This is a genomic window from Haliscomenobacter sp., from assembly GCF_041740695.1.
Taxonomy (GTDB): domain Bacteria; phylum Bacteroidota; class Bacteroidia; order Chitinophagales; family Saprospiraceae; genus Haliscomenobacter.
In genome coordinates, this window is sequence record NZ_JBGSLK010000060.1 from 57,672 (window position 1) to 103,990 (window position 46,319).

The following is a 46,319-nucleotide window of genomic DNA, read 5'->3' on the forward strand; positions in this document are numbered from 1 at the left end:
TGAATGCAAAGCGTTGTTTGTCATTTTCTTGGACTACTTCGAGTAGTAGGTCGATGGAAAGATCTTGGCCTTTTTTGGCAAAGGCATCCAACAATTCGGCAATGCTGCACCAGCCATGTTCATCGAGGTGCAGGCCATAGAGTTCGGGTTGGTGCCGCAGCAGCAGCGACAGTTTTTTGCTAAGCCGCGTTTGTACTTGGGTGTTCATTTTAGTATGATTCACTAGCTAGGTAATACCTGAAAAACGATCAAAAATAGGATAAAGTTCCTTAGCCTGCTTTAGAATTCTGGTTCATTGTGCTTGAGTTAGCCCAAAAACTTTCTGCGCAAAGCGCTGAATCGACGCGTCTTCCCAGGCCAATAGCTCTTCGATCGGAATCCAGCGAAAGGTTTTTTCATCGAATTTGGCGGGCAAAATCAGCTTGAACACGTAGCGCAAATCGTGGTGCGGATGCGCCGGAAATTCCCCCCGCGCCGGGATCAGGTGCACATCTAGATCAATCGGCTCGCCTTCTCCAAAAACACTAAAGGCCGTTACACTCAAACCAGTTTCCTCCATAAGTTCCCGAATGGCCGCTTGTAGGGTGTTGAAGTCTTGATCCGGCTCCACATGGCCACCAAATTGCAACCAGCGATCCAGTTTTTGATGGTAATGAAAAAGGATGTTCTGCTGGCTTTGATCCAGTAGGATGGAAGAAACCGTAATGTGGCCAGCGGTCAGTTGGGGGTAAAACGGGTTTTCCTGGCTTTGGATGAAGGCTACGACCTCCTGGACATAGGCCCGCTCGACCTCATCCGCAGGGTGATATGCCTTCAAAAATTCCAGGGTAAATTGTTTTTGCTGCTCTACCCGCATCATACGTTCCAAGTTTTTTACCTTTCAGTGCTTATTTAAGCTTTAAAGTGTAAAATAAGGATAAAAATTCAGCCTCCGTTTAAACCATGGCCACAAATCCAAGTCAAATCTTTCAAACCAACAAAATCTGATGCCGCAGGCTAAAACCAGTGACGACGAAATCCTGGGACTCATGCGAAACCCTAAAACCCTGGAGCGTGGGTTTCGGCTACTGATGGAGACCCATCAAGAGCGGCTATATTGGCAAGTACGGCGCCTGTTGAACGACCACGAGGATGCCAACGATGTCCTACAAAATGCCCTGGTGAAGGTATTTCGCAACATCGGACAGTTTGAAGGGAAATCGGGGCTGTATACCTGGTTGTACCGCATCGTGACCAATGAGGCCATCACTTTCCTCAACCAGCGCAAGCGCAGGAGTTCGACCTCAATCGATGACGCCAACATCAACCTGGCCAATCGTTTGCACGCCGACTCGTTTTTTGACGGCGATGAGGCACAGATTCGGTTGAAACAAGCCCTGGAAACTCTGCCAGACCGCCAAAAAGAGGTATTCAATTTGCGGTATTACGAGGAAATGGGCTATGAAGAAATGTCGAAATTGCTCAACACTTCGGTGGGCGCACTCAAGGCATCTTTTCACCACGCCGTTAAAAAAGTAGAACTGTTTTTTGCAACATAGGGGCGATTAAAAAACATCAGTTTTTTTGCCCCACTGTATTAGTTTATTCAAGCTCAGTAGATTTTATGGCCATGCAACCTTGTGTTCATAAAGTCTAATCAAAACAACAAAGAATGAAACGCCCTGATGAAGATATCCGTAAAGAATTGGAGGAGCTGTCGCCGAATTTGCTCAAACTGAAAGAGCAAGGAGACGGTTTTCGCCTGCCAGGGGACTATTTTCAGCGCATGCAAAAAGAAGTGCTGGAAAAAGTCCAAGCGGGTTCACAACCTGTAGCTGCCAAAAACATTGGCTGGCTGGATCGGCTCTTAGCCCCCCTCCAGTTTTTGTTCCAGCCCCGTTGGGCGCTTAGTCTGGCGACCATTGCCCTGCTCGTCACCTTGGGTGCCGTTTGGTTCTATCAAAATCAGCCTGGTACGGAATCAGCTTTAAGTGCAGAATTGGCCAAACTGGATCCTGAATCCTTGGATGCCTACATTCAAGCGAACCTCCATGAATTTGATACCGAAACCCTGCTTGAATTCGCGTCCAATCAGGAAAATCAGCCCAGTTTTGAAGATTTAACGCCAGAGGAATTGGATCAATACCTGGATGAGGCCATTCAGGAAATGGATGTTGAAACCCTCAAGGAATTACTCTAACCCGGAAAAAGATCACAGCAAAATGAAAAAATGGATCGTAGCGTCAGTTTTGTGTGGGGCTTTTATGCTGGCTTTGCCCCAACTGACCCAGGCTCAAGACCGCATTCGCGCCTTAAAAGTGGCGTTCATTACGGATAAACTGAAACTTACTCCCGAAGAATCGGAGAAATTTTGGCCAGTGTACAACCAGTATGAAGCCGAACAAAAAAGAATCCGCCAAAAATACCGCCCCGATCAAGACCTCAATACCATGAATGATCAGGACGTTGAACGTGCTGTACTGGATCGTTTTGAGATGGAAGAAGAAATCCTCAAACTCAAACGCGACTACTTTCAGCGCATGAAGGGTTTTATGGCCGTTCGGAAGATTGCCCTTTTACAACTCAGTGAACAAGAGTTTAATAAGGAATTGTTGCGGCGGGTTCAGGAGGCAAGAGGGAGAAAATAAAGTATTAGCCCACCCGGTCACTGAGCCCACCGGTCACTGAGCGTAGCCGAAGTGCCGGGTGGGCTCAGTGACCCCTTGATGGTCTCCTTTATTTTCTATTCGCAAAAAAATAATACACAAATACTTTAATAAGTCTAGCCTTTGGCATTTTTTTTGTTCGTATATGTCAAAACATAAATAATTCAAAACAATAAACTATTAAAAGACAAAGACTTAGGCAAATAATACCGTTCCCTCAAAAACAGCTACCGTTCCATTAATGGGTTTCACTTACTCGGGCTAAAGTTCGGAGATGTCAATCTCTTTTCGTTACCTTTAGCAACAATCCGCTTAGACAAGCGCCTAAAGACTACAATTGTACATTATGAGTAATCAGGCACTGATCGATTTAGTTACCGAGTACGAAGCCATGTTGGAACAAGGAGAGGCACTTTTTCTTGAACAAGATGCATATCGACATTTGATTGATCACTACCTCAGCGAAGAGATTTTTGATCGGGCAATGGAAGTCGCTGAACGCGCCATTGACAGTCATAGCTATACCGTAGAGTTTTTGCTGCGCAAAGCAGAAATCCTCATTCAAGCCAATCAGGAATACCTGGCATTAGAAGTGCTGACCCAAGCAGAAATTTTGGCCCCCAACGAATCTGAAATACTGTTGCTGCGGGCACAAGCACTCACTTACCTGGGCGACCATCAGGCTGCTCACGAGCAACTGGGGTATTTACCCGATGAGCTCGATCCCAACACCTTGGCTGAATCGCACTTTGTGCGGGCTTTGATTTACGAAAACCAGCAGGAATACGAAGCCATGTACCTGGCACTGAAAGCGGCGCTAATCCACGACTCAGAAATGCGGCATGGCCTTGAAAAAATCATGAATGCCGTGCAACACATTCGCAACTACGAGGAATGTGTGACCTTGCATGAGCAAATCATCGACGAGAATCCGTATTCCTGTGTAGCTTGGTACAACCTGGGGCTTTGCCACTCATACCTGGGCAACTACGAGGATGCACTCGAAGCGCTCGAATTCGCCTACCTGGCCGATGATACCTATGAACTAGCTTACCGTGAAAGGGCTGACCTGGCTTTTGAGCTACAGCGCTACGCCTTGACCTTTGACATTTGTGAAGAAATCGAGGAAAACTTTGGTGCCGACGCTGATTTGCTGTTGCGAATGGGCCAGTGCCAATTGCAAATGCGCCATCCTCAAATAGCCAAATCCTTGTTGAAAAAAGCCCTGGAGCTGGAACACCACCACGATGAGGTTTTTTATCACCTGGGCGAAATTGCGATAGCGGAGCAACAATGGGAACTTGCGGCACACTACTGCAAAAAAGCCATCGAAATCGACGACAATCGGGAAGAATACCACGCCAGCCTCGCTCAAGCCTACGCGCAACTCGATGAGCTGGAATTGGCTGAAACCCATTATTGCCTGGCTACCGACATTGCACCAGAAGCAGCCGAGTATTGGCTGCAATACGCTTTATTCTTGATGCTGACCGGCCAGGAAGATGGCGCTTTGGAAATTCTGGATATGGCGGAAGAAAGTACGGTTAGTCCTGAATTGATCTACTGCCGCATTGCGTGTTTGTTCCGCATGGGAGATCGCCAGGAGGCACTACTCCAACTTAGTGAGGTATTGGAGGATGAATATGCCAGTCATGAGTTGTTGTTTGATATGATGCCGGAGCTGCGGAGGGATGCAGAGGTCATTTCATTGATAAGGGCTTGCTCTTAGCTATTTTGATACAGGTATCGTATAGTCCTTGAGGCTATGCGAGAATACTACTCCGTAGCCATTCTTTATGTTGGAATAGGTTAAAGGAGGTTCATTAATGCCCTCTATAAACCCATCATCAACTGGCATCGCGCGTTGTGAGCGGTAAGCCTCCTCACTGATGCCTCCAAATCGAATAACAATTGAATCGGCAACTTGTGGCCCATTGAAGCCCTTAAAATATCCGTCTGGACTTACGCGATAGGTGAGGTTGGTTTTTTTTCCATTAAAACAAAGGTCAGTAAACACAAATGTTGCGTAACAATTGCCAAGAATTCCATCCTCTGGCACCCAAAATGGGGCTGTTTGTAATAGATTGGCTTTTTTGATGGCAATGTCAAAAAAATAATAATCAGGATTCGAGCCATCCTGGATGTCAAAAGACAATTCATTGGTTATTCTACCACTAACAGGTAGGTTTTTAAAGGTCAGATTTTGAATGGATAGTGGATCAGGAATTTGAATGAAGTTAGATGCTACTGCATCCAAATTCTCTGCGGAGGCCACAATTCGATACTTTTTTCCTGCAATTAACCCTATTTTTCCCGCATTAAAATGGACTGAATCACTTAGTGTAAGTTTAAATTGAAATGTACCGCCCTCTTCTTCAATGTAAACCTGAGGGTTTTCAGCGAGCAACTCTCCTCTTTCAATTGGACTAAACGGGTCGGTAGACTTCCCCACAGTTAGTGAGATGGTATCAACGCTGAAAAATCCACTTAGGGTAAGCCTATCTCCCGCATAGTCCGATTGTAGCTTACCAGTCACATCACTATCGCATTGCCAAAACAACAAGAGAGAAAGCACCATACAAATGGGTCGGGCTAATGTTTTCATTTACCATTTTTTAGTGTAAGACAATGTTGGAATGAAAGAAAATAACGCCTTGGAACTCACATAGTAAAAAGACTGATACCCAGAGAAAGAATTATATGAAACATTCAGACTTGGGTAGATGGCGTAGGGGTTCTCACGAGCATAAAGGTTGTACACACTGAAGCTCAAAGCAGAGTTGCTGTTGTTCTTTTTGGACTGATAGTTTTTGGTGAAAGAACAATCCATTCTGTGATAAGTAGGAAGCCTTTGGTTATTCCGTCCAGGCCTTACTTCAGCTAGACTGATCCCAGATTGATTAACTATTCTAACCAGGCTGCTTGCATTGTTGATGGGACCCTGATAGCGACCAGAAAGCAGGGTAACCCAGCTTCCACTTTGAACAACAAAATTTAGTCCCCAAGTCCAATTGTTCTTCCAGCGTTTAACCAGATTCAGACTTAAATTATGGCGTTTATCATATCGAAACGGGTACCATTCCCCTCCGTTGATATTGGTGAATTTTCGTTCATTATTGGATAAAGTATAGGCCAGCCAGGCATTAAATCTTTCGGTTTCTCTTTTGATCATTAGTTCTACGCCCTTGGCACGACCTATACCGTTCTTCTCAATGGTGTTTTCCCAATTGAAATTACTGACCTCAAAAAAATCAATCCCCTGTCGATAATCAATCTGGTTGCGGAGGTGTTTTTGAAAAGCCTCTACACTAAATTCCCATTTGAGGGAAGGAGTTTTGTAAATAATACCACCAGAATATTGGCGAGCTGACTGTGGCGACACTTGCTCGGTTGAAGGAACCCATAAATCGCTGAAAAGCCCTAGGGAGTTATTCGCTAAAAGGTGTACAAATTGGGAAGTAGTGGCATAGGCCAGGTTGTATGAAAATCGATGATGTGCAAAATTGATGTTGAGGCGAGGCTCCCAATAATTTTTAGACTGACTGTTCACTTGGTAAGAAGATCGACGTAACCCAATATTAATTTTCACCGATTTTAATACATCCCATTCACCCTCTGTAAAAACGGCGTAAGAGAAAGGGTGATAGGTTTTGCTTTGTTTAGTTAAAGAGTCGAGGCTAAAGTCAGGAGAGGACAAAGAAATACTGCTCGGCTGGAAGGTCTGTTTAAGCAATTCAACACCCGCAGAAAAGTTAATAACTGGACTTAAGGCAAGAGAAAAATTTTGTTTAAACGATAAATCCTGAATGGTGGATTGGCGTACAAAACTGCTCTCTTGTTCGGTGAAAATATATTCCCGATTGCTTTTTTCCACGCTATTGTACGCATTGTAACTCAGTTGAGATTGCGCGTAAATTTTGTTGTTGACTGGCCTTACATAGCGGATACTTGCAGTTTGGTTACCCCAACCCAAATCAGTTTGGTAAAAAGAGCTGTCAAAACGGAATTTGGTCAGGTAAATGTCTCTGCCAACATAGGCACTTACAAATAGTTTGGCCTTGTCTTTGAATTCGTGATTAGCCTTAAGGTTGAAATCATAACTAAGCATCGTATTGAATGGCCTATCGTCTTGCTTTTTCCAGCCCAATGCAGTGGGTAGCAACAACAAACCCAGGTACGCAGCTCTACCCGAAACCATGTATGAACTTCTTCCTTTTTGGATGGGGCCTTCCAACATTATCCCGGAATTGATCAGCCCTAAGGTAAATTCACCGTGCTGTTTTTGGTTGTTGCCCTCTTTCATCGTGATATCGATGATAGAGGATAATCTTCCTCCATATCTTGCTGGAAAGCCTCCCTTGATGAGCCGGATGTCTTTAATGGCACTGGGGTCAAAAACCGATTGAAAGCCAAATAAATGAGAGGAGTTATAAACGGTTGCACCATCCAGAAGAATCAAATTTTGATCAGGGGTGCCTCCGCGTACAAACAAACCCGTTGTGCCTTCCACCCCAGTGGTGACCCCTGGTAAAAATGACAAGGATTTGATCAAATCAGGCTGACCAAATAGCATTGGAATGGCTTTTAATCGTTCTACAGGGATTTGGATGATGTTGTGTTGTAAGTTTCCAATTTTGCTTTTGATTTCTACCTCTTGTAAACTCTGAATTTTTAGGCGAAAATTTAGCGTTGTACTTTTTTCTAAAATAAAACTGGTGTCTATTTTTTGATACCCAACATAGGACACTTGCATTCGGAGAGAATCTTTCGCCGAAAGGGCTAAATTATACCTACCAAAAGCATCTGTAACCGTGCCCTTTGCTAAATGAGGTAGGAAAATAGTGGCACCTATCAGCGGTTCGCCACTTTCGTGGTCGTATACATGGCCGTTTATGGTGAATAATTGACGGGACTGGGTGAATAAGATAACTGAATAAATTAAAAGTACCAAAATTAATAGAATCCTTCGATGGCACATACTAAAAATGAAGTTAAATTTTATGATACAATAGCCCACATCCATAGTGACGATCTTCATAAATAAGATTGAAATTACAGACGTGGGCTTCGGCACAATGCTTATTTAGTTATTACAAGAACCAGAGTCACTATCGTCGATAGTAGAATGATTACATGTTTCATTTCCTCCATATCTATAGGTTACAGAATCGGTGTTGATTTGGAAATAGTCAAAATTAAGTCCAGTTACTCTTACTTGATTAGCATCACTAGCACCCCAACTTCCAAATAGTCCTCTCTTAAGGTTGTCAGTGGTGTAGAAAAAGTAACCTGTTGCACACCAACAATTACCAATCAATTCGATTTCTGGGCCGATACGACCACGTACTTTCTTCCACTGATTTCCATTTTTGTAAGCATAAACACTGGTGCATTCGGCGGTATATTTTTCTACGGCCACATCACCTGATTTATGAAGGATTTGAACACCAGGGATGTTTTTTACATCGTCTAGCATGCTTAAATAACGTGGATCAAAAATGTAAATTGCGTCTTTACCATGTTTATAAATTTGCCCCCCAATATTGACAAGCGCATTTTCGTTGAACATTACTTCATAAGCTGGATTTGAGATAAGCCGTAGGAGCATGTGTTCGCCAATAGCATCTTTCTGCCAGTAAGCTACATGTGAGTTAATTTGGCTTTCTGCGAAGGGCTTGTCTATATTTAATGCGGTTGTTGATCGAAAAGCTTCTTTCACACAAAGAAAATCCATGTTTTCCACTTGCTTGAGCCGGGAAAAGTCTTCAATAAGATATTTATACATCTCTGAAAACTGTTTAATGTCCTTAAAGTGGAGCATTCCATCTTTTACTGTAACTTCAGTTTTCCCCACAACAAGTGTTTCATCTTTTGTGCAGGAAGACACAAGGAAAAAAAGCGAAAGAAGGAAAGAACTTCCTAAAAATAACAATTTTTTCATCGTAATTTGTGTTTTGAAATTAGTTAATTAGGCTCCTGCTGGTGTAGAATTTAAGCCAGTGGGAGCTTTATTTTTATGGCTGACGAGGTCGCCTTCACCATTAATCATTCAAGGAGTTGAAAATTTTCTCAAAGTTACGGTCTAACACAAGTAAATAAACACTACATTTGGGAGTGTTTTACTCCTAGCACTGAGTATATTATTCCTAACTCCCAAACCTCACTGTAATACAATGTCACTCCCCGAAAACATTCGTAAGGTTCGCCTTATTCTAGGCCTCAAACAAGACGCTGTTGCTAAAGCCCTAGGCATTCGACAATCCACTTACACTAAATTTGAAACAGGTATGATCAAGGTAGGAGAAGATAAACTGGCAGAAATTGCCAATGCTTTAGGGGTAAGCGAAGAAGTGATTAAGGATTTGGACAAGCACCTCGTCTTTATTCACAACATCGAAACTCAGAATGGCGGCAACCTGCAAGAGCAGGTCAATTATTATGCTTCGATGAACGAAATGGAAAGAACCCACTACGAAGCCAGAATTGATCAGCTGGAGGATGAAAATAAGTTTCTCAAAAAATTAATTGAGGAGCGTCTGAGCTAGAGATCAGTATTCAGCAATGAGCTACCAACTAAATTCGTATCGTACTGATAGCTGGTAGCGCATTGCTAAAACTATTCACTCCTTCTCCCACTCAGTCCCCTCTTTCCCATCTTTCAACAGAATCCCAGCTGCCTTAAGGGTATCACGAATTTTATCCGCAGCAGGCCAATCCTTGCGGGCACGGGCGTCCAGGCGTAGGCCGAGTATGAGTTGCATAAGTACATCCACGGTGTTGGAACTATTGTCGTCAGCAGTGACAGCATCGTATTGTAGGCCAAAAATATCGAAAATAACCGTTTTGAACATGGCATTGAGTTCCTGAAAAGTTGCCTCACTCAGGCCTTCCATACTGATTTGGCCACCTTTCCAGCTATTGATGCGGCTGACCAATTCAAACAAACGCCCCAGCGCTTTAGGCGTATTGAAGTCGTCATTCATTTCATCAAAAACTGCATCGATCCTTTCTTTTATTTCGGCATCCTGGCCACCAGCAGCGCCTCCAGCAAAAGCCAAGCTTTGTAAGGTAGCATAAGCCTCCATTAAACGGTGATATCCTTTTTCCGCAGCTTGCAGCGCTTCATCGGTCAAATCAAGGGTACTGCGGTAGTGGGTTTGCAACATAAAAAAACGTACCGCCATGGGGTCGTACCCTTTACTGATGTGTGGGCTAGTGCCACTAAACAACTCTTCGGGCATGATGGAATTGCCATCCGACTTGGACATTTTTTTACCATTCAGCAAAAGCATGTTGCTGTGAATCCAGGTTTTGGCCGGGGTGCAACCACAAGCGCCGTAGTTTTGTGCCACCTCGTTTTCGTGGTGTGGAAACTTGAGGTCATTGCCACCGCCGTGAATGTCGAAGGTTTTGCCCAGGTATTTGGTACTCATTGCCGAGCATTCCAGGTGCCAGCCCGGGAATCCCACCGACCAAGGCGAATTCCAGCGCATCAAGTGCTCGGGGTCGGCTTTGATCCAGATCGCAAAATCGGCGGAGTTGCGTTTTTCGTCCTGTTTTTTGAGGTTGTCGCGTGATTCCGAGATGAGGTCTTCAATTTTTCGGCCCGACAAGGCTCCGTAGATGCCACTTTTTTCGGCAAATTTCAACGTATCGAAATACACCGACCCATTGGCTTCGTAAGCGTAGCCATTGGCGAGGATTTGTTGCACCATTTCAATTTGCTCGGGAATGTGCCCGGTTGCCCGAGGCTCAAGGCTGGGCGGAAGTACGTTGAAAATACGCATCATGTCGTGGAAGCCCACGGTGTACTTGTGCGCAATTTCCATTGGCTCCAGCTGCTCCAGGCGGGCGCGTTTGCCCAGTTTGTCCTCGCCACCTGTATCTACATCCCCTTCCAGGTGGCCAACATCGGTCACGTTGCGCACGTAGCGCACCTTGTAGCCCAGGAATTGTAGGTAGCGGTAGATGATGTCGAAGCTCACAAAAGTGCGACAGTTGCCCAAATGAACATTGCTGTAAACGGTGGGACCACATACGTACATGCCAACCCGGCCAGGGTGAATGGGTTGGAATACTTCTTTCTCTTTACTGAGACTGTTGTAAATTTTTAATGCACTGTTCATTGGACTGTATTTTGCAGCCGCAAAAATATAAAAATGTGTCTGACTTACAGCAAAGAGAAGTCGATCAGCTCAAAAATGGTTGCTTTTTCGCGATTTTTGAGATTTGGATCGGGTATAAATGCTGAAACCTTACAATTGAATTACCGTAATGACGGGCCGATGGTCGGAGAAACTCACCTTCCCCCGCTGACAATACAGCGGCGTGAATTTAGGGTCAGTAAAAGTATAATCGATGCGCAAGCCAGGAATGCGCCCTGCGTAAGTAATGCCCAAGCCCGATCCAGCCGTTAAAAAAGCATCTTTCAGGTTATTACACATCCGGTGATGGGTATAAGATTGGGGGATGTCATTAAAATCGCCGCAGACGACCACGGGATAGGGACTATTGCTCAGATGCGCCAGCAATTCTTCAACCTGGCTGGCTCGCTCTTGTGCCGCACGTTTGAACCTGCGCATGATGCTTCCAACCCGATTCCAGTTTTCTTTTTCCCTTAAGTCCGGTGAACTGGCCACCTTATCGGTCAAACCAGTGATGGAGTTGGATTGCAAATGCACGTTGTAGACCCGCACGATGCGTTCACCCATCTGCAAATCAGCATAACGATAGCCATTGGTGCTGCCAAAAAAACGCACCTCGGAGCGCAAAATGGGGTGACGCGAAAAAATTGCAAACTCTTCGTTTTTTTTCCAAACTGCATGCTCCAAACCATTGTGCTGGCGAATCGCGTCTACGTAAGCCGAACCACTTTGGGCGTTGTACATAAACTCCTGTAAACACAAGACGTCGGGTTGGTATTGGTAAATCAGGGCTTGTAGCTCTTCTGGATTGGCGGGGATTCCTTTTTGATGAAAATTGGCGAAGCCGTATACGTTGAAGGTCATAGTCTTGAGCAACGAAGCCCCTTCAGGACTTGCGCTACCTGGATGAAAACCAACTAAACCCGCGAAGTGGTTCCAACCCACTAAAATAACCCCCAGCGACATCAAGGCTTGCCAGCGGCGCTGAAAAGCCCAATAGAGCATAAAAAGCAGGTTGATGACCAATAAGGTAGGATAAACCAGACCAATAAAAGCAAAAGGCCAAAACCGTTGTGGGCTGACATAAGGGGCGAGGTAAGTCATCAGGGTGAAAACAACAATCAGCACATTGGCCCAGCGAATCAGTTTTTGCACGATACGATCAGTTTTTCCAAGAAAGGAACATTTTTTCCGAAAAAAAAATCAGTTTTCATTTACTTCTTACTGGCATTGAACAAAAACTCTTTCTCTTCGGTACTCAAACTCTCGTATCCAGACTGTTTGATTTTGTCGAGTATGGCGTCCAATTGCTCTTGATGGCTCATGTTGTCGTAGCGAGGTGTGGCGCCACTGCTGCGCTTGCCAGAGTCTTGTCTACTACCACCTGCGGTGGTTTTTTCCCGTACTTTAGGGTTTTTGTAGGCCACTTTCGGGCCTCGTTGGGGGGGAGTACCATTTCGCCAACGCGACCAACTGGCATTCCACCAATCGAAAAACCGCATAAAAGGGAATGCAAAATCGTTGCCTTTGCGCAGTTGCCAGGCATATACAAACCCAAAAACATCGCCCCCAAGGTGGGCAAAAAGGCCGCCTGAATTGCTGTCACCCATCGCGATAAACGCCAGATCGAGAAAAATCAGGGTCACCACGATGAACTTGAGTTTTACATCACCAATCAGCAACAAACGCACTACATAATCAGGCGCAATCACCCCCGAAATAACGATGGTCGCCATCACCGCTGCCGAAGCACCTAATGCCGTGGCGGGTTCCGCGCCCAACGATTGGGGATTGAGTACATTTTCAAAAATAAAAAAGCCCAGGGCACCCGCCAATCCACCCATGAGGTAGATGGGCAAAACCCGTTTGTTGCCCAGCAAGTCGCCTACAATCCGGCCACACATGTGGTAGAAAAGCATGTTCCACAAAATATGCCCGAAGGAAAAATGGCTGAACATATTGGTGATGATCACCCAAGGATGGGTCAGGACAAACCACCAATCTGAAGACATGCAGAGGTAGTCCAAAAAATTACCAAAGGTCGTATTGTCCGATTTCCATCCATTGAAAAGGTACAATCCGATATTGACCAAGTTAATGCCTACAAAAACAGCAACGTTGATCAGGATGATGCGTGTCACCGCATTCCCGTAGTTGAACTCCCGTTTTAAATCCTCCCAGATCGACCTTAGCATGATGTATCGTACTTATACAAATTCAGTCCAAAAATAAAACGTTTTATCTTCATTTGAAAGGCCATTGGTCCCCATTTACGAGGTTTATAGCCGAGTTCCAAATTTTTGCCAATAAAGAATCAATAAAAAACCAAATAGCGCACCACCCAAGTGGGCAAAATGTGCTACCCCGCTACTCAAATTTACAATTCCCAAGCCAAAGACTAGTTCCAATCCTGCAAAAATTAACACAAAATACTTGGCTTTAAGCGAAATAGGGGGGAAAAGTAAGCTGATCACATTGTCGGGAAATAGCATGCCATAACCAACCATCAAGCCGAAAATTGCCCCGGAAGCACCCAGCATTGGCACGTTTTGGAGGTAATATTTCATCAATTGCTCATCCGCATTGCCCGAGCTGATCTCCAGGTATTTGACCAACAAGTACAAAATCATGCCGCCGAAGCCCGCAAAAAGATAATAGAACAGAAACCGCCGTGCTCCCCAAAACGTTTCCAGGGCACTACCAAACATGTACAAGCCCAACATATTCAACAACAAGTGCCGAATGTCGGCGTGCATAAACATGTGGCTGACCAGTTGATAAGGCTGAAAATAGGGTGAAGTAGGAAAAAACAGCGCAAAGCGATAACGCTCCCAATCTGCAAATTCCCCAGATCCACTCAGCAAGGTTCCCATCAATTCCGGTGCGGGATCTCCCCAAACCAACAAAGTAACAAAGAATACTAAAACGTTGATGATCAACAAATGTTTAACCACATCGGTAATGCGCATCATGATGTACGATTATTCAAATTGTTTTTGTAAATCTTCTAACTCGTAAGTTACGAAGCATTTTTTGCCAAAAGGACTGCGGAAAGGCATGGCACAGGCGAACAACTGATCGATCAAAGCTTGCATTTCTGTGTCGTTGAGCAGTTGTCCCCGTTTGATGGCAGCGCTACGCGCCATCGAACGAGCCAGGCTTTCGCGGGTATTCAATTGGAGTTCGAGTCCAATTTTATGTTGTTCCAATAAACTTTCTAGAATGCTCCGTTCACTTTGTTTGCCCGCCAGTTCAGCAGGCAGGCCATTGACCACAAAGGAATTGACGCCAAATTCCTGCACATCAAAGCCCAAAGGCTGTATTTCTGACAAGAGGTCTTTGAGTAGGGTGGCATCGTTGGGGCTAAAATTCAAAGTAATGGGGAAAAGTTGCTGTTGAATGGAGCCCTGGCGCGTTTCCATCATACTCAGGTACTGCTCGTACAGAATCCGCTCGTGCGCAGACTGCTGGTCGATGAGCATGTATCCCGATTTGATTTGGCTGATGATGTAAGTGCCTTGGAGCTGGTAGGGGACTTTGTGTTGTTTGGAAAAAGCTAAAGCCTCATCATTCCCCTTCCCAAGGGTATTTTCTTCTGATTCCCAGGAGCTACCAATGGTCAGGGTTTGGATGTTTTCTTCGTCGCTGGCACTGGTTGCAGCGCCTTCCGGTTCTTCATCGGTGCCACCGAGGTCTTTGTACAAGAGTTGCCAGTTGCGCAGGTTGTTGTCTTCCCGGCGTTGCGCGGGGTTGTTGTCACGCCCTGCTGAAAAAGTTTTAGACTCATCGTTTTGCCAGGCACCGCTGTTGCGCGCCGGGGTAACGAAGGGTCTGTCCTGTTCTTGTTTGGACGTGAGGTAGGGGAGTTTAAGCCCGGATTCCTGTTCAAAATCTAGGCTGGGCATCACCCCGTATTGACCTAAACCGTGCCGCACCGCTACTTTGAGGTAGTTGTAGACCAGGCGATCGTCTTCAAATTTGATTTCCTGCTTCGTTGGGTGCACATTGACGTCGATGCGAGCCGGGTCGATGTCCAAAAAGAGCAAGTAAAAGGGGTACATTTCTTTGGGCAATACTTCCTCATAAGCGCTCATCACCGCGTGATGCAGGTAACTACTTTTGATAAAGCGGCTATTGACAAAAAAGTACTGTTCACCGCGCAGTTTTTTGGCAAATTCGGGTTTGCCCACAAATCCTTTGATCTGGATGACGTCGGTATCTTCAGTGACGGGCACCAGGCGGTTGTTGATGGAATTGCCGAAGACCCCGGTGATGCGTTGGCGCAAGTTGCCGGGCGGCAAATGAAACACTTCAGAACCATTGTGGTGCAAGGAAAAAAAGATATCGGGATTGGCCAAAACCACTCGTTCAAATTCATCGAGGATATGTCGAAATTCTACGGTATTGGCTTTGAGAAAATTGCGCCGAGCAGGTACGTTGTAAAAGAGGTTTTTGACCGAAAAACTGGTCCCAGCCGCCGTCTGGCAAGGCTCCTGCGATTTGACCCGCGAGCCTTCCGCCTGTAGCAAGGTACCCATTTCGCTGGCGTGTCGCCGGGTGCGCAACTCCACCTGGGCTACAGAAGCAATGGAAGCCAATGCCTCCCCGCGAAAACCCATGGTGCGAATGGCAAACAGATCTTCAGCGCTGCGGATTTTGGAGGTAGCGTGCCGTTCAAAAGACATTCGGGCGTCGGTTTCTGACATGCCACAGCCATCGTCGATAACCTGAATCAGGGTTCGTCCGGCGTCTTTTACAATCAATTTGATGTTTTTGCTGCCTGCATCTACCGCGTTTTCCATCAACTCTTTGACCACCGAAGCGGGGCGTTGAATCACCTCGCCGGCAGCAATTTGGTTGGCAATCGAGTCGGGCAGTAGCTGAATCACATCAGCCATATGTATTGAGTCTTTTTTACGCTTAGTTAATTTACAGCTAAATCTAAACAATTTTTGGTAGGGAAAAGGTTCGGAAGAACAAGAATTTAAAATTCCCATTCGTCCAACTTAGGGGGCTTATAAGTCAGTTTGGTGATGGCGCGTTGTTTCTGGCGGTTCAAAATCAAACGGCCCAGGGCAAAATGAGCGGGTTCGTTGGCGAGCGGGCTGAGGGCAAAATGGATTTTCCCTTCGTCAATGTCCAATCGGTACATGTAACTCAGCAATAGGTCTTTGTTGGCCTCGATCATTTCGGCTACCCGATTGGCAATAGCTTCGAGTAACTCGGCCTCGCTGAGGGGAGTCGTTTCGGTAAGCCCAAAATCTTGGGCGACCAAAGCCATGGTTTGTTCTAAATAATCCTCTTCCATATTGAAGGAGTGTGTTGGTAAATAGTTTGCTACTCCACCTGTATTACATGATTTTTCTAAGGTGCCCCTTTAGTGCCTTAGGTTTCTAAGGTGGTGAAAAAATCATTCCTGCTTCGGACTCCGAAACAATAACGCAAAAAGCAGCGCCGTAAATATTCCCACCCCACCCGGCACCAACCAAACCGCAGACCAGTTGATCGTCTTACCAAGTGTATGCCAATTCACCACCTCGCCCGCGATCAAAGAGCCAATAAAGGCCCCCAATCCAGAGATGATCAGCGCAATAAAACCCTGCGCCGTGCTCCGCAAAGATACCGGAACTTTTTCATCGATGTAAATTTGTCCAGCCAATGCGGTAAACGACCAAGCCAGACCATGCATACCCAGACCCACCCAAACTAGTAGTGGCAAGTCTATTCCACCCCAGGACAACAACATATAGCGAATGCCCCAAGCCAGAATCCCCCCTAAAATCACCGGCTTCAGCCCAAAGTAGCGGCGTGCATAAGGCAAGAGCAACACAAACCCAATCTCCGTAGCTTGTCCAATCGACATCATCGCCGCCGCGTTTTTGAAGCCCTGGTCTTTCAAATAGGCATTGACAAAACTGTAATAAAAGGCATTGGGGATACAAATCAAGGTCAGGGCAATCAGCAAGACCATAAAACTGCGATCCTGGATGAGTTGCTGCCCGGTAGCCAATAAGCTGGGTTTGTCCTTTTTGCCCGGCGGAGGGGTTGAAGGCAAGGTCAATACATAGATGCTTTGAAAAATGGAGGCGGTAGCCGACAAACGTAAGGGCAGCGTGGTGGTTTCCAAATCCAAGCCTCCTACACACAAGCCCGTTGCAATCCAGCCGAGCGTGCCCCATACCCGCAAGCGCGGATAATCCCGTGCAGGCTCAGGGATATTGTGAAAGGTCATGGCGGTAGACAAGGCAAAAGTGGGCATATAGCAAATGGCGTACAACAACATGACTGGGTAAAAAAAAGCAAAGGTATCCATCGTGCTGAGGGCAAACATGAGCAAGCCACCCGTAAAGTGCAAGGTGGCCAAAATGCGCTCCAGGCGAAAATGCCGATCAGCCAAACGGCCCGCCCAAAAGGGGGAAACCATGGCCGCAATGGCCGTGGTGCCATACACTAGTCCTACTTCGCGACCGCTGAAATGCAGACTTTGTAAAAGATAGGTTCCAGTGGTCACCGTCCAGGAGCCCCAAATGAAAAATTGGAGGAACTGGAAAAGGGCGAGCCGGAAGTAGAGGGTGGTTTGCAAGGTGGTGGTTTTTGCGGGGCGAAGGTAGGGGATTTTGAATAATTGACCGAACTGGTGGATGAAATAACACCTGAGTAAATATTCAAAATAACAGTATTGTCACAGTGTTTTCTAATTTATGCGAAGCTTTCGCACAAATTGAGCTGTTACAACCAGTTTGAGGTTTTAAAAATCGATGGCTCGATTGAGCGGTTATTCAAGATTCAGCAAGCAGAATGTACTCAAGAGTTGGAGCACAACAGAGCTGAAGTGTCAAAAACTAACTTATTTTCAACACCTTTCTGAGTGCAATTTCTATGGCAGCCATTTGAATAGCTGGTATTCTGTTTAACCTCAGGTTTTTTAACCGCAGAGTTTCGCAGAGTGCACGCAGAGTTTCTCGGAGTTTTTAAGTTAGACCATCTGCGATGGCAAAGAGTGCTCAGAGGCCGCATTGAATAGCAGCTGGCACGAAAAATCAAATTTCAGTAGTGCCGAACGCTCGCCACCGCAGGTGGCAAACTCCTTAAAACTAAAAAACTCTGTGAAACTCTGCGTGCACTCTGCGAAACTCTGTGGTTAAAAACTGCGTAATGTGAGTTAATCAGCCAAATTTCAGTTCTTTTCATAAAAAGCTTCGTGATCTAGAGCGGTAAAAGCAATCAATTCTTCGTCCTGCTGATAATCCTTTAATAGAAATTCAGCAGCAGCGAGGTTTTGCCCGCCCCTGGTTCCCCGATGACCAACAAACGCCCGCGGTGTTCATCAAAAATGCGCTCCAGGCTGGTGCTCACCTCTTTTTGTTCCAATACAATGTCATCGTAGGCAATTTGGGCGCGATTCCAGTCGGTGCCCGTCAGGCTGTAGGCGCATTGGATGTTGATGGGGTGCCGCTCGGCCAGTTTATCTTGGAGGCGTTGCAGGTAGAGCTGGCGGAGGTTGGCTTTGACCTCCTGAATGGTGGTTTCGGGTTGGAAGGTTTTTTCCAGCAGTTGCAACAGTTTGAGGATGTCGCTGCTGAGGCGGTTGAGGCCGATTTGGTAGTCTTCGTAATTGAGGATTCCCTGAAGTTGCACTTCCTCCAGGCGGTGGTAACGGGCGGAAAGGGCAATCACGTGGGGTTCAATGGCAGCTGAAGGTAAGGTACTCAAGAGGTGCAGCGCCTCGGGCAGTTCCGCTTTTGCCAGGGCTGCTTTGACCTCTAATAGTTTGTATTCCTCGCTGCGTTCGAGGTGGAAATAGGGATCCAGTTTTTCATCCGAAATGCCGAAGAGGATTTTTTTCCAGTTGATGGTCATGCAGGGCCAAGGGTTAAGTGGTGCAGGGTAGGCCAATATATCGAAAATTTTCTATTATTCTTCCGGCGGCGGCAAAATTTTAAATGTATCCGGTTTCTCGGTTGCTTTTTTATTGTCTGCGTTCAGGCGACGTTCTACTTTTTTGACATCCTCGACAGCAGGTAAGTTTTCAGGACGAACACCACGTTCCTGGAGGATTTTACGCACAGCAAGATTGTTATCGATGTGCTCTTTTTTGATTTGCCCTTCGCCTTGCAGGTCTTTATCGATTACATTGTGGCTAGTCAATTCGGCTGCAAAATCTTTGGCTTTAATGGTTAAGGTGGGTAAAAAATCTGCTAATGGGCGGCCACCTGGTATGGCTAATTTTCGCTTCATGTCCTGCGTATTCCGTCCACCAAAAAGCGCTTTATCTCCTTCTGAACGAATAATTGCAAAACTGATTTCATTTACACCCCGCTCATAAATGATGCCAGAGAGTTTCTTCTCCGTTTTAGATAGCTTTTCGCGTGCAGATACCCGATCAATGTCCAATAAACGTAGTTCGATGATCTCTTGCTTGCGGGTTTGAACAGCAAAATAGGTTTGAGCAAAGGCTATTTCCGGCTTTTTTGTGGGGTCACCATTCTGAGCGATGAGGTAACAAGCGTAGCGGGTGAGCGCAAAATCTGCCACTCGGCGTTGTGAGCCACTACCCAATTCAACCATTTTGCCGACGTCGGCAAAATGGTGTTCCGCCTTTTGTCCCGCACCTTCACAAGCACTTTTGGCTTTTTCAATGGCATTCAGAAAATTGTTCCACTTGCTGTAGCCCAAAATCGCCTGAAGTTCCCGAGCACTCCAACACTCTACACTTTCGTGCAGATAAACGGCTTCTTCAAATTTTTGAAATAAAGCTTCGATGAGTTCTTTTTTCATAATAATATGTTCTTTTTTTCATAAAAATACATTTTGTTTTTTATTTCCTAGATATTTCACCATTTTATTTTTGCAATACCCCTTAAAACGCAATCAACCCATTAAGCCACTTAAAGCTCAATGGGTTGATCACTATTACAAAGTCAGAATCTGCTTATCTAGCTCAACTTCTGCTTGATCTCAACAATTTCATAGGCTTCAATCACGTCACCTTCTTTGATGTCGTTGAAGTTTTTGATCGACATACCGCATTCCAAGCCGGATTTCACCTCACGTTGGTCTTCTTTGAAACGTTTCAAAGAAGCTACCTCGCCGTGAGCGCCTTCGCGGGTTGGGAATACTACGATACCATCGCGTACCAAGCGGATGTGGCTGTTTCGGGTAATTTTGCCCTCGGACACCAAACAACCGGCAATGGTTCCCACTTTGCTGATTTTGTACACCTCGCGGATTTCCACCAAACCAGTGATTTTTTCTTCCTTGGTGGGTTCAAGCATCCCTTCGATGGCTGCTTTAACCTCTTCGATGGCTTCGTAGATGATGGAGTAGGTTTTGACTTGTACCCCTTCTCGTTCAGCCACTTTACGCGCACTGGCGGAAGGCCGCACCTGGAAACCAATGATGATGGCGTCGGAAGCCGAAGCCAGCAAGATATCCGCTTCGATGATCTGACCAACGGCCTTGTGGATCACGTTGACTTGTACCGATTCGATCGACAGTTTGATCAAGGAATCCGCCAAGGCTTCTACCGAACCATCCACGTCCCCTTTCACAATCAGGTTCAACTCCTTAAAGCTGCCCAGTGCCAAACGACGACCAATTTCGTCGAGTGAAATCCGCTTGGTAGCCCGGTTGGCCTGTTCGCGGATAATTTGTGAACGTTTGGAGGCGATTTGACGCGCTTCCTGGTCGTTTTCGTATACTTTGAACAAGTCGCCCGCCTGAGGTGCACCACTCAAACCCAATACCATGACTGGGGTAGCTGGACCAGCTTCGGTTACCCGTTTGCCGCGCTCGTTGAGCATAGCCCGTACTTTACCCGAAAACTCACCTGCTACAAAAGTATCACCTACTTTGATCGTACCATTTTGTACCAGCATTTTGGTCACATAACCCCGGCCTTTGTCCAAAGTGGCTTCCAGTACCGTACCTGCAGCACGGCGATTTGGATTGGCTTTGAGTTCGAGCAATTCTGATTCCAGCAGGATTTTTTCCATCAGTTCAGGAATGCCGTGGCCGGTTTTGGCCGAAATGTCCTGGGATTGGAATTTACCTCCCCAGTCTTCCACCAAGATGTTCATGCCTGCCAGTTCTTCCTTGATCTTTTCAGGGCGTGCACCAGCTTTGTCTACCTTGTTGATGGCAAATACCATGGGTACCCCGGCAGCTTGTGCGTGGCTGATGGCTTCACGCGTTTGAGGCATGATGCTATCGTCCGCTGCGATGATGATGATGGCAATATCGGTTACCTTGGCACCCCGCGCACGCATGGCCGTAAAGGCTTCGTGACCCGGTGTATCCAGGAAGGTAATTTTGCGGTGATCTTCCAATTCTACTTCGTAGGCACCGATGTGCTGGGTGATACCCCCGGCTTCACCTGATACTACGTTGGCGCTACGGATAAAGTCGAGCAAGGAGGTCTTACCGTGGTCGACGTGACCCATTACCGCGACAATTGGTGCCCGATTGAGCAGCGTGTCCGGTGCATCCGGTGCTTCGATTTCTTCACCAACCTGATCTTCTACAGAGATGAATTCGACTTCGTGTCCAAACTCGCCAGCTACCAATTCGATGATTTCCGCATCGAGACGCTGGTTGATGGATACAATTACGCCCAGACTCAAACAAGTGGTGATTACTTCGGTCACTGCCACGTTCATCACACTGGCCAACTCGGATACCGAGATGAACTCGGTTACCTGCAGTTTGCCGCCTTCGGCTTCTTGTTCCAGGATTTCCTGGCGTTCGCGGAAGCGATCCCGTTTATCCCGTTGCAACTTTTGGCGCTTTTTCTTTCCTCCACCGGAAAGACGGGCCATGGTTGCCTTGATTTTTTCTTCAATTTGGCGCTGCGATACCTCGCCATTGTTTTCTTGAGGGGCAGGACGATTTCCAGTGCCACCGCCTTGTGGGTGTGGGCGTTGCTGCGGGCGTCTATCGTTGTTGTTGTTATTATTGTTGTTGCCACCGCTGCCGCCGCCTTGTGGGTGTGGGCGTTGACCTTGGCCGCCACCGCCACCACGGTTGTCGCCACCACGGTTATCTACACCACGGTTATCTCCTCCTTGGTTTTGGCCCTGACCTTGTTGGCCTTGACCGCCACCGCCTTGGCCTTCTTGGCCAGGAGTAACCTTTTTGCGTTTGCGTTTGCGTTTTTTCTTTTCGGCTTCTGATAGGGCGTTGCCAGGAGGATTGGTACCACCACCACCTTCAGTTTGTGGACGGCGGTTTTGCCCGTCTGGATTGTTGGGTTGGCCACCATTATTGGGGCGATTGCGGTTGTCGCCGCCCCGATTTTCACCACCGCCGCGGTTGTCGCGGTTTTGGTTTCCTCCGGGGTTGTTGCTACCACCACCTTGGCCTTGACCCTGGCCTTGATTGGCTGGGCCACGGTTTTGCTGGCCGGGTTGGTTCCCTCCGCCTTGGCCTTGGGTTGCTGGGCCACGGTTTTGCTGGCCGGGTTGATTCCCCCCTCTGCCTCTGACCGGTTCTTTGCCTTTTTCAGGCTTTTTGCCGCGCGGACGTTCGAACTTATCGGTATCGATTTTGCCCAAAATTTTGAGGCCACGCAATTCGGGTGTTTCGGCCCGAAAATTATCTCCGCTATTGCCATTTGGTGCATCAACCTCAGCTGTTGCAGGTGTTTTGGCATCATCAGGTGTAGCGGCAGTTGGAATTTCACTTAAAGGAGGAGTACTAATCACGGTCGCTTGTGGTTGTTCAAGGGGCTTTTCTTTAGCTGGCTCGGATGTGCGTTTCTCTTCTACCGGAGCAACAGCATCTTCACGAGGAGTGGACTTCTCCTCAATGGGCGCAGGAGTCTCTTCCTTGCGCTTGTTGGCAGGTTCATTACTGGGCGTAGTCTTTTCAATGCGTTGCTTGAGGCGTTCGCTTAGGTCAATCTTACCCAGTACTACTGGTTTTTGCAACTTGAAGCGGTGGCTCTCACTTTCCACTTCTTTTGGTTCGCTGTCCTCTTCACTTGATTTCTCTTTAACGGGCGTGTTGTGCTCCGCTACTTCCGGCTTGGGCCGGACAGAACCAATATTGACATTCTTGGCAGCGTCTTTGATTTCGATTGACTTTTGAAAATGGCGCGTCAATTCATCGTACATACCATCGGTAATCTTGGCGTTGGGTTTGTTTTCAATATCAAAGCCCTTACTATTGAGGTGTTCCACAATAGTAGCTGTACCGACATTTAAGTCCCTAGCAATCTTAACTAAAACTCTTGACATTCGAAAAATTTAGAAAACTGGCACAAAGATAAGGGAAAACCATTGAAAGTAAAGCAAATCCGATTTTTCCACAGATTATCTTAGAAAAAATATTCTTTAATGGTTTTCCCTTGCCGAACGAGCCTAGTTGAACAGCAACATAAGGCTAATTTAGGCTATAAAGTTCCCGAAAATGGAACTTAATTATTTTCTCCTTCTTCAAATTCAGCGGCCAGAACACGTAGGATTTCATCAACAGTTTCCTCTTCAAGGTCGGTACGGCGGAGCAATTCAGCTTTGTTGAGGCTCAATACACTGCGGGCAGTGTCGCAACCGATGGCTTGTAGGGCTTCGATGATCCAAGGTTCAATTTCGTCGCCGAATTCGTCGAGATCCACGTCGTCGATTTCGTATTCGTCAGTATTGTTGCGGTAAACATCAATTTCGTAGCCAGTCAATTGGCTGGCCAACTTGATATTGGTTCCACTTTTGCCGATGGCCAGGGATACCTGGTCTGGTTCGAGGTAAACATCCGCGTGGTTGGTTTCGGTATTCAACTCAATGCGGCTTACTTTAGCCGGGGTGAGGGCACGTTGGATGTACAAACTGGCATTGTTGGTGTAGTTAACAATGTCAATGTTTTCATTGTTCAATTCGCGTACAATGCCGTGAATCCGTGAGCCTTTCATCCCTACACAGGCCCCTACGGGGTCGATGCGATCGTCGTATGATTCTACGGCTACCTTGGCGCGTTCGCCGGGCAAGCGTACAATCCTTTTGATGCTGATCAGGCCATCTTCAATTTCGGGTACTTCTGCTTCCAACAATTTTTCGAGGAAAGCAGTGTCGGTACGCGACATCACCACGATAGGGGTGTTGTTGCGCAATTCTACCCGGCGAATGATGCCTTTGACCATATCTCCTTTGCGGAAAAAATCGGCTTTGATGGTTTCGGTGCGGGGCAACACAAGTTCATTACCCGTAGCATCGTCGACCACCAAAAATTCCTTCTTCAGGATTTGGTGTATTTCCCCTACAATTACTTCACCGATGCGCTCGGAGTAGCTCTTGTATACCTCGTCTTTTTCCAATTCCATGATCCTGGAAATGAGGGTCTGACGGGCAGCCATAATGGCGCGGCGACCAAAGTCTTCCAATTGCAGGCGTTCGTAACACTCTTCGCCAATTTCGTATTCTTCGTCAATCGAGAGGGCTTCGGAAATGGAGATTTGCGCACGGTCGTCGGTAACTTCGCCGTCGGGTACGATTTCGCGTACGCGCCAAAGTTCTAAGTCACCGTTTTGTGTGTTGACAATGACGTTAAAATTGTCGTCTGACCCAAATTTCTTCTTGATCAGGGTACGAAATACATCCTCCAGTACCCGCGCCATAGTCGGGCGGTCTATGTTCTTCCCAGCTTTAAATTCCGAGAAAGTGTCTACCAGATTCATTGCACTATAGTTTATAGTTAAAAACTGAGCTTTATAACTGCCTTGACAATATGCTCAAAGAGAATCACCGTTTGGATCGTCCCTTTCATGTTCTTTTTCCCCTCTTTCCATTTGATTTCTTGTTCCAGAACAATGGATTCGGGGTTCACGGTTTTCAGGATGCCGATTTTGCCTTCGCCTTCAGTGAGTTGTACCTCAAGGGTGCGGCCAAGGTTGCGGGTATACTGCCGGGCAAACTTCAAAGGGCGAAAAATTCCTGGTGAGGATACATCCAAACCATAGTCTTCGCCCAACCAGCCGTTGGTATCCAAATGGGATTCCAAAAACCGGTGGATGCGTTGGCACTTTTCCAGGGTAATTCCCGAATCGCTGTCGACAAAAACTTCCAGCTGTTTGCCGCCTTCCAGTTTGATTTCGACTGCAAAACAATCCGCGAATTCCGGTTCCGCGAATTTTTCCTGTAGGAGTGCTTCAATCTGTTCGGTAATCATACGCTTTTCATTGGTACTGCTTTCCTGTTTTTAACAACAGCAACAGCAAAGTATAAGCCATTATACACGCAAAAGAGGGAACCATGTGTGATTCCCTCTTTTGAAGTGCTTTTGCCAACTTGGGTGCAAATATAAGCAATGTTTTTGATTCTGAAGAGTTTTTGTACAGTCACGGGTTTATTTTTATTTTTCATTGCTTTTAGAAAAAAATGAAAAATAAAACCTTCTAAGTAAAACCAGGGTTTTGTAATTTTGTTCTTTTGCAAAGCAAACCATTGTCCATGCATACTGAAGAATTATTGCAAAGAGCGCTGCGCTTCGATTTTTTGTCCGCAGAGGAAGGCCAGTTCCTGTTTGAGCAAGCCCCTACTGCCGATTTGATGTACGTAGCGCACCAATTGCGGCTCAAACAAGTGCCGGGCAATCACGTCACCTGGATCATCGACCGCAATTCCAATACGACCAACGTATGTTTGGCCAATTGTAAGTTTTGTAACTTCTACCGCCGTCCGGGCCACGGAGAATCGTACGTGACTTCGATAGAAGAGTACAAGCAAAAAATTGAAGAAACCTTCTCCTTTGGCGGTGAACAGTTGTTGCTTCAAGGGGGCCATCACCCGGATTTGGGCTTGGAATACTACACGGGGTTGTTTCGTGAGCTCAAATCCTTGTACCCCAATTTGAAGTTGCATGCTTTGGGGCCACCCGAAGTGGCGCACATAACGAAGTTGGCCAAGTCGACCCATTACGAAGTGTTGAAAGCGCTGAAAGAATCGGGGCTGGATAGTTTGCCGGGAGCCGGAGCTGAAATTTTGGACGACCGCGTACGCCGCCTCATCTCCAAGGGCAAATGTGGTGCCCAGGAATGGCTCGACGTCATGCGGGCGGCCCACCAGTTGGACCTCACTACCTCGGCCACGATGATGTTTGGCCACATCGAAACCAACCTGGAACGGATGGAGCACCTGGTCAAAATCCGTGAGGTGCAAGCCGAAAAACCTGCCGATGCCAAGGGTTTTCTGGCCTTCATCCCCTGGCCCTTCCAGGATGAGGACACGATCCTTAAAAAACTCAAACGCGCCCGCAACACCGTTACGGGCGACGAATATGTGCGCATGATCGCCATCAGCCGCATCATGTTGCCCAATGTGCTTAACATCCAGGCTTCCTGGCTGACGGTGGGCAAACAGGTGGCGCAAATCTGTTTGCATGCGGGTGCCAACGATTTTGGCAGCATCATGATTGAAGAAAATGTGGTTTCGGCTGCCGGTGCACGCTTCCGCTTTACGGCCCAGGGCATTCAGGATGCTATCAGTGAAGCAGGTTTCGAACCCAAATTGCGCAACCAGCAATACGAGTTCCGGGAATTGCCGACGAATATCCGTCAGCAGGAGTTGGATCGGGTCGAAATGATTGTAGATTAGTTTAGGGAGGTTGAGAAGGTTTAGGCTACCGCAAATGATGTTGACAAGAACTTTGTCAAAATCGCTGCGGTAGCCTAAACCTTCTCAACCTTTCTCAACCTCCCTCAACCTTAAACACCATAAAACCATGTTTGTAACCCTGATCCAGGCACGGCTAAACTGGGAAAACCCGGAAGCCAACCGCGCTTATTTCAGCGAAAAACTGGCGGCACTGCAGGAGCCGACTGATCTGATTGTGTTGCCTGAAATGTTCACTACGGGTTTTAGCATGAACCCGGAAAACCTGGCTGAACCAATGGATGGGCCGACGATGCAGTGGTTGGCCGAACAAGCCCGTAGCAAGCAGGCGGTCATCACCGGGAGTTTTATTGCCACGGAAAATGGCCGGTATTTCAACCGCCTGGTCTGGATGCAGCCCGATGGGCAGCTATACACTTACGATAAGCGACACTTGTTTACATTAGCCGGGGAGCACGAGCACTATACTCCAGGGCAAAAACATTTGATTGTAGAATGGAAGGGTTGGCGGATTATGCCCCTGATTTGTTACGATTTGCGCTTCCCGGTGTGGAGCCGCAATACGCAGGCTTATGATTTGTTGTTGTACGTGGCCAATTTCCCGGAAATCCGCAGTTACGCCTGGCAGCAGTTGCTGACTGCAAGGGCGATTGAAAATCAAGCATATACTATAGGTGTAAATTGTGTGGGTACCGACGGCAAAGGCATCCAATATTCTGGCGATACGGTACTGCATGATTATGCGGGGGAAGTCTTGTACCGGGTTTCACATACGGAGGATGTGTACACCGCTACCTTATCCAAAGAAGATCAGGATCGTTTTCGGCAAAAATTTGCTTTCTTGCAGGATAGTGACACCTTTACTTTTAACACTTAACCGCTACATGGATGCGCTGGATCACTTGGCTACTCGGCAAAGAATGGGATCAACCCTTACCCAAAGGCAGGTTCAGCGAACTGCGCCCGGATATGCTGATGATTACGTTGCGCAAGTTGCAGTCGCGCATCACGGAACGTTTTCCTGAGGCGGGTCTGGGTAAGGTGAGTAAAGAATTGACCGAATTGGGGCAATACGGCATCCACATCTACCCACGTTTGCACCAACCGATGTGGGCGCTACGCATCCTCACTGCTACTTCCATTCTTACTTTGGTTGTTGTAGTGGCGATTCTGGGCTGGCGTAGCATTCAAACCCTCTCACACAAAACCGATGGCTGGAGTGATTTTTTGCAAGGCCTGGAAGCAGGCATCAACGAGGTTATTTTTTTATCCATCGCGATCTTTTTTTTGGGGAGCATCGAAATGCGCTACAAACGTAGTTTGGCCTTGCGTTCGCTGCACGCCCTACGCAGTTTGGCCCACGTAGTGGACATGCACCAATTGACCAAAGACCCCGCCATCATTCTGGCGGGCACCAGCTTCAAACCCACGGAGTCTTCACCTCATCGTACGATGACGCCCTATCAGCTCACCCGCTACCTGGAATATTGCTCGGAAATGCTCGCACTGACCAGCAAACTGGCAGCCTTACACGTGCAATTCCTGGATGATCCAGTGGTGTTGAATGCGGTGAATGACATTGAGTCGTTGACGCAAGGACTGTCTAATAAGATCTGGCAGAAGATTATGATTCTGGATTTGGCGGGGCCGGAGTTGGACGAATAATTGCCACATTTTTGAAATAGCAACAAAACCTCAATGGACTTTCACACATTCGCCACCGCATCCCGGCCACTCCGCATTGCCGCATCCAACGACGCATTCAGCATTTGATCCCCCGCCAAAATGATGCTATTGCTCAGCGCATATTGCGTGCTCGGGATGGCATACCGCAATGCCTCCACAATGGGCAAAGACTGTGGAATGTGGAAGGTTTTGAGGTGAGTCAATTCCAAATCGGTCCGATTTAGCACTTTTTTCAAAGTAGCACTCACCGTTTCCGGCGTCGCAATCGTATCCGATTTGAGTGAAACTGAAATCAACACTTTTCCCGCTGGAGCATAATCCCCCGATACCTCGCTCAACACACAAAAGCTGTTGATGGGGTTGTCTGCATCGGCGATCAGACCAATGAGGGGAGCCTGAAGAGGGCTGAAATTGGCAGCAAAATAGAGGTTGTAGGTACCACGATAGGCTTGGGTTTGGCCACGCAGGCCCGGGATCAAATTCGTAGGATTGCCGGTAACGATGACCCGGTCGAATTCCAGGCGTTCGCCAGTGTGGGTGATCAGGTAGTTTTCCTGAATCTCTTGTACGGGGGTATTGAAGCGGAAAGTGGTTTGTTGGAGCGTTGCCTGGAGTTGTTTGACCAGCTCCTCCATACCCTTGGCTGGAATGGCCGCGTATCCTTTGCCGAACATTTTGAACACAAAGCGAAACATCGTAGCGGGGGTACTCAGTTCATTCTCCAAAAAAATCCCCCCAAAAAAAGGCCGGAAAAATTGCTGGATGATCCGCTCGCTGAAACCGTATTGGCGCAAAAAATCAAGAGTGGATTGGGGGTTCCCGTCAAAAATTTGTTCGCGGGGCGTGCTTTGTAATTGGCGGTTCAGTTGCCAGATTTTGATTTTGTCCCACAGCGATCCGATTGGTGAAAACAGGGCCGTCCAGAGTTGGGAAGGGTCACGCAGGGGATCAGAAAAACGAAAGGAGCGCCCGCCTGAATAAATCGCTGCACCCGGTTGGAAATGACGCAAATTGAGTTTGTCCAAATCGAGATAACGCTGTACTTCAGCGTAGTCAGTGAGCAAGACCTGGAAGCCATGATCGAGTAAAAAACCATCTACCTGTTCGGTTTTGACGCGCCCGCCCGCCCGATCGCCCGCTTCCAGAATCAGGGGCTGGTAGCCTTTTTCTTCACAGTGCCGTGCGGCGATCAGGCCCGCTACGCCTGCGCCAACGATGATGATCTTCTTTTTCATAAGGCCCTCTAAATGTAAATTTTAGCTACGCTTAGGTGGCTCTTGAGTGGCTGAGGTTTCTTAGGTGGTGAAAAATGCTTTGCTACTCATGTTCTTTTTCACCACCTTAGAAACCTTAGACACCAAAGAGCCACTAAAGAAGACTAGTAAGCCCGCTCGTCGCGCTTTTCCATGTAGTTGATAAATGCACGATTCACCACTTTGTTCCCGCCAGGCGTAGGATAATTTCCAGAAAAATACCAGTCGCCATTGTTATCAGGACAAGCCGCGTGCAAACCCGCCACCGATTGATAAATCACCTCGATTTTTGGTTTGATGCCTTTGGGGGTGACGATTTTGGCGATTTGTTTGGAGATTTGTTCGTCGGTATATAAGTCGTACAAACTTTGCACCTCGTTGCGGATGAGTTCTTTGGGCAAGCTCTCTTGCGCCTTGCTGCGTTGATAAGCCTCTTCCAACAAATGGGTGCGGCCATCATGCTTGAGTAGGTCCACCAGTGCTCGGAAAGCGACAAATTCTCCCATTTTTGACATGTCAATGCCGTAACAATCGGGGTAGCGAATTTGGGGTGCTGAGGAAACCACAATGATTTTTTTCGGACGCAAACGGGAGGCAATTTCAATGATGCTGTCACGTAGCGTAGTACCCCTCACAATGGAGTCGTCCATCAGCACCAGGGTGTCTTGGTCGTTGTGCACCAGGCCGTAGGTGACGTCGTATATGTGTGAAACCAGGAGCCCCCGGGCGGTAGTATCCGCGATGAAGGTGCGCACTTTTTCGTCCTTGACCACCAGGCGTTCGATGCGCGGCTTTTGCGCCATGATTTTTTCAATCTTCTTGGGCTTCAGCTTGCCTTCTTCGAGCGCTTTGATCAGTTTTTGCTCCCGAATCAAGTCCAGGTTTTCGTACAAACCTTCAATCATGCCCATAAAAGCCGTTTCGGCGGTATTGGGGATGAAAGAAAAAACGGTGTTTTCAAAATCGTAGCCCACCGCTTCGAGGATGGGTTTCACCAACTGATGCCCCAATTTTTTGCGCTCCAGGTAAATGTCGCGGTCGTTGCCCCGGGAGAAATAGATGCGCTCAAAGGAACAACAGTGCCGCTCGCTGGTGTCGGTAAAGGGCAATTCTTCTACCTTACCTCCCTTTTTGATGATCAGGGCATGGCCCGGAGTCACCTCTTTGACGCTGTTGATGTGTACGTCCAGGGCGGTTTGAATGGCCGGGCGCTCGGAAGCTACCACTACAATTTCGTCATCGTGGTAATAAAAAGCGGGGCGAATGCCGTTGGGGTCGCGCATCACAAAAGCGTCGCCGTGGCCGATCAGGCCGCACATGACGTAGCCCCCATCAAAACGTTTGCTGGCGCGGCGCAGCAGGCGCTGGATGTCCAGTTGTTCAAAAATATAGTCATTGATCTCCATGTTGGTATAGCCATCAGGCTTGAACCAGGTATGGAGGCGTTGTACTTCGTCGTCGAGAAAATGGCCAATTTTTTCCAAAACGGTGACCGTATCGGATTTTTCCTTGGGGTACTGCCCCAGCTCTACCAATTCCTGAAAGAGCTCGTCTACGTTGGTCAGGTTGAAGTTGCCGGCGAGGAGCAGGTTCCGGTTGATCCAGTTGTTTTGGCGCAGAAAAGGGTGGCAGGTTTCGATGCTGTTGTCGCCGTGGGTACCGTAGCGCAGGTGGCCTAGGAGGAGTTCACCGACGTAGGGCAGGTTGTCTTTCATCCAGGGCGCGTCACTCAATTGTTCGTCGCTGAGGTTGCGAAAGTGTTTGCTCCAAATTTCATCAAACAGTTCGGTGAGGTAGTTGTTCGGCGTGACGTTGCGTTTGCGGCTGATGTATTTGGTGCCCGGTTTGGGATCTAGTTTGATGGTGGCAACTCCAACCCCGTCCTGGCCCCGGTTGCGTTGTTTTTGGAGGAGTAGTTTCAGTTTTTCTAGCCCGTACAGTGCAGTTCCGTACTTTTTTTGATAGTATTCCAAGGGCTGAAGTAAACGAATGAGAGCTATACCACATTCGTGCTTAATAATCTCGCTCATTGTATGTGTTGGTTGACGAATTCGGCCGCAAAGGTACGGTAGAATGTGGAGAAAACAGCGGAGAGGGAAGCTTAGTTGAATCTTGTTTGGAAAGTTAGCCCGAATGTCTGAAACTTTCCAGGGGAGCGTTCTGGACTTTTACTTTGCCGCCGGGCATTAACAACAATAAAAATAAAAAAATATTATTCAATCTGTTGCACAGAAGAATTTACCTTAGTTTAACCCTCACTTTCCCTTCAGTCCGTATTTTTACCCCAAATCCGCACCATGAAAAAGCACCTGCTTCTCTGCACGCTCCTCCTGTGTCTCAGTAATCTCCACGCCCAAACCTGGCTCAAAGGCAACCTCCACACCCACTCCCTCTGGAGCGACGGCGACGACTACCCCGAAATGATCATGGCCTGGTACAAGGCCTCGGGTTACCATTTTGTAGGGCTTTCCGACCACAACACCCTGCAGGAAGGTGAGCAATGGCGCTGGATTCCGCGGGCACCGGAGCGCCGTCGGGCTTTTGGCCGCTACTTGCACACCTATGGCAGCGATTGGGTGGTGTACGAAAAACGCGGGAAAGACTCCCTGCGGGTGCGTCTGAAAACCTTTAAAGAATACGTGCCACTTTTTGAAGAAAAAGGGCGTTTCCTCATTTTACCCAGTGAAGAATTATCGGCCAGTTATGCGGGTAAGCCGCTGCACCTCAATGCCACCAACATCAGAGGGTTTGTGCCCGTTCAACGGGGCAATAGTGTGCGAGAAGTACTCCAAAGCAACATCGACGCAGTAATGGCGCAGCGGCGCATCAGTGGGCAACCCATGTTTCCACACATCAATCACCCCAATTTCCACTTCGCCATCAGTCCCGACGACATGCTGGCGCTGAAACACGAGCGCTTCTTCGAAGTGTTCAACGGCCACCCGGCGGTGTTCAATTATGGCGATAGCACCCACCTGGGGATGGAGCCGCTATGGGATCAGATCAACCTGCATTACGCCCAAATTGGGCAACCGCTGATGTATGGCCTGGCCACCGACGATAGCCACAATTACCACTTTTTTGGCCTGCAATACGCCAATACGGGCCGAGGCTGGGTGATGGTACGGGCAGATTCCCTGCATGGCGGGGCAATCGTAGAAGCGATGGAGGCTGGGCAATTCTACGCCACTACCGGGGTGGAGTTGGCCGATTTGCAACAATCTTCACAAGCCATCGCCCTGCGCATCAAAACGGAACCCAATGTGAAGTACACGGTTCAATTCATTGGTGTGAAAAAAGGCAAAAATGTATCAGAAATCCTGCGCGAAGTGGCCACGACTCATGGCGACACCAGCCTGATTCGCTACACTTTGCAGGGTGACGAATGGTTTGTACGCGCCAAAATCAGCTCGAACAAGGAAAAGTTCAACCCCTATTTTCCAGAAGACAAAGAAGTCGCCTGGACTCAGCCGGTTGGCCCCACCCATTGGCCAACGATAGCCAATGTTTCCCCTCTACCCAATGCCCATGCCCACAACGATTACGAGCACAACCGCCCGCTATGGGACGCTTTGGAACAAGGGTTTACCAGCGTGGAAGCCGATGTGTACCTCTTACAGGACTCCTTATACGTGGCGCACAACCGCCCCTATTACCGCGACCCGGCGCGTGGCCTGGAAAAACTGTACCTGCGCCCACTGCGGCAACGCATCCGGCAAAATGGGGGAAAGGTTTATCCCAATTTCACTCAACCCTTCTATTTGTTTGTCGACATCAAAACCGGAGCTGAGGATACGTATGCGGCACTGGAAAAAACCTTTCAGCGCTATCGGGACATCCTCAAAGCTTGTACGCGAAAAAACTGCAATCAGGCACCCGTGCAAATTGTACTTTCGGGCAATCGCCCCATTGAAACCATGAGCAAACAAAGCGAAAGGCTGGCTGGCTTGGATGGCCGCCCCGGCGACTTAGGTAAAAAGATTTCCCCCCAACTCATGCCCATCATCAGCGACAACTATCGCAATCATTTCAAATGGTTGGGCCAAGGGGAAATGTCTGCCGAGGAAAAAACCAAACTATTGGATTTGGTCAAAAGAGTCCACGCAGAAGGCAAAAAGCTGCGCTTTTGGGCTTCGCCCGAAAATGAACAAGTATGGCAAACCCTGCGCAGTGCCGGGGTTGACTTGATCAATACCGATCGTTTGGAAGAATTGCGCAAGTTTTTGAGCACAACAAAATAAAAGGTACACTAACGCAACAATTTTCTCCGTTATTTTGCACTAAGTACCAGATCACAATCGAAGGTACTTAATTAAACCTAGTACAATACATGCCCAATAGCAACAATTACGTAGCCATCATGGCAGGAGGCGTTGGCTCCCGCTTTTGGCCCGCGAGCCGCACCGCTCGCCCAAAACAATTTTTGGACATCCTGGGAATTGGGAAATCGCTGCTGCGCATCACCTTTGAGCGCTTTTTGTCCCTTTGTCCCGCTGAAAATATTTTCATTGTCACCAATGGCATTTACCGCGATTTGGTCAAAGAGCACTTGCCAGAGCTAAGCGACAACCAAATTCTCTGTGAACCTTCACGCAACAATACTGGTCCGTGTATCGCTTATACCGCCCTTAAATTGCAGGCATTAAACCCTGAAGCAAATTTGGTGGTTGCTCCCTCGGATCACATTATTTTGCAGGAGATCAACTTCATCCAGGCTTTACAAACTGCCCTGGATTTTACAGAAAAGAACAATGCGCTACTGACTTTGGGCATCCAACCCACCCGCCCGGATACGGGTTATGGCTACATCAATTTTGACAAAAAAGCTACGGAGGGTAATGTACACCAGGTGCTGAGGTTTACCGAAAAACCACCGCTGGATCAAGCCCAGGCTTTTTTAGCCAGTGGTGATTACCTCTGGAATGCGGGTATTTTTATCTGGAAAGTGAAAAACCTGATCGAGGCTTTTGGACAGCATTCCAGTGAAATTCTAGACGTTTTGAATGCCGAACCTGAAAATTTCAACACACCGGGTGAACAAAATTACATTAATCGGGTTTATCCTATTACACCCAATATTTCCATCGACTACGCCATCATGGAAAAAGCAGGTAACGTGTATACCATTCCCTCCAGTTTTGGGTGGTCGGATTTGGGTACTTGGGCTTCTTTGCATTCCGAAGTGAAGCAAGATGACCAAAACAATGTTACTAACTTGGGTTCCAATTTGTTGTATAATGTCAAAAATTGCTTGTTACGGGCACCAAAGGATAAATTGGTGGTAATCAAAGACCTTGAAGACTACATTGTGGTGGATGAAGGAGACATTTTGCTCATTCATCCAAAGGCCAAAGAACAGGAGATCAAAAAGATAACCGAAATACTTGGCCAGCAGTTTGGCGACAGTTTCCTCTAAAAGTATACTATTTTCAGTGTTTAAATGCTTTGTAGCGGTTTGGTGTACCGCTCAGAGGCTCTAAAGTTTTGCCCATGTTTTTTGAGGAAACAAAGTCGCCAAAAATAATGTTGATATCCAACAGCACTTGGAATATCCATAATTTTTGGATGGAGTTGATTGATCAATTGTATCAGGCTGGTTACGAAGTATTGGTGGTTGCTGCACCCGACCAATTCACTCCTTTTGTGACCCAAAATCTCAATCTGCGTTTTATTCCGCTGAAATATTTGCATGCAACGAGTATCAATCCCGGGTATGATTTGCTTTTGCTGGATGAACTATATCAAATCACCAAACGGGAAAGCCCTGCTGCTATTTTGACATTCACCATCAAGCCTAACATTTATGGTAGCTTTTTGGCGAAGCGACTCAACATCAAAGTCATCCCTACCGTAACGGGTTTGGGCTATACCTTTGTCAATAAACGTTGGCTGAACAACATTGTAAGCAAACTATACACTACGGCATTCCAAGCGCTTCCTCAAGTCATTCTTCAAAATCGTTCGGACCTTTCATTGCTCAAAAAATATAAAATCCTCAAGGAGAATCAAGGCATCATCCTTCCTGGTGCAGGTGTGAATACCGAATTTTACAGTGCGGCCCCGATGCCCGCTTCCGATCGTTTCGTTTTTTTATTTTTGGGCAGGATTCTGTCAGATAAAGGGATTCGGGAGTTGGCGGTAGCTGCGCAACACGTTCGGCGCACTCATCCTCAGGTGGAGTTCTGGATAGCGGGCATTCAACCGGAAAACCATCCGGCAGAGATCAATAAAGTTGAATTTCAGCGTTGGATTGACCAGGGCATTTTTAAATATTGGGGTTGGCGTACGGATGTAAGGCCTTTGATTGAGCAGGCTCAGGCAATCGTTTTGCCTTCCTACCGAGAAGGTTTGTCCAGCACCTTGTTGGAGGCGATGTCAATGTCAAGACCACTCATTGTTACGGATGTTCCAGGCTGCCGTGAAACCGTACAAGTAGGTTACAACGGCTGGTTGGCCAAGGTTAAAGACGCTCATGACCTGGAACGTTGTTTACTCGAAGCCATTCAGACCCCGCCAGAAGTATTGAACCAGATGGGCAAGAATAGTCGGGAAAAAGCGGTACAAGAGTTTAGTATCGAACAGGTAAATCGTGCCTATTTGGATCTTTTGGCCAAAATTACTTTTGCAGAAGTGAGCTTAATTGAGCTTAATTGAGCCATAATTCCTTCATAATGACAGATACAAGCACTTTTTAATACTTTAAGGGTATGCCTAAAACCGGCATTTTGCAAATTGCCTACTACTTTCCACCCATTAAAACGGTGGGTACACTGCGCAATGCCCGTTTTGCACACAGTGCCAAAAACCATTGGTCAAAAGTGTATGTGCTGAGTACCAGTCATACTCAAGTTTTTGATGTCGAAACGGGCCAGCCTATCGATGCGATAATATTGCGGGTGCCCAGTTATGATTTTCGCTGGTTGCTTTGGTTGTTACGCCGCAAAAAAGCGACCCATTTTTCACCACAATTGAAAAAGCAAGCGGGCATTTCCTGGATCCGCCGCGCCATAGACAGTTTTCCGCTCAACATCATCCTGGGCGACGGTGGGTTTTTTTACCTGCTCATCGGCTATTGGAGTGCCGCTGCTTTGATTAAAAAAGGTGAAATATCCCACCTGTATTCTTCTTTTCGCCCGATGTCCGATCATTTTTTGGCTTATCTGCTGCATCGGCGTTTCCCGTTTTTGATTTGGATAGCTGATTTTAGGGATGTACCTGTAGACCCACTGTTAAAGAATGTGTGGTGGCCAGGATTTCAAGATTGGATTTTGCGCAAACTGCTGCGTCGGGCAAGTTTTTTGACGACGGTTTCTGAGGGTTTGGCGCAATACCTCCGTACAACATACCAGCGTCCGGTGCAGGTAATGCACAATGCGCCCTTGCTCCAACAAAGCGATGAAGTACAAATTCAAGATTTTGAACAATTTACCATCGTTTATACCGGTTCCTTGTACCCGCAGCAACAAAACGCAGGGCCTTTATTTTTGGCGCTTAAAGCCTTGCTCGACGGAGAACTACTACCCACAGCTCAACTGCGCTTACTGGTTTGTGGCAAAGATGGCGCACTTTGGCAAAGCTGGGCGGCGGCCTATGGTTTGGCCAATATCCTGGAAGATCGGGGCATGCTCAGTCATGCTGAGGCACTTTCTTTGCAGCACAGTGCTCAAGTAAATTTATTGTTGAGCTGGAATAGCCCCAAACTTGGGGGCATCCTCACCTCCAAGGTCTTTGAATATTTACAAGCGCAACGACCCATTTTGGCTATTGTCAATGGCTCGCCAGATCCTGAGTTGGAAACCCTGATCAGCACCTCTTCCCCCGTGAGTTTGGTGCTTTATCCCGATCAAGACTTCACCGCACTGAAACGTTTTTTACAAACGGCATACCTGAATTGGCAGCAGGGAAAAAAATCGTATTTAAGTTTACCTGCTACTCCAAGTTGGGAAAATGAGATGGAAAGGGTATTTGGTGACGTTTGAGACCAATCATGCGTGCGAAAACACGACAATTTTAGGGGTAAATCCGCTATTTAGCGACCTCAGCGCTTTTTTTTACCCACAACCTATGCAAGATTTCAACAAAGCAGTATTTTCGTTCGTTCTTGGTGAGAATAATTAAAGTTTTAGCTTAATGGAATATACATCCGACGTTGAAGCCGTTGACGCAATGGCACAATCTTATAAGGATCTGAAGAAAGAGATTGGCAAAGTGATTGTAGGACAAGATGATGTGGTGAGAGCCGTAATCATCGCCCTGTTTAGCAATGGACACAGCTTATTGGTAGGGGTGCCAGGATTGGCCAAAACCCTGCTGGTAAGTACGATCGCCGAAGTACTTGACCTCGACTTCAAACGCATCCAATTTACTCCAGACTTGATGCCTTCGGACATTACTGGTTCGGAAATCTTGGACGAAGACCGCCACTTTAAATTCAATCGTGGCCCTCTGTTTTCCAACATCGTTTTGGCTGACGAAATCAACCGTACTCCGCCCAAAACCCAAGCTGCGCTTTTGGAAGCGATGCAAGAAAGATCGGTAACGGTAAGTGGCACCCGCCACGAGTTGCCCAAACCGTTCTTCGTGTTGGCTACACAGAACCCCATCGAGCAGGAAGGTACCTACCCATTGCCCGAGGCCCAGCTGGACCGTTTCATGTTCAACATCACGTTGGACTACCCTTCATATGAGGAAGAATTGGAGGTTGTGCGTGGTACTACTACCGCCCAAACGATCCAACTGAATCATATTCTAACGGGTGCTCAAATTTTGGGTTTCCAGCAGCTGATCCGCAAAATTCCGATTGCCGATAACGTGTTGCGCTATGCCGTAACGTTGGCGACTAAAACCCGTCCCAAAACCCCCATGGCAACGGATATGGTCAACAATTACATCTCCTGGGGCGCAGGGCCACGGGCATCACAATATCTGGTATTGGGTGCCAAGTGCCATGCGGCCATCAGTGGCAAATACTCCCCAGATATTGAAGATGTCCAAACCATCGCCAATTATGTGCTGCGCCACCGGATTGTGCGCAACTATAAGGCGGAAGCGGAAGGCATCAGTGAAGAGAACGTAATCAAAAGCCTGTTCTAATAAGTTGAGAAGGTTTAGGGAGGTTGAGAAGGTTTAGGCTACCGCGAGCGGCACTCAACCTTCTCAACCTCCTCAACCTCCCTAAACCTTCTCAACTTTGCTTTCAAGTATTATGACGCCATAATTTTTCTGTTATTCATTCTGAAACGGCGCGGAGCTTTTCTGCGCCGTTTTGCATTTTAATCCAGCCAAATCCGTACATTTCCGTTTTGAAATTAGTCCGTTATGGCTCGTAAAAGATTTTGGGAACTGCTGTTTTTTTTGGGATTGTGCCATTTCCTTGGCTCAGGTTGTGTCAAAGATAGTCCCGAAAAACCTTTGCCGCCTGCTTTGGGGAAGCTCAATGAGTTGACCATTGTAATGGATACCCTCTGGTGGCAAGGCAAAATTGGCAGCGAGGTAAGGGGACACTTTTCAGTAGCTTTTCCCTTTGTGGCTCCTGCTGAACCCCTGTTCAAAGCCCAATACTACTCACCCAATCGCTTTCTGACCAATCCAAAATTTTTGGCTCAACGCAACTGCCTAATCATCATTCGAAAATATTCCTCGAATGCTCAAGAACAGGCCTTGGCCAAAATCATCGAAAGCCGCCTCAGTCAGGAACAACTCAAGCAATGGCGCGACAATCAGGTTTTTGCCATGGATAAAGTTTGGTCGGACCCACAGCGGGTGATGGTCGTTGCGGTTAATGATGAAAAACAAGCCTTGCAACTCTGGGAACAATATTACCCCACCATCTATCAACGGATTCGGGAAAACGAGACCCATTTGCATGAATCTACATTGTTTAAAAAGAAGCCCGATGATGCCATCAACCGCAAACTCTGGGAAAATCATAAAGTGGATCTGGATTTACCCCGTGGAACCCAGATCATCAGCAGTACCGATTCCATTTCCTGGTTGCAATATCCCTATCCTGAGGGGGGGGCTTTGTGGCTGTTGATTCGCCGTACTACCGTAGCTGAACTGGCCAGATCTAATCAGTCACCTGAATCAACACTACAGGGCATTTTGCGGCGAACTCCCGCACCTGCTCCGATGTACGGGGGGGGAGGCATTCGTCTGGAAGAAAAAAATCCACCCTTGTTCACCTCTACCATTCGGTATCAAAAAACAATCCCCGCCACGGAATGGCGAGGATTGTGGTTGCTTGGTGCTAAAACGGGGTCCTTCATTTGTCAGTTGCCCAATTTTCCGCCAGACGCTCCGGTCCTACTAGCCGGTTTTGTAGAATCCGCTCAATCCAATAAAGTAGAAAAATTATTGGAATTGCAATTCTTGTTGCAGCGGCAACGGACGGAGATGAAACCGTAGGGAGTGAAAAGTGAATAGTGAAAAGTGAATAGTGAAAAGCAGGTCCACCAGTTGTTTTTCATCTGTCAGATGTATTTTTTCACTCATCACTCATCACTCATCACTCATCACTCATCACTCATCACTCATCACTCATCACTCATCACTCATCACTCATCTCATCTTCCGTACATCTCCCCCCAAGAACTGCTTCACCCGTTTTTCTTTGGGTTCGTTTTCGTATAAAATTTCGCCTCCAATATTGGCGGAAGCCTCCAACAGCTCAGTGACCTGTACCTCTGCGCGACCACCTGTGCTGGTTTTAACCGAAGCTTTTTCTCCAACTAAGTCTGAACAGCGGCATACCCCGCCCGTGCTGGCATTGATGTCTTGGTTAGTGGCAGTGCCTTTCAGGTTCAACTGGCCGCCTTCAGAGGCGCTGGCATCCAGATTTTTGACATTGAGGCTCAAATCTAGTTGTCCACCTGCAGCAGCACTAGCCGAAAATAAATCGGCGCTGAGGGTTTCTTTACAATCCACTTTTGCTCCGGCGTTGGCTCTTACCCCACGTAAACTTTTGTAGGTCACGTAGGCTTTGACAATTTCGTTTTTGTACAAAAAGCCATTCAAAACCTGGATGCGCAGGACTCCTTTGGACACTTTTACCTCAATTTCTTTTTCAGGAATGCCATCAATGTAAAGGACCACCTTATTGGCATCACCTGCTTCCAGGTGCATGGTGATACTCCCGATGGCACTGACTTGATCAAAACTTTCCACTTGCACTTCCTTTTGTGCGTGTACCTGAATCGTTAAGGCTAAACAGAACAATCCTAGCAGCAATCCGATTTGCATCAATCGTTTCATATTCTTTTTTTTAGTTGAGTAGTTTAGGAGTTGAGAAGTTGAGATCTCAACTTCTCAACTCCTAAACTCCTTCAGTAGGATGCTAAGAACGCCCGCTGCCCCTATTTTAGCACCCAGATAAAACATAAACGCGGCTGAAAACCAAAAAAATCGAGCTTTACCCGGCAATAAACCCGAATTTTTGCCATTTTTGCACCCTAATTTAGTATTACTCAAACAAGCATTTACAATGACCCAGCAAGCGGATCTGTTCAAGAAGTTGGTTGCACACAGCAAAGAGTATGGTTTTATCTTTCAATCGAGCGAAATTTACGATGGGCTTGCTGCCGTGTACGATTACGGTCCCTACGGTGTAGAACTCAAAAATAACATCAAGGATTACTGGTGGGCGGCAATGGTGCAGATGCACGACAACATTGTAGGCTTAGATGCTGCCATCTTTATGCATCCCAAGACCTGGAAGGCTTCAGGGCACGTGGATGCATTCAACGATCCTTTGGTAGACAACAAAGACAGCAAGAAACGCTTCCGCGCCGATCAGTTGATCGAGGAGGAAATTGATAAAATGTTGGGTAAGGCAGATAAAGAAGTGGAAAAAGCCAAGAAAAAATTTGGCGACTCCTTCGACGAAGCCCTTTACCGCACCACCAACCCGCGGGTACTCGAATATTCCCAAAAGGCCCAGGTAGTTACCGATCGGCTCACTGCCGCGATGTCGAACGGAGACATGGCCGCCATGAAAACCATCATCGAGGATTTGGACATCACGGACCCTGATACTGGTTCCCGCAACTGGACGGATGTGCGTCAGTTCAACCTCATGTTCAACACCCAATTGGGCAATATCGCCGGCGAAGAAGGTAAATTGTACCTACGTCCGGAAACCGCGCAGGGTATTTTTGTGAACTTCCTGAACGTCCAAAAGTCAACGCGGCAGAAAATCCCTTTCGGGATCGCCCAAATTGGCAAGGCGTTCCGGAATGAAATTGTAGCCCGGCAGTTCATTTTCCGCATGCGTGAATTTGAACAAATGGAAATGCAGTTCTTCATCCGTCCCGGTGAAGAAATGAAGTGGTACGACTACTGGAAACAAACTCGGATGAACTGGCACCTCAAAATCGGTACCCCTGCGTCCAAACTGCGGTTCAAAGACCACGACAACCTGGCCCACTACGCCAATGCTGCGGTCGACATTCAATACGAATTTCCTTTTGGGTTTAAAGAATTGGAAGGGATTCACTCCCGCACCAATTTCGACCTCAGTAGCCACCAGGAGCTTTCAGGCAAAAAATTACAATACTTTGACCCTGAGCTCAATGAAAATTACGTACCTTATGTGGTCGAAACTTCAGTAGGCGCAGACCGGATGTTCCTAGCCATGATGAGTGAATCTTTAAAGGAGGAAAGTGTGCCTGATGCCAAAGGGGAAGACTCTACTCGGGTAGTGATGAAATTGCATCCAGCACTGGCGCCTATAAAGGTTGCAGTATTGCCATTGTTGAAAAATCGCGAAGAACTGGTCAATGCCGCTACGGATGTGTTCAACAAACTGAAGTTCTCTTTCCAGTGCCAGTACGACGAAAAAGACGCCATTGGCCGTCGTTATCGTCGTCAGGATGCCATTGGTACTCCATATTGTGTGACCATCGATTTTGAGACCTTGGAAAACAATACTGTGACCATACGTGAACGCGATAGTCTTAAACAAGAACGTGTCCACATTGATAAGATTGAAGAAATTGTCCGCCAGCGGGTTGACATGAAAACGTTGTTGGGGTAACCCTACGTGGTTACCCAACAAGGGCGATCACGGAGGATCGCCCCCACGGAAAACCGCTGCGCAATTCAATTTCGCAGCGGTTTTTTTTATATACAAAATCTTGTGACGTTCTTTTGACTTGAAGAACAGGCGAATCCAGTAAATTCCTCGTTAAACTAAAATGCGTAGCATCCAAAAACCGAGCATTCATGAGTAACTTTACAAAACAACCTTCGATGCAAGCTACCCCCAGCCGACGGATTCGTTCCTTTTTTGCCTTTTCCCAACCACTTTGGTTGGCTTGCAGCCTCTGGTTGCTCGCCAACCCAATTTTCGCCCAACGCAACCTTACTTTGTCCCAATTGACCTTTGCGCCACAATCGTACTTGGTCAATCCAGGGCGGATTCCACTGTCCAAATACAACATTGGTCTACCCCTGATGAGCGGGGCCAATGGCGCAGTGAGCAGTTCCGGCTTCCGGTTGGGTGATTTTCGAGAGGGCAGCAGCAATGGTGAAGGCAGTCAAGACAATCCCTACAAAAGATTCCTGGATGACCTGGATCAACAAAATTACGCCCAGATGGACATCGGTGTGAACTTGTTGGATTTGGGCTTCCGCATTGGCTCCCGCAACTACATCAGTATTTTCGCCAATGAAACCATGAACGCCTTCATGAAATACCCCCGCCCCTTGGCGGAGATGTTGTTCAACGTAGGCAACAGCAAAATTGTCAACCGCACCTACGACATTCAGAGTTTCCAGTACAACGTCATCCAATACCGCTCCGTTGGCATTGGTTACACCCGCCAAATCAACAAAAAACTTTCGGTGGGTTTTCGGGCAAAGTCTCTGATGGGCATTAGCCAGATCCAAACCAGTAATGACTCCATGCGCTTTGTCAGTGATGCCGATGATCGTTTTTTTGGAGTTTTGGGCAACTTGAGTTTTATGAGTTCGGGCGCTCAAAATTTGAAGCCTTATTATTCCATCCTGGGCAATTTGAATTTTGGCAATTTGGCTACCCAGGCGCTACAGCGAAATCCATCTAATTACCTGCAAAACACCGGAAACAATGGCTTTGCTTTTGACCTTGGCCTGCAATTGAATGTCAACGAGGAATTGGATTTATATGCCAGTTTGCTCAATGTGGGTAGCATTACCTGGAAAAATGACGTCACCATTAACCCCTTGGCAGACGACAATATTGAATTTCCCACCCAGGATTTGGACTATTTCAACTCCGAAGTATTGGAATTTGTAGACAGTCTAGGACGGAAAGCAACCATTGACACCACGTTCAAAACCCGCTTGCCGACCATGTTGTACGTAGGTGGTAGTTATTTTGTATCGCCAACCACGTCTATCGATGTCGTGCTCAATCCGCGGTTTTATTTGGGCGAAGTAGATTTTGGCTTTGCGGTAGGCATTACTACGCGGGTAAACAAAATTTTGCAAGTAGGAGGCAACGTCTCCTCTTTCAATAAATCGACCATCAACTTTGGCTTGGGGGCTGCACTCAACCTGGGCCCTGCGCAATTATACCTGGCTTCAGACAACATCATCCCGATCTTCGCCTTCAGTAGCGCTAAAACCGCTCATTTCAACATGGGGCTTACCTTCAATTTTGGCCGCCAAACCCGCGATGAACGGTATGCGGAGTTGAATCCCAAAAAGAAAACCGACCCAAAGAAAAAGGAAGAGCCCAAGGAAGTCTTGGCCAACAATAAGCCCAAAGAAAACGATAAGAAATCCAATAATCCCCCGGGCACTACAGCTCGGGCAGTAGTGGATTTGCCCCCTTCAGTCTCTTTGGTGGGCACTGTTTTTAATGGCGTAAGTAAAGAACAACTCACCGGAGTGGCATTGGAAGTTTATGTTCAGAACACCGATGGTACCGAGGCATTACTTACCAAGCGCACTTTTGGCAATGGCATTATTTTGCTCTCCTTGAAGCGCGAAAACAACCACCGCCTGGTACTGCGCAAAGCTGGTTTTTCGCCCAACGAAACCATCATCAGCACCGATGAAATGGGTGGACAATCGCAATTGAAAAAAGAATTTGAACTCAATACTGGCGTACAGGCGCCACCTACTATTGTTGCTCCAATAACGGAAGAAGAGGAAGTAAGGGTGCCCGAACGTGTACTCATCCCCGAGCGCAAGGTAGAAACGCCACCTGTAGAAGAAAAACCTGCTCCGGTGGTCGAAACGCCACCACCACCTAGTTCTTCCAAACCAGTGGTCAGCGTATCCACTCGTCCCGGACGCGTAATCGTCTACCGAGTACTCGAAAACTCCACTATCCGCCAAAACCCAGATGAACGGAGTTTGGAGCTCTTACCGGTGGTGATCGGCCACCGCCTGGAGTTGCTGGAAAAATCCAATGATGATTGGTGGAAGGTGCGTTTCCGGGATTTCGTTGGGTATTTGCCTGCGCGAATTTTGGAGCTGGAAGAATAAAAGACACAGTACCAAAGCGGCATTTTTTTAGCACAAAGGATAAAAAAGAGGACGCAAAGAACACAAAGCGAAGCGTCGTCAACGTCTAACTTTGTGCCCTTTGTGCTGCCTTGGTGTCCTTTGTGAAAAAAAATGCCGCTTTGGTTCTTCGCGGTTCAACTCAATAACCAGTAACCGCTTTTATTTCAACTGTGTTTCAGCAAAATACCGCATCGACTTCTGCAAAAACTGAACATACTCCGGATTCGCTTTCCCTTCTACCATGGTAAAACGCTCATCCGCCACATAGAGGTCGCCCAAACCTGCATAGGCTTCTGCTTGTAAATCAGGAGATTGAGCCGTGCCCCAAAACCCACGAATATTGTGGTAATGCCGCGCGATTTGCTGCTGTACAATGGCGCTGTGCGGATCTTCCTGCATCATGGCGATGAGTTTGATAGCAATGTCTTCCATTTCAGCCTTGAGCTGTTGGAAGCCTGCTTTGCCTAAACTGCGCAGGTGCTGTTCGGATGTTTCTATAGTTTCCGCGCCGTATTTGGTGATCGCTTCATTGCGATAGGTTGTGCCCATTTCTTTGGGCAATCCCTCGTATAGTTCTTCGTGTGACAACATCTGTTTTGTTTTTAGCTTGTGAATGGTTGTGTCGATCGTCGCCATTAAAGTCTGAATGCGCTCCTGCCGGCTGCGTAGCGCCAGTTTGTGACTTTCCAGGGCTTGAATGAGGTCAAAATGTGGATCGTTTAGGATATCCTCAATGGCTTTCAGCGAAAAATCGAGCTCTTTGTAAAAAAGAATCTGCTGCAAGCGCAACAACTCTGCCTCCCCATACACCCGGTACCTGGCCTCGGTGCGAACGGCTGGTTTGAGCAGGCCAATCTGGTCGTACAGGTGTAAGGTGCGCACACTTACGCCGGCGAGTTTGGCCAGTTGTTTGACGGTATACTGCTTCATTTTTGTCCTCATTTTGATCGACGGGACAAAGGTAGGGTATGACGTAAGGGGAGAGTCAAGGGGGGAGGGGGAAAAATCGCAGATATTTAAAAATTCAGGGTTATTTAAAATGTAAAACTTAAAATTTTGTTTATTTTTATCCAAATCTTTTTATTTAAAAATAGAAACACCTGGTTGTATGAACTACAAATACCAACAAGATTACGATCTGCTGGTTATACCCTGTCCACCAATCGATTATCAGCCTAAAAATATTGAAGCTGTATACCGTTGGGTATTTGACGACATCCAAGATTCAAGAAATTTTATACCTCAATACCATCGAAAACCTCAGCGATTTCTTCATAAAGAAGGTATTGACAAGTGTAAAGGAATGGCCTTATCTTTGTTTAGTAATTTTGATGGTGCTTTGAAAAGATATGCTGAACTAAGAGCCTGTAAAAATTTAAGATTTTACAGATGTGAGGAATGAGAAAAAAGGAATCAGCGGTAATTTGGTTGGAGAAAATTTGCAAATATGTACCCAACCAACATCACTGATTCCCAATGGGAAGTTATAAGTTCTTT

The 46,319-nt window shown here is 47.1% G+C and carries 39 protein-coding genes (1 of these 39 only partly in view); 17 read left to right on the top strand and 22 right to left on the bottom strand.

Annotated elements, in window-relative coordinates; genetic code table 11:
• Together ACEW9O_RS13375 and ACEW9O_RS13380 are read right to left on the bottom strand one after the other, a co-directional pair.
• A protein-coding gene (locus ACEW9O_RS13375; RefSeq protein WP_373550674.1) for an RNA 2'-phosphotransferase crosses the window boundary here: on the bottom strand, positions 1–208 show its start. Its footprint begins 350 nt before the window's first position; 208 of the gene's 558 nt are visible here — the first part of the coding sequence; its start codon is at positions 206–208; its stop codon lies beyond the left edge, outside the window.
• An 84-nt stretch (positions 209–292) separates the two neighbouring features.
• On the bottom strand, positions 293–859 hold the full coding sequence (locus ACEW9O_RS13380; RefSeq protein ID WP_373550675.1) for an NUDIX hydrolase: 567 nt from the start codon (positions 857–859) through the stop codon (positions 293–295).
• A gap of 127 nt (positions 860–986) precedes the next feature.
• On the opposite strand from ACEW9O_RS13380, the gene ACEW9O_RS13385 reads away from it, so the two are divergent.
• The 4 genes from ACEW9O_RS13385 to ACEW9O_RS13400 all read left to right on the top strand — a co-directional run bounded on the left by ACEW9O_RS13385 (position 987) and on the right by ACEW9O_RS13400 (position 4,374).
• Positions 987–1,538 carry an RNA polymerase sigma factor gene (locus ACEW9O_RS13385; RefSeq protein ID WP_373550676.1) on the top strand — a complete coding sequence of 184 codons (552 nt, stop codon included), beginning with the start codon at positions 987–989 and terminating at the stop codon, positions 1,536–1,538.
• Positions 1,539–1,651: 113 nt separating this feature from the next.
• The gene (locus ACEW9O_RS13390) at positions 1,652–2,179 is read left to right on the top strand and encodes a hypothetical protein (protein ID WP_373550677.1); all 528 of its coding nucleotides are present in this window, start codon (positions 1,652–1,654) and stop codon (positions 2,177–2,179) included.
• Positions 2,180–2,201: 22 nt separating this feature from the next.
• On the top strand, positions 2,202–2,627 hold the full coding sequence (locus ACEW9O_RS13395) for a hypothetical protein (RefSeq protein ID WP_373550678.1): 426 nt from the start codon (positions 2,202–2,204) through the stop codon (positions 2,625–2,627).
• 364 nt (positions 2,628–2,991) lie between these two features.
• Positions 2,992–4,374 (top strand): tetratricopeptide repeat protein, encoded by a 1,383-nt coding sequence (locus ACEW9O_RS13400; RefSeq protein WP_373550679.1) that lies wholly within the window; start codon positions 2,992–2,994, stop codon positions 4,372–4,374.
• On the opposite strand, the gene ACEW9O_RS13405 is transcribed toward ACEW9O_RS13400, so the two are convergent.
• From ACEW9O_RS13405 to ACEW9O_RS13415, 3 genes are read right to left on the bottom strand one after another with little or no spacing between them, the layout of a single operon-like run.
• Positions 4,375–5,250 (bottom strand): DUF4249 domain-containing protein, encoded by an 876-nt coding sequence (locus ACEW9O_RS13405; RefSeq protein WP_373550680.1) that lies wholly within the window; start codon positions 5,248–5,250, stop codon positions 4,375–4,377.
• On the bottom strand, positions 5,251–7,683 hold the full coding sequence (locus tag ACEW9O_RS13410; protein ID WP_373550681.1) for a TonB-dependent receptor domain-containing protein: 2,433 nt from the start codon (positions 7,681–7,683) through the stop codon (positions 5,251–5,253).
• Positions 7,684–7,728: 45 nt separating this feature from the next.
• Complete coding sequence (locus tag ACEW9O_RS13415) at positions 7,729–8,586, bottom strand: hypothetical protein (protein ID WP_373550682.1); 858 nt, start codon at positions 8,584–8,586, stop codon at positions 7,729–7,731.
• A 232-nt stretch (positions 8,587–8,818) separates the two neighbouring features.
• Here ACEW9O_RS13415 and ACEW9O_RS13420 point away from each other — a divergent pair, with 232 nt between their 5' ends.
• A complete protein-coding gene (locus ACEW9O_RS13420) occupies positions 8,819–9,190 on the top strand; it encodes a helix-turn-helix domain-containing protein (RefSeq protein ID WP_373550683.1) in 372 nt (123 codons plus the stop codon).
• Between the two features lie 75 nt (positions 9,191–9,265).
• Here the strand turns inward: ACEW9O_RS13420 and cysS are convergent, their stop codons facing one another.
• From cysS to ACEW9O_RS13485, 13 genes are all read right to left on the bottom strand, one after another.
• Positions 9,266–10,771, bottom strand: coding sequence for a cysteine--tRNA ligase (gene cysS / locus ACEW9O_RS13425; RefSeq protein WP_373550684.1), 1,506 nt, complete (start codon positions 10,769–10,771; stop codon positions 9,266–9,268).
• A 129-nt stretch (positions 10,772–10,900) separates the two neighbouring features.
• Positions 10,901–11,944: an endonuclease/exonuclease/phosphatase family protein gene (locus ACEW9O_RS13430; protein ID WP_373550685.1), complete on the bottom strand. Its 1,044-nt coding sequence runs from the start codon at positions 11,942–11,944 to the stop codon at positions 10,901–10,903.
• Positions 11,945–12,003: 59 nt separating this feature from the next.
• Positions 12,004–12,984: a rhomboid family intramembrane serine protease gene (locus ACEW9O_RS13435; RefSeq protein ID WP_373550686.1), complete on the bottom strand. Its 981-nt coding sequence runs from the start codon at positions 12,982–12,984 to the stop codon at positions 12,004–12,006.
• Positions 12,985–13,068: 84 nt separating this feature from the next.
• Entirely contained in the window at positions 13,069–13,761 is a 693-nt protein-coding gene (locus ACEW9O_RS13440) for a rhomboid family intramembrane serine protease (RefSeq protein WP_373550687.1), read from the bottom strand.
• 9 nt (positions 13,762–13,770) lie between these two features.
• Positions 13,771–15,687 carry a DNA mismatch repair endonuclease MutL gene (mutL, locus tag ACEW9O_RS13445; RefSeq protein WP_373550688.1) on the bottom strand — a complete coding sequence of 639 codons (1,917 nt, stop codon included), beginning with the start codon at positions 15,685–15,687 and terminating at the stop codon, positions 13,771–13,773.
• Between the two features lie 86 nt (positions 15,688–15,773).
• Positions 15,774–16,097, bottom strand: a complete 324-nt coding sequence (locus ACEW9O_RS13450; RefSeq protein ID WP_373550689.1) for a hypothetical protein — start codon at positions 16,095–16,097, stop codon at positions 15,774–15,776.
• Positions 16,098–16,199: 102 nt separating this feature from the next.
• Positions 16,200–17,372 carry an MFS transporter gene (locus ACEW9O_RS13455; protein ID WP_373550690.1) on the bottom strand — a complete coding sequence of 391 codons (1,173 nt, stop codon included), beginning with the start codon at positions 17,370–17,372 and terminating at the stop codon, positions 16,200–16,202.
• 668 nt (positions 17,373–18,040) lie between these two features.
• Positions 18,041–18,649, bottom strand: a complete 609-nt coding sequence (locus tag ACEW9O_RS13460; protein WP_373550691.1) for a hypothetical protein — start codon at positions 18,647–18,649, stop codon at positions 18,041–18,043.
• Positions 18,650–18,703: 54 nt separating this feature from the next.
• On the bottom strand, positions 18,704–19,567 hold the full coding sequence (gene dinD / locus ACEW9O_RS13465) for a DNA damage-inducible protein D (protein WP_373550692.1): 864 nt from the start codon (positions 19,565–19,567) through the stop codon (positions 18,704–18,706).
• 158 nt (positions 19,568–19,725) lie between these two features.
• Positions 19,726–23,025, bottom strand: a complete 3,300-nt coding sequence (gene infB / locus ACEW9O_RS13470) for a translation initiation factor IF-2 (RefSeq protein WP_373550693.1) — start codon at positions 23,023–23,025, stop codon at positions 19,726–19,728.
• Between the two features lie 179 nt (positions 23,026–23,204).
• Positions 23,205–24,455 carry a transcription termination factor NusA gene (gene nusA, locus ACEW9O_RS13475; protein WP_373550694.1) on the bottom strand — a complete coding sequence of 417 codons (1,251 nt, stop codon included), beginning with the start codon at positions 24,453–24,455 and terminating at the stop codon, positions 23,205–23,207.
• Positions 24,456–24,472: 17 nt separating this feature from the next.
• Positions 24,473–24,946 (bottom strand): ribosome maturation factor RimP, encoded by a 474-nt coding sequence (gene rimP, locus ACEW9O_RS13480; protein ID WP_373550695.1) that lies wholly within the window; start codon positions 24,944–24,946, stop codon positions 24,473–24,475.
• Positions 24,943–25,233, bottom strand: coding sequence for a hypothetical protein (locus ACEW9O_RS13485; RefSeq protein ID WP_373550696.1), 291 nt, complete (start codon positions 25,231–25,233; stop codon positions 24,943–24,945). The genes rimP and ACEW9O_RS13485 overlap by 4 nt, the downstream gene beginning before the upstream one ends.
• On the opposite strand from ACEW9O_RS13485, the gene mqnC reads away from it, so the two are divergent.
• The 3 genes from mqnC (at position 25,228) to ACEW9O_RS13500 (ending at position 28,053) form a co-directional block, all read left to right on the top strand.
• The gene (gene mqnC / locus ACEW9O_RS13490; protein ID WP_373550697.1) at positions 25,228–26,370 is read left to right on the top strand and encodes a cyclic dehypoxanthinyl futalosine synthase; all 1,143 of its coding nucleotides are present in this window, start codon (positions 25,228–25,230) and stop codon (positions 26,368–26,370) included. The two genes, ACEW9O_RS13485 and mqnC, sit on opposite strands and share 6 nt — an antisense overlap.
• 127 nt (positions 26,371–26,497) lie before the next feature.
• Positions 26,498–27,265, top strand: coding sequence for an amidohydrolase (locus ACEW9O_RS13495; protein ID WP_373550698.1), 768 nt, complete (start codon positions 26,498–26,500; stop codon positions 27,263–27,265).
• 11 nt (positions 27,266–27,276) lie between these two features.
• Positions 27,277–28,053 carry a hypothetical protein gene (locus tag ACEW9O_RS13500; protein ID WP_373550699.1) on the top strand — a complete coding sequence of 259 codons (777 nt, stop codon included), beginning with the start codon at positions 27,277–27,279 and terminating at the stop codon, positions 28,051–28,053.
• A gap of 41 nt (positions 28,054–28,094) precedes the next feature.
• Here the strand turns inward: ACEW9O_RS13500 and ACEW9O_RS13505 are convergent, their stop codons facing one another.
• Both ACEW9O_RS13505 and ACEW9O_RS13510 read right to left on the bottom strand, forming a co-directional pair.
• Positions 28,095–29,309 (bottom strand): NAD(P)/FAD-dependent oxidoreductase, encoded by a 1,215-nt coding sequence (locus tag ACEW9O_RS13505; RefSeq protein ID WP_373550700.1) that lies wholly within the window; start codon positions 29,307–29,309, stop codon positions 28,095–28,097.
• A 143-nt stretch (positions 29,310–29,452) separates the two neighbouring features.
• Positions 29,453–31,357, bottom strand: coding sequence for an amidophosphoribosyltransferase (locus ACEW9O_RS13510; protein ID WP_373550701.1), 1,905 nt, complete (start codon positions 31,355–31,357; stop codon positions 29,453–29,455).
• 267 nt (positions 31,358–31,624) lie between these two features.
• On the opposite strand from ACEW9O_RS13510, the gene ACEW9O_RS13515 reads away from it, so the two are divergent.
• The 6 genes from ACEW9O_RS13515 (at position 31,625) to ACEW9O_RS13540 (ending at position 39,734) form a co-directional block, all read left to right on the top strand.
• Positions 31,625–33,568, top strand: coding sequence for a histidinol-phosphatase (locus ACEW9O_RS13515; RefSeq protein WP_373550702.1), 1,944 nt, complete (start codon positions 31,625–31,627; stop codon positions 33,566–33,568).
• Between the two features lie 89 nt (positions 33,569–33,657).
• Positions 33,658–34,743, top strand: a complete 1,086-nt coding sequence (locus tag ACEW9O_RS13520; RefSeq protein ID WP_373550703.1) for a mannose-1-phosphate guanylyltransferase — start codon at positions 33,658–33,660, stop codon at positions 34,741–34,743.
• A gap of 107 nt (positions 34,744–34,850) precedes the next feature.
• Entirely contained in the window at positions 34,851–35,981 is a 1,131-nt protein-coding gene (locus tag ACEW9O_RS13525) for a glycosyltransferase family 4 protein (RefSeq protein ID WP_373550704.1), read from the top strand.
• A gap of 53 nt (positions 35,982–36,034) precedes the next feature.
• Positions 36,035–37,306 carry a hypothetical protein gene (locus ACEW9O_RS13530; RefSeq protein WP_373550705.1) on the top strand — a complete coding sequence of 424 codons (1,272 nt, stop codon included), beginning with the start codon at positions 36,035–36,037 and terminating at the stop codon, positions 37,304–37,306.
• A 151-nt stretch (positions 37,307–37,457) separates the two neighbouring features.
• Positions 37,458–38,420, top strand: a complete 963-nt coding sequence (locus ACEW9O_RS13535) for an AAA family ATPase (RefSeq protein ID WP_373550706.1) — start codon at positions 37,458–37,460, stop codon at positions 38,418–38,420.
• 225 nt (positions 38,421–38,645) lie between these two features.
• The gene (locus ACEW9O_RS13540) at positions 38,646–39,734 is read left to right on the top strand and encodes a DUF4837 family protein (protein WP_373550707.1); all 1,089 of its coding nucleotides are present in this window, start codon (positions 38,646–38,648) and stop codon (positions 39,732–39,734) included.
• A 153-nt stretch (positions 39,735–39,887) separates the two neighbouring features.
• Here the strand turns inward: ACEW9O_RS13540 and ACEW9O_RS13545 are convergent, their stop codons facing one another.
• A complete protein-coding gene (locus ACEW9O_RS13545; RefSeq protein ID WP_373550708.1) occupies positions 39,888–40,580 on the bottom strand; it encodes a head GIN domain-containing protein in 693 nt (230 codons plus the stop codon).
• Positions 40,581–40,809: 229 nt separating this feature from the next.
• On the opposite strand from ACEW9O_RS13545, the gene ACEW9O_RS13550 reads away from it, so the two are divergent.
• Both ACEW9O_RS13550 and ACEW9O_RS13555 read left to right on the top strand, forming a co-directional pair.
• Positions 40,810–42,360 (top strand): glycine--tRNA ligase, encoded by a 1,551-nt coding sequence (locus ACEW9O_RS13550; RefSeq protein WP_373550709.1) that lies wholly within the window; start codon positions 40,810–40,812, stop codon positions 42,358–42,360.
• A 188-nt stretch (positions 42,361–42,548) separates the two neighbouring features.
• Positions 42,549–44,801, top strand: coding sequence for a DUF5723 family protein (locus tag ACEW9O_RS13555; RefSeq protein ID WP_373550710.1), 2,253 nt, complete (start codon positions 42,549–42,551; stop codon positions 44,799–44,801).
• A gap of 180 nt (positions 44,802–44,981) precedes the next feature.
• Here the strand turns inward: ACEW9O_RS13555 and ACEW9O_RS13560 are convergent, their stop codons facing one another.
• Positions 44,982–45,752 carry a MerR family transcriptional regulator gene (locus ACEW9O_RS13560; RefSeq protein ID WP_373550711.1) on the bottom strand — a complete coding sequence of 257 codons (771 nt, stop codon included), beginning with the start codon at positions 45,750–45,752 and terminating at the stop codon, positions 44,982–44,984.
• Between the two features lie 178 nt (positions 45,753–45,930).
• Here ACEW9O_RS13560 and ACEW9O_RS13565 point away from each other — a divergent pair, with 178 nt between their 5' ends.
• The gene (locus ACEW9O_RS13565) at positions 45,931–46,224 is read left to right on the top strand and encodes a hypothetical protein (RefSeq protein ID WP_373550712.1); all 294 of its coding nucleotides are present in this window, start codon (positions 45,931–45,933) and stop codon (positions 46,222–46,224) included.
• Positions 46,225–46,319: the final 95 nt, after the last annotated feature.

What these genes read in the sequence shown, in the direction of transcription:
- ACEW9O_RS13395 (WP_373550678.1), top strand. Translation starts at nt 2,202, where the DNA reads ATGAAAAAATGGATCGTAGCGTCAGTTTTGTGTGGGGCTTTTATGCTG.
- ACEW9O_RS13440 (WP_373550687.1), bottom strand. Translation starts at nt 13,761, where the DNA reads ATGATGCGCATTACCGATGTGGTTAAACATTTGTTGATCATCAACGTT.
- ACEW9O_RS13505 (WP_373550700.1), bottom strand. Translation starts at nt 29,309, where the DNA reads ATGAAAAAGAAGATCATCATCGTTGGCGCAGGCGTAGCGGGCCTGATC.
- ACEW9O_RS13545 (WP_373550708.1), bottom strand. Translation starts at nt 40,580, where the DNA reads ATGAAACGATTGATGCAAATCGGATTGCTGCTAGGATTGTTCTGTTTA.
- ACEW9O_RS13385 (WP_373550676.1), top strand. Translation starts at nt 987, where the DNA reads ATGCCGCAGGCTAAAACCAGTGACGACGAAATCCTGGGACTCATGCGA.
- mutL (WP_373550688.1), bottom strand. Translation starts at nt 15,687, where the DNA reads ATGGCTGATGTGATTCAGCTACTGCCCGACTCGATTGCCAACCAAATT.
- ACEW9O_RS13525 (WP_373550704.1), top strand. Translation starts at nt 34,851, where the DNA reads ATGTTGATATCCAACAGCACTTGGAATATCCATAATTTTTGGATGGAG.
- ACEW9O_RS13420 (WP_373550683.1), top strand. Translation starts at nt 8,819, where the DNA reads ATGTCACTCCCCGAAAACATTCGTAAGGTTCGCCTTATTCTAGGCCTC.
- ACEW9O_RS13530 (WP_373550705.1), top strand. Translation starts at nt 36,035, where the DNA reads ATGCCTAAAACCGGCATTTTGCAAATTGCCTACTACTTTCCACCCATT.
- ACEW9O_RS13460 (WP_373550691.1), bottom strand. Translation starts at nt 18,649, where the DNA reads ATGACCATCAACTGGAAAAAAATCCTCTTCGGCATTTCGGATGAAAAA.
- mqnC (WP_373550697.1), top strand. Translation starts at nt 25,228, where the DNA reads ATGCATACTGAAGAATTATTGCAAAGAGCGCTGCGCTTCGATTTTTTG.
- ACEW9O_RS13495 (WP_373550698.1), top strand. Translation starts at nt 26,498, where the DNA reads ATGTTTGTAACCCTGATCCAGGCACGGCTAAACTGGGAAAACCCGGAA.
- ACEW9O_RS13520 (WP_373550703.1), top strand. Translation starts at nt 33,658, where the DNA reads ATGCCCAATAGCAACAATTACGTAGCCATCATGGCAGGAGGCGTTGGC.
- ACEW9O_RS13450 (WP_373550689.1), bottom strand. Translation starts at nt 16,097, where the DNA reads ATGGAAGAGGATTATTTAGAACAAACCATGGCTTTGGTCGCCCAAGAT.
- cysS (WP_373550684.1), bottom strand. Translation starts at nt 10,771, where the DNA reads ATGAACAGTGCATTAAAAATTTACAACAGTCTCAGTAAAGAGAAAGAA.
- rimP (WP_373550695.1), bottom strand. Translation starts at nt 24,946, where the DNA reads ATGATTACCGAACAGATTGAAGCACTCCTACAGGAAAAATTCGCGGAA.
- ACEW9O_RS13550 (WP_373550709.1), top strand. Translation starts at nt 40,810, where the DNA reads ATGACCCAGCAAGCGGATCTGTTCAAGAAGTTGGTTGCACACAGCAAA.
- ACEW9O_RS13400 (WP_373550679.1), top strand. Translation starts at nt 2,992, where the DNA reads ATGAGTAATCAGGCACTGATCGATTTAGTTACCGAGTACGAAGCCATG.
- nusA (WP_373550694.1), bottom strand. Translation starts at nt 24,455, where the DNA reads ATGAATCTGGTAGACACTTTCTCGGAATTTAAAGCTGGGAAGAACATA.
- ACEW9O_RS13415 (WP_373550682.1), bottom strand. Translation starts at nt 8,586, where the DNA reads ATGAAAAAATTGTTATTTTTAGGAAGTTCTTTCCTTCTTTCGCTTTTT.
- ACEW9O_RS13555 (WP_373550710.1), top strand. Translation starts at nt 42,549, where the DNA reads ATGAGTAACTTTACAAAACAACCTTCGATGCAAGCTACCCCCAGCCGA.
- ACEW9O_RS13500 (WP_373550699.1), top strand. Translation starts at nt 27,277, where the DNA reads ATGCGCTGGATCACTTGGCTACTCGGCAAAGAATGGGATCAACCCTTA.
- ACEW9O_RS13435 (WP_373550686.1), bottom strand. Translation starts at nt 12,984, where the DNA reads ATGCTAAGGTCGATCTGGGAGGATTTAAAACGGGAGTTCAACTACGGG.
- ACEW9O_RS13535 (WP_373550706.1), top strand. Translation starts at nt 37,458, where the DNA reads ATGGAATATACATCCGACGTTGAAGCCGTTGACGCAATGGCACAATCT.
- ACEW9O_RS13390 (WP_373550677.1), top strand. Translation starts at nt 1,652, where the DNA reads ATGAAACGCCCTGATGAAGATATCCGTAAAGAATTGGAGGAGCTGTCG.
- ACEW9O_RS13380 (WP_373550675.1), bottom strand. Translation starts at nt 859, where the DNA reads ATGATGCGGGTAGAGCAGCAAAAACAATTTACCCTGGAATTTTTGAAG.
- ACEW9O_RS13515 (WP_373550702.1), top strand. Translation starts at nt 31,625, where the DNA reads ATGAAAAAGCACCTGCTTCTCTGCACGCTCCTCCTGTGTCTCAGTAAT.
- ACEW9O_RS13540 (WP_373550707.1), top strand. Translation starts at nt 38,646, where the DNA reads ATGGCTCGTAAAAGATTTTGGGAACTGCTGTTTTTTTTGGGATTGTGC.
- ACEW9O_RS13485 (WP_373550696.1), bottom strand. Translation starts at nt 25,233, where the DNA reads ATGCATGGACAATGGTTTGCTTTGCAAAAGAACAAAATTACAAAACCC.
- ACEW9O_RS13410 (WP_373550681.1), bottom strand. Translation starts at nt 7,683, where the DNA reads ATGAAGATCGTCACTATGGATGTGGGCTATTGTATCATAAAATTTAAC.
- ACEW9O_RS13560 (WP_373550711.1), bottom strand. Translation starts at nt 45,752, where the DNA reads ATGAAGCAGTATACCGTCAAACAACTGGCCAAACTCGCCGGCGTAAGT.
- ACEW9O_RS13405 (WP_373550680.1), bottom strand. Translation starts at nt 5,250, where the DNA reads ATGAAAACATTAGCCCGACCCATTTGTATGGTGCTTTCTCTCTTGTTG.
- dinD (WP_373550692.1), bottom strand. Translation starts at nt 19,567, where the DNA reads ATGAAAAAAGAACTCATCGAAGCTTTATTTCAAAAATTTGAAGAAGCC.
- ACEW9O_RS13510 (WP_373550701.1), bottom strand. Translation starts at nt 31,357, where the DNA reads ATGAGCGAGATTATTAAGCACGAATGTGGTATAGCTCTCATTCGTTTA.
- ACEW9O_RS13565 (WP_373550712.1), top strand. Translation starts at nt 45,931, where the DNA reads ATGAACTACAAATACCAACAAGATTACGATCTGCTGGTTATACCCTGT.
- infB (WP_373550693.1), bottom strand. Translation starts at nt 23,025, where the DNA reads ATGTCAAGAGTTTTAGTTAAGATTGCTAGGGACTTAAATGTCGGTACA.